We start from the raw sequence: 51,260 nt of genomic DNA on the forward strand, positions 1-51,260 counted from the left end.
CCTCCTCTAAACGGAACCCTCAATCTGTCTCAAAGGCGCTGACGGCGGACAGTGCCGCGAAACTCCTTGGCGTTATCGGCCATCACGATCAGGGGCAGGCCCCAGACCGGCCAAATCATGTCGACGCCGATTACCTTCAGCCAGGGCTCCTTGCGGGTGATTGAATGGAAGATCGCGGCACCGGCGACGCTGGCTGAAGGGTCGTCTAGCGTCAGGACGTAACCCGTGGGCATGCAGGTATGGGTGTCGATGACCATGGCAAGCCACGGCCGCCCGATTGGAATGCGGTAGACGTCGTCTACGATCTCTACGTCATAGGGCCAGTAGTCGATCTGCACGCAGGAAAGAGGCGCCGTGCCAAAGGGGAACTTCCCCATCATCTTGGCTTTCGCATCGCGAGCCGCCCGCTTGCCGACGCGGCGCTCAATCACCAGGATTGGGTCAAGAGCGTCGATGTGGCGGTAGACGGTCGGGATGCCCGGAAAAGGCAGCTTGGCATCCGCGAAGGCAGGCAGCACGAAATTGTCGTAGAACTCTTTGACGTTGCGCTGCTTGCGATTGAGGTACTCCTTGTCGATCAGATAGCTGAGCAAGGCGACCCGTTCATCACCAAGTCTGCTCCGGCCGCGACCGCCCGATCTCTTGCCCGGCAACAAGCTCACAGGGTCGCCGTTCCACTGTTCCAGGCGCCTGTAGATCGTCGCCCTGCTTACGGCCAAGGTCTTCGCGGCAGCGGCAATAATCGCGTCGCGTTCACCGCGCTCGACTGTCTGATCCAGGAGCGGGCCCAAAACCTCCCGCCATCTATAGGCCAGTTCGATTTCAGCGGGACTGCAATCGTCGAAGTGCCGCTTTGAGCGGGTTACGGCGTCCACCCGATCGACATCACCCGATGTCACCGCACGGGTGTCGCCGTTCTCAAATCGGACAAGGAACAGGTCAAAATCGAGGATTTTCACGAAACGGGCGGCGCGTCCGCTGATCGTGACCTCCTCACCGACGCTGAAGTTAGCCGGTTTCAATCGCCCCCTCCTCAGCAGCTACATCCGCCCACCACTTCATTCGCATGTCATCGCTAATTGGCGCATCAAGATCCGCCGCCAGATATCCGACGCCCAACATGTGCAGCAGCGCCTGCTGGGCGGTGTCACGCAGCAGCCCATCGGCGATGAGTAGCCTCTTCACCTCCCCGAACGAGCGGCTCTCCACTCCGGGGTAGGTCAGGATCGCGCGAGCCGTGGAAATGATGTCTTGTGAAAGAGGCCGGCGCATCGCTGGGCCGATCAGGGCGGCGTTGCTTTGCCTGGCGCAATAGATACTGCGGTCGGTGATCACGCGGAAACCGACTCCCTTCGCGGCGAAATAGCTCCTCGCCGCCCGGTACTTCGGGGCCAAGCCCGCGTAATCGCGCTTCAAGATGGCGTAGGGCTTAACTTCGAAAACAACCCTGGACCTGCCATGCGGGATGGCTACGTCATCCCACCAGACGGCAAGGACGTCGGGCGTGTATCGCCGTCGACGGCCATCCACGACCAAATCAATGGTGATCGGCTGCGTTACCACGGTCTCGATGCCTGGATCTATTTCCAGGAGAATCAGGAAATCCCGTTCAAGCTTGGATTCGTAATGAAGCTGCCGAGGAGGATATCGCGTCGGCAGTGAGCCGGTGATCGACCGATGGCTAGGCGGGATAGTTCGGGTCATCGGCGACCTCCAATCATGTCGCAATATCTACGGAAAAAGACGAACGAGTCTCGCCTTCTTTGAAAAATTCTTCTGGGCTCTGTGCCGCCTGCGAGGAGAACAAACCGGCATTTCATCTCATTATCTCCGAGAAATCACACCGGCGGCGGCCATCGCGCCAAGCCGGGCGAGGTGTCTCTCGCGCATAACGGCGTCCTGTTCCTGGACGAGTTGCCGGAGTTCGGCGTGCAGGCGCTCGACAGCCTTCGCGCGCCCTTGGAGACCGGCGAGGTGATGGTGGCTCGCGCCAACGCCCATATCCGCTATCCCGCCAGGGTTCAGCTGGTCGCGGCGATGAACCCCTGCCGTTGCGGTCACGGCGGCGCGGGACGGGGCGCCTGTGGCAAGGCCCCCCGGTGTCAGAAGGACTACCAGGGCCGTGTCTCGGGCCCGCTAATGGACCGGATCGACCTGGCGGTCGACATGCCGGCCGTGACGGCGGCCGATCTTTCCTTGCCGCCGCCCTCAGAAGGTACGGCCGAGGTCGCCGCCCGGGTCGCCCGCGCCCGTCGCCTGCAGGCGGAGCGGGCCGCTGACCTGGATGGCGGCGAAGCGTTGAATGGCCGCGCGGAGGGCGCCTTTCTTGAGCGGATCACCGCCCTGGACGAGCCTGGCAGGGCCCTGTTGGCGCGCGCGGCGGAGGCGGGGCGCATCAGCGCCAGAGGCTGGACCCGCGTCTTGCGCCTGGCCCGCACGATCGCAGATCTGGAAGGCTCGGACGGGGTTCGGCGCGTCCATATCGCCGAGGCGCTGGCCCATCGGCGCACGACGAGCGTCGGCGAGGAGGCCCTACAGGGTTGACCACCCGTTAATGGGCTCCAGCTAAGGTCGCGTCTCATGAGCGACCCCAAAGCGACGAGTGGGCGACCCGGCGTCACGCCCGAGCAGCTGGCCACCCTGAGCCATGAATTCCGCACGCCGTTGAATGGCGTGCTGGGCATGGCGCGCCTGCTCGAGAACACCAAGCTGACGGCCGAGCAGCGGTCCTATGTCACCGCCCTGCGCGAGAGCGGCGACCATCTGCTTTCGTTGGTCAATGACGTCCTGCATTTCGCGCGCCTGGGCGCGGCCTCCATCGAACTGAGCCTTGCGCCGGTCGATATCGAGAGCCTGCTGCGGCAAGTCGCCGAACTGATGAGCCCCCGTGCGCACGAAAAGGGCGTGGAAATCGCTTGGGCCCTGACGGCCCCTCTGCCGGTGATCCGGGCCGACGAAGGCCGTCTACGCCAGATCCTGCTCAATTTCGCGGGCAACGCCGTGAAGTTCACGGAAGCCGGCGGCGTGCTGCTCTCGGCCTCGGCCGGTGAGAACGGTCGGGTGCGCTTCTCGGTGGCCGACACCGGGCCGGGCGTCGCGCCCGAAGCCCGGACTCGCATCTTCGAGGCGTTCGTCCAGACCGACATCACCCATAGCACCCAGCTCGGCGGCGCGGGCCTGGGCCTCGCCATCGTCTCGCGCCTGGCCTCGGCCATGGGCGGCGAGGTCGGCGTCGGCGGCGAAGTGGGACACGGCGCCGAGTTCTGGTTCGAAGCCCCCTTCGAGACGGCCACGCCCGCCCCCCGCGAGGCGCCGCTGTCCGGTCGGAACGTGGCGATCGCCTCGCCCAACGCCATTGTCCGCATCGCCACCGCCCGCCAGATCGAAGCGGCAGGCGGCCGAGCCTTCACCGCCGTCGATGTCAACGCCGCCCTGACCGGCGCGCCCGCCGACGCCGTCCTGCTGATCGACGCCGCCCTTTTCGGATCTCGCGGCGCGTTCAAGGCGCCGGCGGGCCGCAAGGCCGTGGTCCTGCTCACACCCGAGCAGCGCGATCGCATCGATCCGCTGAAGGCCGCCGGCTTCAGCGGCTATCTGATCAAGCCGCTGCGAGCCGCCTCTCTGGTCGCCCAGGTGCTGCAGGCCGACACCGCCGAGGCCGCGCCCGGTCCCAACGCACATCACGACGACGACCGTATCGCCGGCGCCGTGGCTCATGGGGTGCGGGTGCTGCTGGCCGAAGACAACCCGATCAACGCGTTGCTGGCCCGCACCCTGCTGGAGCGCGAGGGCTGCAAGGTCGACCGCGTCGCCGACGGCGAGCAGGCGATCGCGGCCGCCGTGGCGGGCTCCTACGACCTGATCCTGATGGATCTGCGCATGCCTGGCATGTCGGGGGTCGACGCCGCCCGCGCCCTGCGCGCCAAAGGCGTCGCCGCCCCGATCGCCGCGCTGACGGCGGACGCCTTCGACGAGGACAAGCGCGCCTGCTTGGCCGCCGGCATGGACGACTTCCTGGTCAAGCCGCTGACCCAGGAGGCGCTGCGAGACGTGCTGACCCGCTGGACCACGTCTGGCGTCGCCGGCTGGACGAAAAGCGCGACGCGATCCAAGGTCGCCGGCTGAAGCGGGGGCGGTTCCCTCGCCGGGGATTCCGCCGCATGACCGAGCAGACCGAGGGCGCCAAGACCAAGCCCGAGAAGAAAAGCCTGCTGCAAACCCTCGCCTTCTTCGGCGAGCGTCGCAGCCTGGTGATGCTGGGTCTGGGGTTCGCGTCCGGCCTGCCCTACATGCTGATCTTCGACACGCTGTCGCTGTGGCTGCGCGACGCTGGCCTGTCGCTGGCGGTGATCGGCTTCTTCAGCCTCGCGACGCTGTCCTTTTCCTTCAAGTTTCTTTGGGCCCCGTTGATCGACCGGGCCAAGGTGCCCGTGCTGCATCGCCTTGTCGGACACCGGCGAGCCTGGATGCTCGCTTGCCAGGCCACGATCATCCTGGGCCTGCTGGCGATCTCCGGCATCAATCCCGCAGCCAATCTCGGACTGATGGCGCTGGCCGCGGTGGTGACGGGTTTCGCCACGGCGACGCAGGACATCGTCATCGACGCGTGGCGCATCGAAGTGGTCGACACCGAGCGCCAGGGCCAGATGGCGGTGGCGGTACAGTGGGGCTATCGCGGCGCCATGATCATGGCGGGCGCTGTTCCGCTGCTGCTGGCTGAACGCTTCAACTGGAACATCTCCTACCTGTTCATGGCGGTCGCCATGCTGATTGGCGTGCTCGCGACGCTTCTGGCGCCGCGTGAAGCCGCTCATGCGATCCGTCCCATCCACACCGACGGCGTGACCCAGTCCAAGCCGCTGGAGCTCGGCGAATGGCTCGTGCGCTTGGCTGTCCTGCTCGTCGGCGCTCTGCTGATCGGCTCGGGCCTGTCCGGCGACGCCAGCCTGCTGTCGAAGTTCGTCGGGGGCGAGATCCTGGCCGACGCCTGGACGGCCAAGCCGAACGGCATCTGGCTGCAGCTGGCCGGCATCCTCGCTGGCCTCGCGGTGGTGGCTGTCGCCGCTTCGCCGATCCCAAAGGTCCAGACCAAGCCCGGCGTCTACCTGTCGACCGCGCTCGGCTCGCCGCTGAAGGAATTCCTGACGCGCTTCGAAGGCGTCGCCGGCCTGATCCTGGCGGCGATCTGCGTCTATCGCGTCTCCGACTTCGTGCTGAACATCATGAACCCGTTCTATCGGGACATGGGCTTCTCGCTGACCGAGATCGCCGAGATCCGCAAAGTGTTCGGCATCATCGCCTCCATGATCGGCGTCTTCCTGGGCGGCGTGGTCGTGGCGCGCCTGGGCCTGATGAAGGCGCTGGTCATCGGCGCCTTCGCCCAGCCGATCAGCAACCTGATGTTCGCCCTGCTGGCCATGAGCGGTCACAGCGTGCCGATGCTGTTCACGGCGATCTGCCTCGACAACATCGCCGGCGGCGTCGCGGGCACGGCCCTGATCGCCTACATGTCGAGCCTGACCTCGGCGGGCTTCACCGCGACCCAATACGCGCTGTTCTCGTCGCTCTACGCCCTGCCCGGCAAGCTGGTCGCCTCGCAGTCCGGCCGCATCGTCGAGGCCTCCGCCCAGGCGGCCGAGCATGGCGGTCCGATCGCCGTGCTGAAAGGCCTGTTCACGCGCCTGCCGCCGGAGAGCTTCACCGCCGCCGGAGCCAAGCTCGGCGTCAGCGCCCAGGCCATGGCGGCGGGGTACACGGCCTTCTTCATCTATACGGCGTTGATCGGTCTGGTGGCGATCGTGCTGTCGTTCATGGTCGCGGCGCGCCAGAAGCCAAACGAAAGCCTCGCCGAAGCCTAGACCGCCAGGCACACCACCTGGGCCACGCGCAGGTCGCGGCGCAGGCCGTCGGCCACGCGGCCGTAGTTCTCGGTGGTGATCGGCTCGCTCGGCGCGAATTCCGAAGGCGACGGATGGCGACGGGGCCCCAACAGCGTCTTCAGGGTCTCGGGCGCGGTCGTGTAGATACGCCCGCGACGCGGGGCTTCGGCGACGGTGACCCCGATCACCCGGCCCGCCGCGTCCAGCGCGGGCGCGCCGGACAGACCCGACAGCGTGCCCTTCAGGGTGTCGGTGCGGCCAACCTCGGCCCAGACCAGAACCGGCTCGGTGCGCGCGCCGCGGCCATGGACCACCAGGTTCTCGCGCCCCAGCAATCGCGAAGCCGCCTCGCCCGGATGGCCCTGCGGGAAGCCAGGATGATAGGCCCGCGCGCCCCGACGTAGCGGCTGATCGATGCCGAGCGGTACGGCGGGCGCGCCGCCCTCGGTGGTCAAAAGCGCCGCGTCGGCGCGCGGGTCGACATGGACCCTGGCCGCGACCCCGCGCCCGTCGGCGACCACGATCGCGGCCTGCTTGCAGCCATCGACCACGTGGCGCGCGGTCAGCCAGGCGCCGTCGTCGCCGATCGAGAAGGCGGTGCCGGATCCCGGCTCTGGCCGCTCGGGCACCTGCACCACGATGGACGGATCGAACGGCGAGGACGGCCCCAACGGCAGCCCCTCCTCGCCAGGCACCGGCGGCGGCGGCGGCGGCGCATCGGATCGCTCCTGCCGGCCGACGGCGACGACCAGCAGGGCGCTGACCACCACCGCATAGACCAGCCAATCGGGGAGCTTGGGGAAATGCATGGGGACGCTCCGCGTCCGCTCAGCCGGCCACGGCGGCGGCTAGGATCAAGGCCGTGGCGAGTTTGGCGCCGACCAGCAGGGCCGCGGCCGAGATCTCGCCGTCCTGAATGCGTTCGGGCAACCCTTTCAGGACCATGTCGGTGCAACGGAAAACGAGCAGCTGCACAGCCGTGGTCGCCGCGCCCCAGATGACGATCTCGACCACCGACGTCGCCGCGCTCAGCGACACCGCCAGAGGAACGGCGAGACCCACCATCACCCCGCCCAGCGACAGGGCGGCCGCGGAGTTACCCTCGCGGATCAGCGTGATCTCCTTGTGCGGCGTCATCAGCGCATAGAGCGTCGTGCCCAGGATCAGCATGATCAAGGTCACGCCCGCATGCAGGAGGGTGATCGGAAACCCGGTGGCGAAGGCCTGGACCTCGGGCGATTGAAGCTGGGAAGGCATGGACGCGGACTACCCCCGGAAAGGTGCGGCTTCCTGACTAACACGGCAGGCCAAGGCTTGCGTAGGGGGCGCGTGTGCGACCGAATTACTTATAGAAGCCCTCTCTCAGATTGAGGCCGTGCTCGATGAAGACCTTCAGAGCGCAGAGCATGCCGGTCCAGCCTTCGCAATTGCCGAACGCGGCCTTCTCCCCCGCGCGGGTTTCGCTCCAGCCCGCCTCGTGAATCTTGACGAGGGTGCGCCCGTCTCCGGTGTCGGCGAAGGTCATGGTGACCGTCGTCTTGTAGGTCGCGCCGGGCTCCGAGGCGCCCCAGCGAAGGACGATTTTCTCGTTCTGGACGACCTCGATCACCTCGACCGGGAAGGCGCCGGGGAAGTCGTGGAAATCCCAGGTCACGGTCGCGCCGGCCTCAAGCCGCCCCTGGGCGCCGCCGGTCGTGAAATAGCCGGAGAGCGTCTTGGGATCGACGACGGCCTCAAAGACCTCCGCGACCGGCCTGGCGATCCGGCCGCTGACGGTGAATTCGTGGGACATGGAGCCCCTCCATCCTTGAAGGACGCGACAATGTGTTATAATATTATAACATGTCAAGCGAGGACGAAGCCGACCTGATCTTCAAGGCCTTGGGCCACCGGGCGCGGCGGCAAATCTTGGATCTGCTAAAGGCCGAGTCGCTGACGACCGGCATGCTGTGCGCGCGGTTTCCGGAACTCGATCGCTGCACGGTCATGCAGCACCTGGGCGTTCTCGAAGAGGCCGGCCTGGTCGTGGCCGAGCGGCGCGGGCGCGAACGATGGAACCACCTGGACGCCCTGCCGATCCACGCCATCCACGAGCGCTGGATCGGTCCCTACGCGGCCTATGCGGCGAGCATGCTCAGCCGACTGAAGAGAACGGTCGAGGAGAACGAGAAGGTCTAGGCCGCCTCGTCGTCATCCTCGCTCAGCACGCCGGCCATCGCCGCCAGCGACAGCTTGCGCAGGGCGCTGGCGCGGACCTTCTCGCTCTCGCTCTTCAGCTGGCCGCAGGCGGCCAGGATATCGCGGCCGCGCGGGGTGCGGATCGGCGAGGAATAGCCGGCCTTGTTCAGGATCGCGGCGAAGGCCTCGATCGTCGCCCAGTCCGAGCACTGATAGTCGCTGCCGGGCCAAGGGTTGAACGGGATCAGGTTGATCTTGGCCGGGATGCCCTTGATCAGCTTGACCAGGGCGCGGGCCTCCTCGGGGCTGTCGTTGACGCCCTTCAGCATCACGTACTCGAAGGTGACCCGGCGGGCGTTCGACAGGCCGGGATAGGCGCGGATGCCGGCCATCAGCTCGGCGATCGGATATTTCTTGTTCAGCGGCACCAGCACGTCGCGCAAGGCGTCGTTGGTGGCGTGCAGGCTGATCGCCAGCATGGCCTGGGTCGTCTCGCCCAGCTTCTCCAGCATCGGCACGACGCCCGAGGTCGAGACCGTGATCCGGCGGCGCGAGATGCCGATGCCCTCGTTGTCGCTGATGATCTCGATGGCGTCCGCGACCTGGCCCAGGTTGTAGAGCGGCTCGCCCATGCCCATGAACACGATGTTCGAGAGGACGCGGTCTTCCTTGTCCGACGGCCATTCGGCGAGATCGTCCTTGGCGACCTGGACCTGGGCGACGATCTCGGCCGCGGTGAGGTTGCGGACCAGGGGCTGAGTGCCGGTGTGGCAGAAGCTGCAATTGAGCGTGCAGCCGACCTGACTGGAGACACACAGAGCGCCCGCGCGACCGACGCCGGGGATGTAGACGCTTTCGACCTCGATGCCCGGCGCCATGCGGATCAGCCACTTGCGGGTGCCGTCCTGGCTGACCTGGCGTTCGACGATTTCGGGCCGGGCGATCGTGAAGGTCTCGGCCAGGCGCGCGCGGGTCTCCTTGGCGACGTCGCTCATGGCCGCGAAGTCGGTGACGCCGCGATGGTGCATCCAGCGGAAGATCTGGGTCGCTCGCATCTTGGCCTTGCCGTGCTCGACCACGCCGCTCTCGACCAGGGCGGCGACCAGCTGCGGGCGCGTGAGGCCCGACAGATTGACCAACGGCTTGGTGACGGCGGTGGCGGGCGCGGCGTCGGACGAGACGCGCGACAGGTCGAGGGTGACGCTCAAGGGGGTGTCCGGATCTTCGGGGTCGAGGCGGACATATAGCAGGTCCGGCCGGGTTTTCCAAAAGGCCCGGACGTCGCGGGACGTCAGACCTTGCGGAAACGGCCGCCCTGGTTGGCCATCAGCGCCAGGGCCCAGTCGTCGGGCAGAACCTTGGCCACGGCGGCGATGGCCTTGTTGGGCGAGCCTGGCACGCAGATCGGACGGTTGGCCTCGGCGGCTTCGTACCCCGCCGCCGCGACCTCGTCCGCGCCCAGCCACATCCAGTCCGGCACGCCCTGGCTGACCTGGGCTCGGGTGCCGTTGACGTCGTGGAATTCCGAATAGGTGAAGCCGGGGCACAGCGCGCTGACATGCACGCCATTCGACAGGTTCTCCAGATGCAGGCTCTGGGAGAACTTCACCAGGAAGCCCTTGGTCGCGGCGTAAAGCGTATGGCCCGCCGCGCCGGGAACCAGGCCGGCCAGCGAAGCGACATTGGTGATCCGGCCGAACCGGCGCTCGACCATGCCCGGCAGCACCTTGTGGGTCATCTCGCAGACCGAGGTCAGCATCACCTGCAGGAAGGTCGCCTGGTCGGCCCAGCTCGTCGTCGCGTAGGTGCCGGGCAAGCCGTAACCGGCGTTGTTGACCAGAGCATCGACCACTCGCCCTTGCTCGGCGATGGCGGCCAGCACCGTGTCGACGCCCGCCGGCTCGGCGAGGTCGGCGGCGACGGCGTAGGCCTCGACGCCCGAACGGAGCTTGATCTCGGCGGCCAGGGCCTCAAGTCGGTCGGCGCGGCGCGCGGTCAGCACCACGTCATAGCCGTGGCTGGCGTAGATGCGGGCCGAAGCGGCGCCGATGCCAGCGGAGGCGCCGGTGATCAGGGCGAGACGACGAGCCATGCGGTCATCCGATCAGAGCAAAAAACGTCGCCGGACAGCAGCACGGCCGATGATTTGGTTCAAGCCGCCCCGCCGCGCGCGACGAACCAGCCATTGCGGAAGGCTTGGTCGGCCTTGCCATAGGTGAACGGCGAGCCGTCCGGCTGAGTGAAGGTTCCGCCGGCGGCGACCAGCACCGCGTGAGCGGCGGCGGTGTCCCATTCGGAGGTCGGGCCGTGGCGCGGATAAATGTCGGCCGAGCCCTCGGCGATGCGACACATCTTGATCGACGAATCCATGGCCGTGCGGAGATCGAAGCCGTACTCAGCCGCCAGCTCGGCGGCCTTTTCCTCGCGCATGGTGTGACTGATCAGGCCCAGGGCGCTACCGGTCGGCCAAGGCCGTACGCGGGCCGGAGCTTCTGGCGCGTCAGGACCGTTGCGCTTCATCGCGCCCTCGGCCGTCGTGTACCATACCTCGCCGGTGGCCGGGGCGCAGACGGCGCCGGCGACCGGCAGGCCGTTCTCGATCAAGCCAATATTGACCGTGAAGTTCGGGTCGCCGCGCACGAAGGCCTTGGTGCCGTCGACAGGATCCACCAGGAAGAAGCGCGATCCGACGGCGTCGGGGGTCCCGAACTCGCTGGCGTGCTCCTCGGAGATCACCGTAACGCCCGGAAACGCTTCGGCCAGGCGTTGAAGGATCAGGCGCTCGCCCGCGCGGTCGGCCTCGGTGACTGGGCTCTCGTCCGCCTTCTGGGCCACGGCCAGCTCGGTTCGCCAGAACGGCAGGATGATCGTCGCCGCCTCCTCGGTGATCCGGGCCAGGGCGCGGCCCCAATCAGCCAGTGTTTGGGTCGTCTCGCTCATGCCTGTCCCCGAGGGTCGTCGCCGACGAATTCCAGCCGGACGCGCCGGCCGTCAATCGTTTGCTTGCCCGCCTCTTCGAAATTGACGGTGATCCGATGTCCGATCACGGACTGAACCTGACCCAGGCCCCAGTCGGGCTGGTCGGGATGGCGCACCAGGGCGCCTGGCTCAAGAAACGGATCCATAACGGCCCTCCTCTAGAGGCTTGGGGCAGTTTGCCAAAGCCTCAAATCACGGCAGACTTCGCCGCTATGACCGATATCGTCCCCGAGACCGTTCCCGCGAATCCGGCGCCTGCGCAAACGGACGTGCAGGGCCCCGACTTCGCCGCCATGCTGGCCGCGCGCCTGTGCCACGACTTCATCAGCCCGGCCAGCGCCATCGTCTCGGGCCTGGACCTGCTGGAAGACCCCGCCGCCCAGGACATGCGCGACGACGCCATGAACCTGATCGCCTCGTCGGCCCGCAAGCTGGCGGACCTGCTGCAATTCACCCGCGTGGCCTTCGGCGCCTCGGCCTCGGCCGAGAATTTCGACAGCCGCGAGCTGGAGAAGCTGGCGCAAGGCGTCTTCGCCCATGTGCGCCCGACCCTCAACTGGGCGATCGAGCCCCAGGCGATGAACAAGCCGTCCGCCCGAGCGGTGCTTAACATCGCCCAGATCGCCGCCAGCGCCTTGCCGGCCGGCGGCGTCGCCACCGTGAAGGGCGTGAGCGCCGATGGGCGTTTCTCGATCATTGCCGAGGCGGTCGGCCCGCGCGCGCGTTTGCGGCCCGAGATTCTGGCCGGGCTGAAAGGCGAGCCCCTGGCCGAGGGCCTGGGCGGTCCATGGGTCCAGGCGGCCTATCTGAACGCCCTGGTGCGCGCGGCTGGCGGACAGATCGCCTGCGAAGTGGGCGAGGATCGCGCCTCGATCGCGGCCTGGGTGCCCGCCTAGCGCCTTCATAGCGCTCGGAAATTCGGCAAACCGCTCCTTAACCAGAAGCCTTCATCCTGGTCGTCTGGATTGGAGCACGCCGTGAAGACCTGCCTGGTGGTCGACGACAGCCGGGTGATCCGCAAGGTCGCCCGCCGAGTCCTCGAGGACATCGGCTTCGACATCGCCGAGGCTTCCGACGGCATGGAAGCTCTGGCCTGGTGTCGCGCGGCCATGCCTGACGCCGTGCTTCTCGACTGGAACATGCCGGTGATGAACGGCCTCGAATTCCTACGCCTGCTGCGCAAGGAGCGAGGCGGCGACGCGCCCAAGGTCATCTTCTGCACTGTCGAGAACAGCATCGACCGCATCCGCGAGGCCCTGGACGCCGGCGCGGACGAGTACATCATGAAGCCGTTTGACGGCGACATCATCCTGGCGAAGTTCGCCGAGGCGGGTCTGCTGTGACCCCCGAGCACATCGAGCTTCTGGCCGCGCTGGGGCGCGCCCGCGCCGGCGTACGGGTCGAGGTTGAAAAGCCCTACCTGATCGAGAGCCGCCTCACCCCTCTGGCGCGACGCGAGGGCTTCGAGAGCATCGAAGCCCTGATCGACGAACTGCGGGCGAAGCGGGAGGAGCGGTTGATCTGGGCGGTCGTCGAGTCGCTTTGCCGGACCGAGACGACCTTCTTCCGCGGACGAGAAGCCTTCACGGCGCTTCGCGAAGGCGTGCTGCCGTCACTCTCTCACCGTCGGGATACGCCGCTGCGGATCTGGAGCGCGGCCTGCGCCACCGGCCAGGAGGTCTATTCGGTCGCCATGGCCGCCGCCGAGGCGACGGGCTTAGCGCCGGGCGCGCGGTTCGAATTCTTCGGCTCGGACCTTTCCGAACGGTGCCTGGAGAAGGCTCAGAGCGGCCTCTACACCCAGTTCGAAGTCCAGCGCGGCCTGCCGATCCGCATGCTGGTCAAGTATTTCGAGAACCAGGACGACACCTGGACGATCTCGCCGCGCATCAGACAGATGGTGCGCTGGCGGCGGATCAACCTGCTGTCCGATCTCTCGGCGCTCGGCGCGTTCGACGTGATCCTGCTGCGCAACGTCTTGCGCAACATGGTGCCGGCGCTGCGGCACAAGGTCGTCCGCAGCCTTGCCGGACGGCTCGCGGCGGATGGGGTGCTGGTGCTGGATCCCGAGGACGACGTCACGGGTCTCGACGACATCCTGGTCGCCGCGCCCGGCGGCGCGGGCCTCTATCTGCGCGATCCGACGATTGGGACGGCCGCCGCGGCGTAGACGTCTTCAAGCTCTTCGGGACTTAGGCTGCAGACGCGCGAGGGCGGCGCCGCCTGCGACGCCGGCCAGCATCTCGCCGATCCGGGCCAGCACGCTGGCTCGCGTAGGCGGCAGGGCCGCGAGCGCAGGGGCGAGCTTACGATACAGGATCGGGTGCGCGCCGGGCCCAACGATGGCCTCATGCAGGCCCATGGCGTCCACCACGGCGCGAGCGGCCTTGCGCCATGCGATGGGCGGAGCCTCCCCGTGCGGCGGCGGCGCGCGGCAGTCCGAGAAATCAGGTTTCAATCCGCCGCCGGCGGCGATCGCGGCTTCGATTTCTCGCGCATAGGCCCGATCCCGCGCCAATCGATCCACATCGATCACCAGATCGGCGTGCGGAAGCGCCTTCAGATGGGACGCCAGCCAGACCGCCAGGAAGGCCTGGAAAGACAGGCTGGACGGACGGCGCTTGAACGCCCGGCGCACCGTCGCCAGACGCCGGGACAGCGGTCCGGCGCCGCCGAACTCGCGGCCTAGAATCTGTCTGGCGGCGTCGCGCCAGGCGGCCATCTCCGAAAGCAGGACATAGTGGCAAAGCTCGAAATAGGTCGGCCTCGGACGGCGACGCAACGAATAGAACGAAAGCCACTGTTGCACAGGGTCACGCACCAGCACGATGTGGAAGCCGCCAAAGCGCTTCTTCAGCCACCCCGCGCGCCCGAGCGTCCGGCAGCAGGCGAGCACCGGCGTCTCGCCCCGCCTTCGCGCGGCGTCGATCAAGCTCTCGACATAGGCTTGCTGCGCCAAATCGCTGGCCTCGGGCTCGATCCAGTAGCGGTCCAGGGCAAAGCTGGCGTCAAAGCACCGAACGCCGCCGGCCGGGTCCAGGACGACCTCGAACTCCTTGAGATAGGGCTCGCCGCCGCCCGGATGCCTAAGGCCGCTATTGTCGGGGGTCTCGGCGCCGATCGTCTCGGCCGTCACACGGGCCAGTTGCTCGTGCCAAGGCTCGTAGTAGGCCCGAACATTCGGCGCGACGCGAAAGCGATGCCAGATGTACGTGCTGGAGCACCGCCAACCGCTATGAACGAAGACAGCGCCGCTCGACAATCACTTGGTCCCTCTCCCGGAGAGACCACAATTCACCGGCTGCTTTTCAGCTGTATCTCTCGCGAGCGCTTCTCGTTTGCGACGTCGCAACACTTGGCGCCGCGCTGAAAGAAAAAGGCCCGCCGTCGCCGGCGGGCCTCTGTCTTGAAGACCTCTAACGTCAGTTGCTCTTGACGTCCTTGGCCGTGTCGCTGACGGCGCGACCGGCCGACGAGACGTCCTTGCCGGCGCCTTCGACCGTATTACAGGCCGCGACCGACAGGCTGGCGGCGAGGGCTGCCAGGATCACCAGTTTACGCATGCTCTTCTCCGCTGTTGGCCTCCCAGGGCATCATGGGAAGGCTGTGACGTAATCGCCCGGAGAGAACGTCAGCGGCGAAGCTCGGTTCCGGTGGAGGCCCTTAGATTCAGGCCGCTGATCCCACGGCGAGCGGCGTCGGGAAGATCAGCCGAACCGTAAGACCGCGAGGCTCCTGCGTCTCGAAGGAGACCTTGCCGCGCAGCTGACGGGCGAAGGCGGTCATCAGGGTCCGACCCACGCCGCCGCCAAGGCTGTCCGCCGCCCCCGGACCGTCGTCGCTGATCGACAGCTCGGCCTCTTCGCCCCGCACATAGAAGCTGACCCGAAGCGTCCCTCCCGTCGCGCCGAAGGCGTGCTTCTGCGCGTTGGTGATCGCCTCGACGGCGAACAAGGCGATCGGCGCCAGACGGTCGGGGTCGATCACCAGGGGATCGGCGTGGACCTCGGTCCGCACCAGGCTGGACGTCCCCATGTCGTTCGCCAGAAGCTGGGCGGTCAGCTCTTCCAGGAAGGGGCGCAGGTCGACCCGCTTCAGGTCAGGCCCCTGATAGAGGGCGCGATAGATCTGGGCCAAGGCCGTGATCCGTTGGCGCGTGTCGTTCATCGCCGCCTTCGCCGCCGGATCGGCCAGGGCGCGTTGCTGCATGTTGAGCAGCGAGGTGATGATCTGCAGGTTGTTCTTCACGCGGTGATGGATCTCGCGCATCAGCGCGTCCTTGTCCGCCAGGCTGTCCATCAGCGAGGCGTCGCGGGCGACGATGGCGCCGGCCATGGCGTCGAGGGTGGCGGCCAGCTCCCGGATTTCCGGCGGCGCACGCTCGGCCTGCAAGGGCCTGACCGTAAAGCGTCCACGCGCGTAGATGGCCGCGACGCGTTGCAGATAGACAATCCAGCGGATCACGCCCCGCTCGGCGGTGAACCACACCGCCGCCAGGCCCAGGACGAACGCCAGCAACGGCAGAAGCAAACGGGAGATGGGATTGATCCAGGCCCAGGACAGCAGTCGGGGCGCTGGCGCCGAGAGGATGACGAAGACATTGTCATCGACCAGAGGCGCGGCCGAGAACGTCCGATCGCGGCGCTGAGCGTCACGTGCGTTCCAGAGCGCCGCGCCACGCTGCTTGGCGACGGCGCGCCAGCCGCTGGGCGGGGCGCTGAAGGCGGCGGGACTGGTGGCGGCGAACACCCGCCCGCGAGAGTCCGCCAGAGCCACCTCGGCGCCGCCGGGCAGAAAGCGGTTGGCCGTCTCCACCTTCAGATCGTCCAGCGTCAACACCGCGGCCATCGCGCCCTCGAAACGCTCCGGCGAGCCCGAGCGGACAGCGGCGAGGACAGCCGGTTCATTGGCGTAAGTCGCGCCAGGATCCGCGGCGACCACCAGGCTGGCGCCCCTCCGAAGGGATTGGAACCAGGCGCGCGCGCCGCGTTGCGGGTCGTAAGGCGTCGTGGCGGCGGCGCAGGCCACGCGGCCGCGCGCGTCGAAGCGGATCAAGTTCGCGTAGCCGGGCAGTCTCGCGCGCATGTCGGCCAGACGCTGGGCGCACTCCAGCCCGACCGTGCCCGGCCCCAGCGTCTGCAGCAGCACGCCCGCGGACATGATCCGCGCGCGCGCGACGGCCGCGCTGCGGCCCGCCGCCAGCTCCAGACTCTGGCGACGCGAGTCCGCCTCCGCGCGAAACGCGAAGACGGACTGCAGACCGCCTAAAATCAGCACGGGCAGCAGCGCGACGCACAGAGCTATGGCGAGACGGACGCGGATGGATGTGACGGCCTGCGTGGCGCGGCCGGCGAGCGCTTTCACCGCAGAGAGCTCAGCCGCTCCGCGTCGGCCAGGATGGCGTGCATCGCATCACCAGCGGCCGCGCCATCGCGGTCGTAGGCGCCCGCTTCAAGGATCGCCTGCAAGGCGCGGCGGGCCCGACTGACCCGGCTCTTCACCGTGCCGACCGCGCAGCCGCAGATCTCAGCGGCTTCCTCGTAGGCGAAGCCGCCCGCGCCGACCAGGATCAAGGCTTCACGCTGCTCGGCGGGCAGCATGGCCAGGCCCAGGCGAAGCTCGTCGAGCGCCACGGGCGCTTCGGGGTCATCCACCGCTACGAGGGTCCGCTCCGCGGCTTCCTGGTCGAGCTGGCTCTGGCGCCAGCTGCGGCGCTTTTCGGAATAGAACTGGTTGCGCAGGATCATGAAGGTCCACGCCTTCATGTTCGTGCCCAGCTGGAAGCTGGCGCGCGCGTCCCAGGCCTTCATCATGGCGTCCTGCGCCAGATCGTCGGCGGCGGTCGGATCCCCCGTCAGAGTCCGCGCGAAGGCGCGCAGATGCGGGATAAGGGTCACCAGCTCACGCTTGAACAGAGCGTCGCGCGCGGGATCGGGCGGCGAACGCCCCACCTTTTCTTCGGCCATGGTCATTGGCCTCCCGTCGGCGGCTCTGCCTTGCGCAGGATGTCGAGGAATTCGTCCGGCACGGGCTCGTTGACGACCTCGTCGAACATCTGGCGCAGCTTCACGCCGATGGCCTGTTGGCGCAGGCGCGCCTCGTCAAGCGCCGCGGCGCTCTTGCGTTTGTCTTCCATGGGTACGTGTTCGATCATGTCCTCGACACCGAAGTGCATCGGCGTCCGCCCCCTTTGGCCGAATGTCTTTCCGCCGGATAACAACGTGCTTTTCCGTACCGGGTTCCATAAGCTTGGGCATAAGATGTCAAAATTCCTCGACCGACGGAACCGGTCAGTTGAGGAGGCGTTATCGGCCTTCGACGGAACGGCGCAGCTTTGCCGTGCGTTCTACGGTTTTCGAGACACCGCATCGGGAGGGGTCATGAGTCTTCTTGCTCGGCTGGCGCCGCATCTGCCTTACATCCGCCGTTACGCTCGCGCCCTGACCGGCGATCAGACCACCGGGGATCATTATGTCCGCGTCGCGCTGGAGGCCCTCGCGGCCGGCGAGCGTTCGCTGGACGCCGACCTGTCGCCGCGCGTGGCGCTCTATCGTGTGTTCCACGCCATCTGGCTGAGCTCCGGCGCTCAGCTTGAGGCTCGTCGTGATGAGAGCATCTCGTCGGCCGACGACGCGTCTCAGCGGCTGATGCGCATCGCCCCGCGCTCGCGTCAGGCGTTCCTGCTGACCGCTCTGGAAGGCTTCACCCCGACCGAGGCCGCCCAGATCCTGGACTGTGATTTCGGCGAAATCGAACGGCTGATCGCCGACGCCCAGGCCGAGATCGACGCCGAACTGGCGACCGAGGTCCTCATCATCGAGGACGAGCCGGTCATCGCCGCCGACATCGAAGCCCTGGTCCGTGAGCTCGGCCACGACGTCACCGACATCGCCGCCACCCGTGGCGAGGCCGTGGACGCGGTCGCGCGACGCACGCCAGGCCTGGTGCTGGCCGATATCCAGCTGGCGGACGGTTCGTCGGGCATCGACGCGGTCAAGGACATCCTGGGTCGCCTCGACGTACCGGTGATCTTCATCACCGCCTTCCCGGAACGCCTGCTGACCGGCGAGCGTCCGGAACCGACCTTCCTGATCACCAAGCCCTTCCAGCCGGAAACGGTGAAGGCGGCGATCGGTCAGGCGCTGTTCTTCCATCCGCGCCGGACCCGCAAGGCGGCCTAAGGGCTTAAGGCTTCCAAATGAAAACGGCCTCCCGGATCGGGAGGCCGTTTTTCTTTGGTCGATAGACGGGAGACTATGGCTTTTGACGCGCGGGCTGTTGGGGGGTGGTTCCCGACCGCGCCTCGGCCGGAGTCGTGGCGCCGGTGTTGGCGTCCACGGAGGCTAGATCCTTGGCGCGGAAACTCCAGGCGCCGAACAGCGCCATGGCGGCGAGCACGGTCGACACGATGAGGATCCAGAAGATGTGGCGACCGAAACGCCCTTGCCGCGCCCGCGTGGCGTTGACGCGAGGACCGGACGACGTTTGTTCGGCCTGATGATGGGTGTCGGTGGGCATGGTGTCCTACCTCCTGAAAAGTCCTAGGGGGCCCAGGACGTGGTGATATCGGGGCGGGCGAGAGCGGCCGCGCGATGATTGAAGCCCATCACCGTGGCGGCGGAGATCGCGCTGGCTGCGATCACGGCCAGGGCCATGAGCCGAGTGCGCGTGCGGCGCTGACTCTCGGTCAGGGTCTGCACAAAAACCGTTCCGCCATGCTGGGCCTGATAGGTCCGGATCATGACGCAGCTCCCCAGATGCGACGGCCTCTTCGCCGCCTGGAAGGTCAACGCCTCCCCTACTCAGCTGTTCCCGCGGAGCCGCCGCGCGGGGAATGTAAAAAATAATCGCGCCTGACGGGAACTCATTCCGGCACGCGCCGTTTTCATCTTCGCGAAGGCGGCGACGCCCCCCCGACTTGAGGCTGGCGCAAGCCAGCCTGCCGCCTTCGCACCCCCCTTTGTTGATGCGAACTCAGGCGGACCGGCTATCCGGCCCGCCCTTCTTCGTCCTGTTCAGCGCGTGGGCGGCGCCAGATCGAAGATGATGTCAGCGCGTCGGCGCAATGGCGCGGCGACACCCGAAGAAGCGGCGCCGAGGTCGCCGACGGCGGCGAGGTCGAAATCAGCTCTGCCAAATCCATGCGCCGCCAAGGCGCGGGACACGGTGTCGGCCCGGCGCTTCGAAAGAGCCAGATTGGCCTCCGACGCGCCCACCGCATCGGCCAGTCCGACAACCCTCACGCCGCGGATCTGACAGCCCCGAGCCTGCGTGCGAGCGCTGGCCAGGACCATTCTGGCTTCAGGCGTCAGGACGGCGCTGTCCTGATCGAAATAGATCGATGATGCGAAGCCCGCGCAGGTCGGGCCCGCCGCCGCGACGGGTTTCTTCAGGCTCCGCCAAGGCCCCGAAGTCTCGGCGCAGGCCGCCAGCGACAGCGCGGCGGCGATCACAATGGCTGCGTTCGTCGTCTTCATGGTTCCCTCCTCCAGACACGCGAGCACGAAAAAGGCGACCGGCAGGACCGATCGCCTTTCGATGAACCAAGCCGCCCCGCCCTAGTAGCGGGGGCTGCCGTCTTCCCAATAGTAACGGCTGCTGCGGGAGTCGTAGTAGTAATAGCGCCCCGCGCGCTCGTCATAATACTGGCGGCGATTGACCGAGTTGGCGCCGCAGCCGCCGTCTTCCCGACAGCCCTTCACCGCGCCGACCGTGCCGCCCAGGGCCGCGCCCACGGCGGCGCCGGTGCTGGCGCTGCCGCCGCCGACATTGTTGCCGATCACCGCGCCCGCAAGCGCGCCGAGCGCCGCGCCGCCGGCGGCGTTGCGTTCCACATTGCCGGTCGAGGTGCACGCCGCGGCGAGCACACCCACGCCCATCAGGGCGATCATGGTCGTCTTCATCTTGGCTCTCCGTTCCGAGCTTGTCCCCTGCCCGACAAACGGCCACCGTCCGGGAGGGTTCCGTGCGAAGCGGAACCATGGCCGCTTCCGGGCCGTTGGGTCGGCGAGTTTCGCGAGACAGGGGGCGCCCGTGCGGCGGATCGATATCGTCGTCAACACCGCCTCGGGGTCGGTTGGCCCGGACGCGCCAGCCATCGCCGAGCGCATGCTGGCCGAGCACGGTGTGAATGGGCGCGTCCACGCCCCTCAAACCCATGAGCTGGCGATCTGCCTGCGGGACGTCATCGACGGAGCGCCGGACGCGGTCTTGGTCCTGGCGGGGGATGGCACGGCGCGCGCCGCGGCCGAGCTGGCGGGGCCGGAGGGACCGATGATCGCACCCCTGCCTGGCGGGACCATGAACATGCTGCCCCACGCCCTCTATGGCGAGCGGCCGTGGCAGGCGGTCATGGCCGACTGCCTGGCGGCGGGCGAGGCGCGGATGATCTCGGGCGGCGAGGTTGGCGGCCGCCTGTTCTTCGTCGCCGCCATCCTGGGCAGCCCCGCCTTGTGGGCGACGGCGCGGGAGGCCGCGCGCGAAGGCCGCTTTGACCTGGCCGTCGCCCGGGCCCGACGAGCGGTCCAGCGCGCGTTTTCGGGCAGGCTGCGCTTTGTGCTCGATGGACGCCCCAAGCAGCGCGCCGAAGCCCTGACCCTGATGTGTCCGCTGGTCTCGACCGCCCTGGACGCGGAAGAACGAGCCCTGGAAGCCGCCGCCCTGGACCCTTCGAGCGCGCTGGACGTCTTTCGCCTGGGCTTCAACGCCGCCCGCGGCCAGTGGCGCGAAGACCCTTCGGTCTCCGTCGGCCGTTGCCGGACCGGCCGGGTCTGGGCCGGCGGACGCATTCCGGCGATCCTGGACGGCGAGCCGGCGCGCTTTGATCCCAAGGTCTCGATCCGCTTTCGCCCGAAGGCGTTCCGCGCTCTGGTTCCGCCCGCATGAAGCTGGTCCAGGTCTCGGACATTCACTTCGGCGGCGAGAACCGCGAGGCCGTGGAGGCCGCGACGCAGCGGATCCGCGAAGAGGCGCCTGATCTGATCGTCGTCGCCGGCGACCTTACGCTGGACGGAAAGACCTCGGAATTCGATGCGGCCGCGGCGTGGATCAACAGCCTTCCACGCCCCACCCTCATCGTCCCGGGCAATCACGACACGCCCTTCGTGGGACCAGGCGAGCTCTGGGTCCGGTTCACGCGTCCCTGGCGACGGTTCAAGGATCGTTTCGGTTTAGATGATGGGGCGGACTGGAGAGGGCCGGGCGTCACCATCGCCTCCCTCAACACGGCGCGGGCCGCCCAGCTGCGCTGGAACTGGTCCAAGGGCGCGGTTTCGCGAAGCCAGATACGCCGCGTCGTTGAAGCGCTGAAGGCGGCTCCCTCGGACGATCTGAAGGTGGTGGTCTGCCATCATCCGCTGATGGAGGTCCTGGGCGGACCGATGACAGCGAGGGTCCGCGGGGGCGTCGACGCCGCAAACCGCTTCGTCGCGGCCGGCGCCGACATCGTGCTGTCGGGTCACATTCACCTGCCGTTTGTGACCGCGCTCCCCTTCGGCGACGGCAAGGCCCAGCTAGTGGGCTCCGGCACCCTCTCCCTGCGCGAGCGCGGCGCCGCGCCGGGCTTCAATGTGATCGAAGCGGACCCCGGTTGCGTCCGGGTGACCGCCCTCGCCTATGAGCGCGGCCGCTTCGAGGTCTGGCGCACCTGGGCGTTCGATCGGCGCTGAAAAGCAAACGGCGCGCCCCGAAGGCCGCGCCGTTCAAAAGCTCGATGAACGTCTCCGCTAGGGAGCGCGTCGCCCCCTGAACAGGTGGCTGACCAGCGACACCAGGAACAGGACCAGGAAGACGTAGAACAGAATCTTGGCGATCCCCATCGCCGCGCCCGCGATGCTGGTGAAGCCCAGCAGGGCGGCGATCAGGGCGATCACCAGGAAGGTCAGGGCCCAATTCAGCATTGGCCTCTCCGGATTGGCCCGGCGGATCGCCGGGGCGGGTTGTCAGGTCTCCGAGACCTTATGGCCTCGCTTCCTGACAACGCGCCCGAAGCGCCGGACGTTCCGGCGGGGTCGACCTATTCCGGAGCCGGATAGGCCCAGCCTTGCGCGCCAGCCTTGGCGGCGGCGTATTGGCTGTCGGCCAGGGTCCAGTTGGCCAGGTTGTCGAAGAAGGCTTCCAGGAAAGCCTTCCGCAGGTTCTGATAGTCCAGGTAGTAGGCGTGCTCCCAGACGTCCGCGACCAGCAGCGCCGTCAGGCCTTGGGTCACCGGGCTTTCAGCGTCGTGGGTCGAGATGATCTTCAGCGCGCCCGTGGCGTCCGAAACCAGCCACACCCAGCCCGAGCCGAAGTGGCCGACGCCTTCGGCGACGAACTTTTCCTTCAGCTCGGCCAGGCCGCCGAACGTGCTGTCGATCGCCGCGGCGAGCTCGGCGCCCGGAGCGGTCTTGGTCGGGCTCATACCGTCCCAGAAGAAGGCGTGGTTCCAGGCCTGCGCGGCGTTGTTGAACACCTTGCCCGGACCAGCCGACTTGATCACCGCTTCCAGCGAGCCCTTGTCGTCGCCGTTCAGCAGGCCGTTCAGGGCCGTGACATAGGCGGCGTGGTGCTTGTCATGGTGGAAGTGGAGCGTGTTGGCGGAGATGGTCGGCTCCAGCGCGTCGTAGGCGTAGGGCAGGTCCGGCAGCTTGTACATGTTCACTCCATGGGAAGGCGTTCCCATGAAGGGAGGAGCGGGAACGCGACGAGGCATCTAGAGGCGCCGGCGCGAAAGTGTAAGTCGCCAGACGCATGATCTTGGTCAATTTTTAGAGATAAATTCCCTTTGAAACTTGGGGTTTCCGCTCGTCGGACAAGACGTCGCCGCCGCTGGATGGCTCCGGCGGCGGCGATGCTGTTCTCGCGTCAGTGCTTCAGCGCTGCGGCGGCTTGGGATCCAGGAAGGCCTTCGCCAGCGACGCTGTAAGCGTCGGGTTCTTCAGCGCGATGATGCCGGCGGCCAGACCGATGCCTAGCGACAGCAGCGGACGCTCGCGCACGATATCGACCACCTTGCCGGTCAGATCGAAACCGCCCTGCGGCATCTCCTGTTGGCTGGCGCGACGGTTCTCGGCCTTGCGGGCGGCGATCATGCCGGCGATGGCGACGATCAAGGCGGCTACGGCGGCGACGATCGCCGAGGCTCCGGCCGCGCCGACCAGCGGCAGCAGGACCGCATACAGCGCGAAGGCGGCGGAAACGACGCTGACGGCGGCGGCGGCGGCGATCGCCGCAGCGGCCGCCAGGGTCATGAGGGTTTTCTCGAACATTACCGGTTATTGCTACGGCCGCCGGCGATCAGCAGGCCGATCAGGACACCGACGCCCACGCCGGCGAGGGTGGCGGCGATGGGGCGCTCACGAACGCGCTCGGACACGTAGCGCTGGGCTTCCTCGATCTGCTGGCCGGCGGTGTCGGTATAGGCGCGGCTCTGCGCGCGGAGGGTTTCGAAGCCTTCCGCGACCGACTTTTCGACGCGCTTGGCGGCTTCGGTGAGCGAGACACGGGCGGCGTTGGCGGCTTCTGTAAAGCTACGCTCGGCGTGTTCCACGGCTTCCAGCGTGGCGCCCTTGGCCTTGTTGGCTTCCTTGGCGGCGGGATTCAGAGAATTGGCGGGCATGGTCATCTCCTGTTCGCGACGCGACCGACCGGGACGCGGGAAGCGGCGTCCCGACAACGTCGCATTCGTCGCTGCGGTTCCACGATACTCAAGGACCCCAAGCTTCACCACTCGAATCCGCCTGCTTAAGGGCCCTGATTCAAAGGCGCTCGCGCCGAACGCGAACCAAGTTTAAGGTCGAATCATGGACGACGCCCCAATCGTCAGCGACGACCGCCAGGAAACCGCCCGCCTCAAGGCTTTGCGCGCGCTTGGAATTCTGGACGGCGAGGTGAATGAACCGCGCCTCCTGCGGATCGCGCGCCTGGCCTCCCGGCTGTTCGACGCCCCGAAGGCGGCCGTCGCGCTGGTTGACCAGGACCGCGTCTGGCGCAAGGCGTTCGTCGGCTATGCGGGCCCGGAAGCTCCCAGGTCCAACGACCTCGCCGGCAAGGTGGTCTCGGCCGGAAGAGCCGTCGACCTGGCCGCGCCGATCCGCGACGGCCAAGGCCACATTCTGGGCGCGCTGGTCGTCGAGGGGCCCAGCGCGCACGGCCTGCCCTCCGCTGAGGACCTACAGGCGTTGGAGGATCTGGCGGACCTAGCGGCCGAAGTGCTGACGGCGAAACCCGAGGGCGACAGAACGCTGGAGGGCGAACGTCTAAACCTCGCCATCACCGCGGCGGCGCTTGGCGAGTTCGAGTGGGACATCAAGCGCGACGTCTTCAAGATCAGCCCTCGCCTGGCGAAGGTCGCGGGGATCGCCCCGGGCGTGATCCCGTCCGAGAACGGCGCGGCGCTGTTTCCCTACATCCATCCAGAAGATCGCGAGATCGCCCGCGAGACGATCAACAAGCAGCTCGCCGAGACCGGCCGTTACAGCCTGGAATATCGCCGCCTTCCCGACGCGGACGGTCGGGCGGTCTGGTACCATGGGTCCGGCGTCATGCTGTTCGGGCCGGACCACGAACCGACCTATCTGATCGGCGTCGTCCAGGACATCAGCGAGCGCAAGGCCGAGGAACAGCAGCGCGAGGCGCTCGTCGCCGAGCTGGATCACCGGATCAAGAACCTGCTGGCGGTCGTGCAGTCGGTCGCCGCCCAGTCGGCGCGCAAGTCGGCCTCGCTCGACGTCTTCCTCAAGACCTTCGCCGCGCGCCTGAAGTCGATGAGCTCGGCGCATGACTTGCTGAGCGCCGCCCGTTGGCGTGGAGCGACGCTGGCGCGGATCGCCGCCGCCGAGCTCGGCGGTCTCGCGCCGACCCAGACCCGCTGGGACGGCCCGGAGCTGTTCCTGACGCCGCGCGCCGCCGCGGCGCTGTCGCTGGCGATGCATGAACTAGCGGTCAACGCCGTGCGCTACGGCTCACTGTCGACCGAGAATGGCAAGGTGGAGGTCGTCTGGCGGCGCACGCCGGAAGGCGGTTTCGCCCTCGAGTGGCTGGAGACGGGCGGACCGCCCGCGACGGCGCCGGTGACCAAGGGCTTCGGCGCCACGCTGATCGAGGACGTCGCCGGCCGCGAACTGGGCGGTTCGGCCAAGATCAATTATCGCTCCAGCGGCGTCACCGCCATGATCGTCGGCGCGGCCGAGGCCCTGGCCGACGCGCCTCCGGTCGAACCCGTCAGCGCCCTGCCCGAACGGATCGTCGAGACCGTCGTCGCCGCTGACGAGACCGTGCGCCCGGGCGCGATCGCCGGACTCAAGGTTCTGATCGTCGAGGATTCGCTGCTGCTGGCCCTGGAGCTCGAAGCGGGCCTGGAGGACGCCGGCGTCGAGGTCGTGGGCTGCGCCGCCGAGCTGGGCGAGGCCCTGTCGATGGTCGAGAAGGACTTCGATGTCGCGGTCTTGGACGCCGACCTGAACGGCCAGTCGGTCGCCCCCGTGGCCGAAATCCTACGCAGCATGGGTCGCCCCTTCGTGTTCGCCACCGGCTATGCCGACAAGGCTGCGCCTATGGGATTCGACGCCCCGATCGTGCGCAAGCCGTACAACGTCCACCAGATCGCCCGCGCCGTGGCGGGGGTCACGGGTCGGGCATAGGCCATGCTGATCCGCGCCGCCGCGCCGCGAGACCTTGACGATTGGACCGCGCTCCGCGCCGAGCTCTGGCCGGAGGATGATGTCGCCGACCACCGCGCGGAGGTCGCCGACGCGCTCGCCTCGGAAAAGGACATTGTCGCCTTCGTGGCGGAAGCCCCTGACGGTCGCCTCGCAGGCTTCGTCGAAGCGGCCCTGCGTCACGACTACGTCAACGGCTGTGACACCTCGCCCGTCGTGTTCGTCGAGGGTCTGTACGTGCGCCCCGAGTTCCGCAACGCCCAGGTCGGGCGAGCCCTGTGTGACGCGGTCGCCGATTGGGGGCGGCGCCGCGGCTGCAGCGAACTGGCGTCAGACGCCTTGGCGGACAACCTCGAAAGCCACGCCTTCCACCAGGCCGTCGGTTTCGAGGAGACCGAGCGAGTGGTCTATTTCCGCAAGCCGCTCTGAAGCGTCCTAGATTACGCTCCGCGCCCGCAGATCCGCCAGCCCCTGGGCGTCCAGACCCGCCAGCTCGGCCAGGACGGCGTCGGTGTGCTCGCCGAGCGTGGGGCCCGGCCAGCGCACGGCCCCGGGGGTTTCCGTCAACCGTGGAAAGGCGTTCTGCATCTTCACCTGGCCGAACACCGGATGGGGCACGGTGACGATCGACTGGCGAGCCTGGAACTGCGGATCGTCGAGCATATCCGGCGCCCTGTAGATCCGCCCCGTCGCAAGACCCGCCGCCTCCAGCTTCGGCAGAAGGTCTTCGATATCCTGATCGGCGGTCCAGGCCGCGATGCGGGCGTCGAGTTCGGCCTGATGCGCGCCCCGGGCGGCGTGATCGCGATAGCGCGGGTCCTCAACGAGGTCCGGACGGCCCATCAGGTCGCAAAGCCGCTTGAAGAGCGTGTCCTGATTGGCGCCGATCAACACCAACTCTCCGGATCGGGTCGGATAGACGTTCGACGGCGCTATACCCGGCAAGACCGCGCCAGAGCGCTCGCGGATATAGCCGGTGAGATCGTACTCGGTGATCAGGTTCTCCATCACCGTCAGCACGCTTTCGTAGATCGCCGCGTCGACCACCTGTCCCTTGCCGGTCCGCTGGCGGGCATGCAGGGCCATCATCACGCCGAGCGCGGCGTTGAGGCCAGAGAGGCTGTCGCCGATCGAGATGCCCGCTCGGGCCGGCGGCCGATCGGGCTCGCCGGTGATGTGGCGCAGGCCGCCCATCGCTTCGCCGACCAGCGCATAGCCGGCGCGCTTGGAATAGGGGCCGGTCTGACCAAAGCCGGAGACGCGCGCCATGACGAGGCCGGGATTGGTCTTGGCCAAGGCCTCGTAGCCCATGCCCCACTTCTCGAGCGTGCCCGGCCGGAAGTTCTCGACCACCACGTCCGCCTTGGCGATCAAGGTCCGGGCGATGTCGCGCCCCTCCTCGGTCCGCAGGTCGATCGTGACGGACTTCTTGTTGCGGCCGATCACCGGCCACCAGGGCGACAGCCCCTTGGGCTTGGAGCGTCCCCACTGGCGCATCGGATCGCCGACCTTGGGATCCTCGAGCTTGATCACCTCGGCGCCGAAGTCGCCCAACACCTGTCCGCAGAAGGGCCCGGCGATCAGCGAGCCCATCTCGATCACGCGCAATCCGGAAAGCGGGCCTTCGATCATCGACATGTTCCCCAGCTCCACGGGAACCGATCACGGCCCCGTGATGTTCTTTTGGCACGACGGCGAACCGCGGCGCCGGAGTTTGATCCCTCTCTACAAAAAAGAACCCAGGGAAAGACAGAGCCATGACCCGTCACCTGATGATTGTCGGCGCCGCCGTGGCGGCGCTGAGCCTCGCTGCTTGCGGCCAGAAGACCGACGAGACCAAGGGCGCCGCCACCCCGGCCGAGCAAGCCGCGACGCCGGACGCCAACCCCGCCGCCACCATCCCGACCCCTTCGGACGAAACCAAGGCCGACGTCTTCGTCGCCAAGGCCGGCGCCAGCGATATGTTCGAGATCGAGGCCGCCAAGATCGCGGCCAAGCGCTCAACCAACCCGTCGATCAAGACGTTCGCGGCCAATATGCAAAAGGCGCACATGAAGACGACCGAGGAGCTCAAGGCCGCGATCGCCGCCTCGGGCGCGTCGCTCACCCCGCCGACCATGCTGCCGCAAGACCTGCAGGACAAGCTGGACGACCTGAACAAGGCCGACGCCAAGGACTTCGACAAGAAGTACGCCGACAGCCAGGTCGACGCCCACCAGGCGGCCCTGAACCTGCTGCAGCGCTACGCTCAGGACGGCGACACCCCCGCCCTGAAGTCATTCGCCGCGGCGACCGCCCCGAAGGTCCAGGAGCACCTGAACATGGCCGAGGGCCTGAAGAACGGCTTCGACACCGGTGAAGACGTCGCCAAGGACAACGCCAACCGCTAAGCTGGCGCCGTCGTGAAGACATGGCCCGCCGCCCCAGTGGGACGGCGGGCTTTTTCGCCTCAGTTGCCGACCGCGACCGTGTTGTCGTCGCCGTTGCGGTCGATCACCGTGTTGTACGGGTCGATCCCCGCGAACTTCGGCTTCCTGGCCACCGTAAAGGTGAAGGTCTGCACGCCCGAACGGATCGGACGACGCTCGTAGACCAGCACATCCTTGGCGTCGAAGCCCTTGTCGCCGGGCTTGGCGGTGAAGACACCGATGTCCATCGTCTCGTTCAGCGACGCGGCGGTCTCCTTACCCTTACCGTCGGCATACTTCTTCTGAGCGTCCACGGTGATCGTGACGTCGAACTTGCCGTCAGGTCTCGCTTTCACCGAGGCGGTCTTGGCCTTCAGATCGTAGAGCGTGATCTTCTCGAACAGGTCGGTGATCAGCGCCTGCTTGTCCGCTGGCGCCTCGGCCCGAAGATAGGTCAGGAAGTCGGTGGTGATCGGATACGGCGCGCCCTTGAAGGCGTATTGGGCGATCAGCTTGCGCAGGGCGCGATTGACGACCTCTTCGCCGAGCTCGTTCTGCAGGCGATACATGACCAGCGAGCCCTTGCGATAGTAGACGTAAGGCTGGGTCTCCACCTTGGCCAAGGGCTGCTCGTCGATCACGTCGCCGCCTCGCGCGCGCAAGTAGCTGTCGAGTTCGAACTTCAGGAACTTGCGGATCTGGTCCTCGCCATAGGCGTGCTTCATGACCATCAGGGCCGAGTACTGGGCGAAGGTCTCGCTCAGCATGGCGCCGCCCTGCTGATCCGCGCCGATCACCTGGTGAGCCCACCATTGGTGGCCGATCTCGTGCGCCCCGACATAGGTGACCATGTCGATCTTGGACGGATCGCGGTAGTCGGAGATGAAGAACAGCCCTTCGGACCACGGGATGGTGTTGGCGAAGGACTGGGCGAACTGGGCGTAGTCCGGGAACTCCTGGAAGCGCAGCTGGCGGAACTGGTAGGGGCTGAAATTGGCCTGGAAGTAGTCCAGCGACCGCTTCATCGCGGTCTTCATCCGGTCGATGTTCCAGGGATGCTGGGCGTCGTAATAGACCGCCAGTTCGACGCCCTTGTAGGTCTCGCGCGACACCTGATAGCGCGCCGACTGGATCGAAACGAACGGCATGATCGGCGCCTCGGTGACGAAGCGGGCGATGCGGCGGCCGTTCTTGACCGTATCCGAGACCTTGTAGCCCGGCGCGATCGGCGTCTGGTCAGCTTCGGTCGAAACGGTGATATCGGAGCTGATGAAGTCGGCGTCCTTGCGCAGGCCGTTGAACTGGCGGGATGCGACGTCACCCAGCTTGGCCATGCGAAGTTCGGGCGGCAGGCCGTACTTGCGGCGCTTGGCGCGATCTTGCAGCAGGCCTTCGCGCGACATGCCCAGCAGCGGCGTGATCTCCATGTTGTTCACGAACGAGCCGTTATCGACGACCCGGCGCTCTTGGTCGCTGTTTGGGAAGCCTCGCTGGGCGCGCAACGTGATGAAGCTCATCTTGCGGCGCTCGCCCGGGCGCATGGGCGTGTCGAAGGCGAAAATCCGGTAGTTGAAGGCCTCGAAGGTCTTCTTGGGCCGCGCGCCCTCGATCGACAGGCCCTTCACCTGGAGGTCGCGATCGAAGCGGACGTGGATCTCCTTCAGCGGCGCGCCGGTCTTGTTCTCCAGGACATACGAGCCCTTGGTCTCGACGCTGGGCGCGTGCGGATGCAGGTCGACGTCAAGCGTCATCGCCACGATCTTGGGCTGCGGCGTGTTCTCGAAGGGTAGCAGAGTTTTTTCGTAATCCGCCTGCCACTTCTCGTTGTCGATCTTGGTGCGGTAGGGGTTCCAGACGTTGGTGTTCAGGTAGATGTAGCCGCCGGCGGCCGCGAAGACGGCCAGCGACAGGGTCATCAGAATCCCCGCTCCGCCGTTCAGGCGCGCGGGCAGGCGACGCAGGCGCGGCAGAAGCCGGCTTTCGGTCCCCCGGCGCCACAGGGCGTGCGCCAGCACCAGCAAGACCAGCGCGAAAGCGCTCCAATAGGCCCGCAGCCACCAGGCCCCGATCCAGAACTTGCCCTGGCCGTTCATGTCTGAGAAAGGCGTCGATGTGACCGAGCCGTAGTTGTAGAGCTTGTGCTCGAAGCCCAGGTTCACGAAGGTGATGGTGGTGACCAGATAGATCACCATCAGCCCCCAGCCGATGAACTTATGCGGGCTGAGCGCCTGCAGGAAGACGGCCAGCGCCGCCAGCAGAATCCAGTCGACCGACTGCGGCAGCAGGTACCAGAGCAGGTACTTTTCGAACTCGAAGTTGAAGTAGCCATGCAGGGCCTGGCTCAGCACCGCCGCCAGGACGCTGATCAGCAGCGTCGAGATCAGGACCAGGCTGATCGCCAGAGTCTTGGGAACGACGAACGCCCAATCGGGCACGGGCGTCGCGTCGATGATCTCGTGCGTCTTGCGCTCGCGTTCGCGCCAGACCAGTTCGCCCGAGTAGTAGATGGCGATGATGACCGGGATCAGGCTGAACGAGCCCAGCAGAGGCTCGATGAGCACGTGCGTAACGGGATAGATGACGCCGCCATAGGTCCCCGCCTCGGTGGCGAACCACAGCGAACCCATGGCGTTGGCCAGGCCCAGGAACAGCAGCACGAAATAGGCCGGGCTTTTGAACACCTGGCCCATGTCCAGCCGCGTGCGAACAACCAATTGCGCCCAGGCGGTCTGACGATCGAAACGGGGCGCGGGCAGAGGTCCGGCGAGGGCCGACGGCGGCGCCTCATTGGCCGTCCCTTTGGTCGCCTTGACCTTGCGCTGGCCTGACAGGTCCGCCGACTGGAACCGGAAGAGGCCATGGGCCAGCCCCAGAAACCCGACCGCCAGGGCGCTCACGAAGACGCGATTGAACAGCAGCGCGCCCGTGAAGGGCGGCACAAGACTGTTGCGCTCGCTGGCGGTCCAGTACCGCGTCGCCTGGCCGAACGCCGAAGCCCCCAGCGGCTCCCAATAGGCCGCGATCTTGGCGTATTCCGGCCGCCGCAGGGCGATGCCGGCGACGATCCAGAGCACGAGGAAGGCGATGACGCCGACATAGGTCCACATCATCGACCGGGTGACCGTGGCCAGGGCGAAGAACAGCGCCGAGGTCAGCAGGATCGTCGGCAAGGCCAGGACGAAGTACGAGAAGAGGTAGGCGTGGAGATCGTTCGGCCCGAGTCGCTCCGGATCGATCCAGGGCATGAACGAGCCCAGCCAGATGGCGAGGGGCACGACCAGGAACGAGATCGCGGCCGCCAGGAAGGCCCCGGCGAAACGGCCGTACAGATAGTCGAATTTGCGCACGCGGGTGGACCGCAGGATCGGCCCAAAGCCTGTCTCGTCGTCACGAACCACCACATTGGCCACGAAGGCCGTGGTGACGAACATGTAGAAGATCGACAGGATGATATGCGTCTGGGCGATCGCGAACGGGGCGTTCTTATGGATGTTGCCGCCGCCGCCGATGCGGATTTGGTCGATCGTCGCCGCCCCGAAGGTCAGCAGGAAGAAGATGGTCGCCACCACCCAGAAGACGGGCGACTTCAGCTGGTAGCGGAGCTCGAAACCCGCGATCTTGCGAAACATCGGCCGCCCTCCGTCAGGCCGCCCGCCGCGTGGTCGAGAGGGTGGAGAAGTAGACATCCTCCAGGCCCCCTTCGACCGGCGCGAAGCCATCGCCCGGATTGTCGTCGGACAGGATGTGGATGACGGTGCGGCCCGCCAGCAGACGGGTGGAAATCACTTTGTAGCGGGCCTTGGCCGCCTCGAGGTCGCTCTTGTCGATGATCTTCTTCCAGATGCGGCCCTTCAGCTTGGCCACCAGGTCCGCCGGCGCGCCTTCGCTGACGATGCGGCCATCGCAGATGATGGCCATGGCCGGGCAAAGATCGGAAACGTCCTCGACGATGTGGGTGGAAAGGATCACCACGACGTTCTCGCCGATCTCGGCCAGCAGGTTCAGGAAGCGGTTGCGTTCTTCGGGGTCGAGGCCCGCCGTGGGCTCGTCGACGATGATCAGGCGCGGATCGCCGATCAGGGCCTGGGCGATGCCGAACCGCTGGCGCATGCCGCCGGAAAAGCCAGCGATCGCCTTCTTGCGCACAGTCCAGAGGTTCACCTGGTTCAGCAGGTGCTCGACCGTCTCCTTGCGGTCCTTGGCGTTGGCGATCCCCTTCAGCACCGCCATGTGGTCCAGCATGTCGTAGGCCGAGACGCGCGGATAGACGCCAAAGTCCTGCGGCAGGTAGCCGAGCGTGCGACGCAGCAGCTCTGGCGTCTTCAGCACGTCGATGTCACCGAAACGGATGTGGCCGGAGGTCGGCGCCTGCAAGGTGGCGATCGTGCGCATCAAGGTCGACTTGCCCGCGCCGTTCGGCCCCAGAAGGCCATACATCCCGCGCGGGATCGTCAGATTGACCTCGTCCAAGGCTTTGACGCCGTTGCCGTAGACGTGGGTCAAGTTCTCGATGATCAGCATGAACGTTCCGTCGCCCCCGAATGCCGCCCAAATATCCCCACACCGTCATGACTCGGCGGCGCGGATAGGGGCAAGTGAAAGAACGTTTAGGCAAGGCGTTCAACCCAGGGATTTTGGAAAGCCCTCGCTTTCGGCCTGGCGCCTCCGAACGTGCGACGAGGGTTTTTGCGAGGGCGGTTTGGGTCTACAGGAAGCGCCATGACGACTTACGCCTTTCCCCCGCATGCCCTTCCGACGGTCCCGGTGGAGGGATCGGACGCCGTCTTTCCGGTTCGCCGGATCCTTTGTGTCGGCCGCAACTACGCCGCGCACCGGCGCGAGATGGGCGGCGACGAGCGCGATCCGCCCTTCTTCTTCGCCAAGCCCGCAGACGCGGTCGCGCCGCTGCGCGGTGAAATCCCCTATCCGCCCGCCACCAGCGACCTGCACCACGAGATCGAGCTCGTCGTGGCGCTGAAGGCCGGCGGCGCGGACCTCACGCCCGAACAGGCGCTGACCTGCGTCTTCGGCTATGCGGTCGGCGTGGACCTGACGCGCCGCGACCTGCAGGGCGCGGCCAAGGCCAAGGGCCAGCCCTGGGAAGCGGGCAAGGCCTTCGACGCCAGCGCCCCGATCAGCGCTCTCCGAGTCATGGGCGAGCCCGCGCCGGAAGCGGCCATCACGCTCTCGGTCAATGGCGCCGAGCGCCAACGGGGTCAGATCGGAGACATGATCTGGAATGTCGGCGAGGTCATCGCCAAAGCCAGCGCGCTCTGGACCCTGGCGGCGGGCGACCTGATCTTCACCGGCACGCCAGAAGGCGTCGCCGCCATCGTCCGCGGCGACAGGGTGGTCGGCGAGATCGACGGCGTCGGCCGGCTGGAATTCACCCTGGTCTGAGGCCGCCATGAAGCTCGTCCTGCACAGCGCCAAGCGCGCCAGCGCGCCCTATCGGGTGCGTATCGGCCTCAATCTCAAAGGCCTGGCTTTCGAACTGCGCCCTGTCGACCTAGTGGCGAACGCCCACCAAACCGAGGACTATCGCAGCCTCAACGCCCAGGCGCTGGTGCCCACGCTGGAAGTCGATGGACGCCCTCTGACCCAGAGCCTGGCGATCCTGGAATGGCTGGACGAAGCTTTTCCGGAGCCGCGCCTGCTGCCGACCGATCCGTTCGACCGCGCCACGGTGCGAGCCATGGCCGAGATCATCGCCTGCGATATTCATCCGTTGAACAACCTGCGGATCCTGCGGGCGCTGACCGCCCTGGAGATCGACGAAGATCAGCGCAACGCTTGGGTGACCCGGTGGATCTCGGACGGCTTTTCCGCGTTGGAGCCGCTCGTCGCCCGTCACGGCGGCGCTTTCGCCTTCGGCGACACGCCGGGTCTCGTGGATTGTCTCCTGACGCCGCAAGTGTTCAACGCCGGGCGTTTCAACGTCGACCTCTCGCCGTTCCCAGCGATCCAAGCCGCAGCCGCCCGCGCGGCGCTGCACCCGGCCATCGCGGCCGCACACCCCGACCACCATCCGGAGCGCTAGATGCTTGAGGATCTGAAAGCCAAGAACGCCGCCTGGTCAAAGAGCAAGACTCAGGTCGATCCCGACTTCTTCAAGCGCCTCGAAGGTCAGCAGAGCCCGGAATATCTCTGGATCGGCTGCAGCGACAGCCGCGTGCCCGCCAACGAAATCGTCGGCCTGGACCCGGGCGAGCTGTTCGTCCACCGCAACGTCGCCAATCTGGCCCCGCCGCAGGACGCCAATTATCTCAGCGTGCTGCAGTTCGCGGTCGACGTCTTGAAGGTCAAGCACATCATGGTCGTGGGTCACTACGGCTGCGGCGGCGTGGCGGCGGCGATCGACGGACAGCGCCGCGGCCTCGTCGACCACTGGCTGCATCCGATCCGTGAGGTCTGCGCGGAGCACAAGCACGAGCTGGCTCAGATTCCGGAAAAGCGCGCCATGCTCGACCGCCTGACCGAGCTGAACGTCGCCCGCCAGGTGCGCAACGTCGCCGCCGACGTCTTCGTGCAAGACGCCTGGGCTCGCGGCCAACAGCTCGCTGTGCACGGCTGGGTCTATTCGCTGCACGACGGGCTGGTCACCGACCTCGACATCGGCATCGCCAGCCTGGCCGACTATGAGCGCGTCGTGGCGGAGTCGATCGACGGCTAGGTCCGCCGCCTTCAACGTCAGGCGTCGAAGGCGACCGCGCCCGTGCTGAGATCGTAGCAGGCCGAGACGATCTTCAGGCGCCCCTCCTCCAGCCGCTCGGCAAGCGTGCCGTCAGACACCTTCAGGCGGCGCGCGATGTCGCGAACGTTCTGGCGGATCGCGGCGTCCTGCAGGTCGGCCGGATGCTGCTCCTCGGCCTCGATCACCGCCGGCAGGATCGGCAGCACCATTTCATGCAAGGCGCCATGCAGCTCGGCGTGCTTGGTGGCGACGTCCACCGCCGCGCCCACGGCGCCGCACTTGGTGTGCCCCAGCACGACGATCAGCGGCGCGCCCAGGTGCTCGACGGCATAGACGATCGAGCCGAGGCCTTCGCGGCTGACAGTCGAGCCGGCGACGCGGACGACGAAGAGTTCGCCCAGATTGCAGTCAAAGATCAGTTCCGGCGCGGCGCGGCTATCCGAGCATCCGATGATCACCGCGAACGGCTTCTGGCCCTTGGACAGTTCGGCCACGCGGGCCATGGACGGCAGGGAGATGTTGGCGCCGCCCCTGGCGAAGATGGCGTTGCCCTGCTTCAGGCGGCCCAAGGCCTCGTCAGGGCTGATGGCCATGTCGGCGGGAGCCGGCGGCGCGGGCGGCGGCTCCATCGGCTTGACGGTCGAGAGCGCCTTGTCCAACGCGGCCTTGTCGGTCGTCTGATGCTTGAGCGCCCGCGACGTGCGACGGCCCTTCTTGGTCAGGAGGCTGGGCGAGCCGCCTTCGCCCTCGGCGAAGGCCAGGGCCGGCGCCGCCGCGCCGATGAGCGCGCCCAGCAGCAATCGTCTCGAAACCATCTCGTCCCCCGACGTCGATCAATGTCGGAGAACAGCTAGACCACAACGACTCTAAGGAACGTTAACCGCGCTCTACAGCGGCAATTCAACGCGCTTGACCACCGTGCGCATCGCGATGCTCGAGCTCACGCGGACAACCCCAGGAATACGGGTAAGCTCCTGCGCGTGGACCCGTTCAAGGTCGTCCACGTCCCGAACCACCAGCCGCAGCAGATAGTCCGATCCGCCGGTCATCAGATAGCACTCGGCGACCTCGCGCACGCTCGCGATGGCCTTTTCGAACGCGCTCAGCGCCGACTCCGCCTGTGACGACAGCGTCACGGTCACGAAGACGCTGAGCGGCAGGCCGACCGCGCGCTCGTCGATCACGGCGGCGTATCGGCTGATCACCCCGGATTCTTCCAGGGCCCGGACCCGGCGCAGGCAGGCGGACTCGGAAAGATTCACCGCCTCGCCCATTTCCACATAGCTGGCTCTCCCTCGCCTCTGCAGGAGGTTGAGGAGCTTCCGGTCGAAACCATCGAGATTGGCGGCGGGTTTCGTCATGTTTGGCCCGTTTGACGCAGGAATCCTGCACAAATTTAGCACCGAAGCACGAAATCACCAAGGAAACTGCGCCGTCCGAAGAGCAGAATTCCAGGAAAGCGCTTTTGGAGGAAGCATCATGCGGGTTGGCGTCCCAACAGAGATCAAACCGGGCGAGCACCGGGTCGGCCTGACGCCGACGGCCGTCCGGGAATATGTCGGCCACGGCCATACCGTGCTGGTCCAGTCGGGCGCCGGCCTCGGCGCCGGCTATGCCGACGAGGCCTATGTCAAGGCGGGCGCGACCATCGCCCCCGACGCCGCGGCGGTGTTCGCGGGCGCGGACATGATCGTGAAGGTCAAGGAACCGCAGAAGGTCGAGTGGGAGAAGCTCGAACCGCGCCACATCCTCTTCACCTACCTGCACCTGGCGCCCGATCCGGCCCAGACGGAAGGCCTGCTGAACAGCGGGTGCGCGGCCATCGCCTATGAGACCGTCACCGACGCGCGCGGCGGCCTGCCGCTGCTGGCGCCGATGTCGGAAGTCGCCGGCCGGATCGCGGTCTTCTCGGCGGCCGAGACTCTGCTCAAGCACAACGGCGGCATGGGTCTTCTGCTCAGCGGCGTGCCCGGCGTGCCGCCAGCGCGCGTGGCCGTTCTGGGCGGCGGCGTGGTCGGCAGCAACGCCGCCCGCATGGCCGCGGGTCTCGGCGCCGAGGTGGTGGTGCTGGAGCGCTCGATCCCGCGCATGCGCGAGCTGGACGACCTCTACCAGGGCCGCATCCTGACCCGCTATTCGACCTTCGCCGCCGTCGAGGAAGAGATCCTCAAGGCCGACGTGGTGATCGGCGCGGTGCTGACGGCCGGCGCGGCCGCGCCCAAGCTGGTGCGCCGCGAACACCTGAAGCAGATGAAGCCCGGCTCGGTGCTGGTCGACGTCTCGATCGACCAAGGCGGCTGCTTCGAAACCAGCAAACCCACGACCCACGCCGAGCCGACCTACGTGGTCGACGGCGTCGTGCACTACTGCGTGGCCAACATGCCCGGCGCCGCGCCGCGCACCTCGTCCGAGGCCCTGGGCAACGCGACCCTGCCGTTCGGTCTGGCGCTGGCCGACAAGGGCCTCGACGCGCTGAAGTCGAACGTTCACCTGGCGCGCGGCCTCAACGTGCTGAAGGGCCAGCTGACTCACCCGGCCGTCGCCGAGGCGTTGGGCAAGACGTCGATCGACCCCTACGGCGCCTGGAACTAGGCCTGGCTTTTCGGTTCCCCGGTCTTGGCCGGGGAACCGGTCACGCCGCGAAGCGGGCGATGTCCTGGCGGCTGCCGATCAGGTCCAGCACGTCGTTCATCCGGAAGCCCGGATCGACGGGATGCAAGGCGTCGTAGACCGAGCGCGCAAAGGCGAGGTCCGCGGCCGTCTTGACCCGCCAGTCGAGGCGCGACCAGTCGCGCGGCGCGGTCAGGTGCGCCTGGCTCCAGCGGCCGGGCTGATTGCGGATCGCGGCGGTGGGCGAGATGCGCGCCATCGGATCGCGCTCCTCGGCGGCCGCGGCTTGAAGCGCGCCAGCCTTGATCACCTCGACCTCAAGACCGGCCGGATAGGTGCGCTGGACGCGGTTGGACGTGTAGTCGGCGCCGCTGGCCAGGGCCAGGCGGATGGCCTCGTCAATGACCCCGGGATCCACGAACGGCGCGTCGCCCTTCAGGCGAACCACGTGGCTGACCGAACTGATCGTGTCGGCGCAGCGGGCGATACGCGCCAGGATGTCCGCGCCCGCCCCGCGGTGGACCGTGTAGCCGCGCGACACCAGGAAGCCGGCTAGAGCGTCATCGACGGTGTCGGCGCTGGTGGCGACGATGATTTTCGAGAGGCAACGCGCGCCGCGCAGGCGCTCCAGCTGACGGATGATCATCGGCTCGCCGCGAAGCGTAGCCATCGACTTGCCCGGCAGTCGAGTGGAGCCCATCCGGGCCTGCAGCACGGCGAGGATCATGTCGCATCTCTCCCTCAGTTGGGATCAAGCTAGGCTGGAAGTCTTAAAATCCGAGTGAACCTTAGGGTTAATAGGCGTTGACGCTCTTCAGCCGGAGATCGCGCCTGCGATCTTCGGCCAGATCATTGTCCAAGTTGATTCTAGGGACGCGCCAGAGGAACCGGCCCGTCGGCGAGACATCTGTCAGGCGACCCAACGTCGCGGGTCGAGCGCGACCGGATCGTCGATCGCCATCTCGTCCCAATCCAAATCCGGCGGCGGGCTGGAGGCCGCGGCCACCACCGCCGACAGTTCGGCGGCCGAGTTCACGCCGACCAGGACCGCTGAGCCCTCCGGACGCGAAAGCGCGAAACCCAGCGCCGCCTGGAGCGGGTCCGAGCGGCCTTCGGCGATCATGCGGCGGACGCGCGAAAGACGCCCCGAGGCGCCCTTCAACTGGGCCGGCACGCGATCCGGCGGCAGGAACAGCAGGCCGTTCAGGAAGATCGAGCGCAGATGGACCTCGATCCCCATGCCAGCGATGCGCTGCAGCGAGCCGTCGGCCAGCAGGCGCTGGTCGAGCAGGCTGGCGGGGGCTTGCAGGATGTCGGGCTTGAAGCGCTTGGCGACGCCGACGGGATCGTCCGAGGCATGGGCCGCGACGCCGATCTTGGCGAAAACGCCTTGATCCTTCAGGCGCTGGAGACGCTCCCAGAGCGCCGGACCATGCGCGCCGAACAATTCCGACGGCGAATGAACGATGATGGCGTCCGCGCGCTCGACGCCCAGGCGACGGAGCGTGGCCCGGGCCTCGGCCTCGACATAGTCCGGGCCGCGATCGGCGCGACCAGCGGCCAGGGTGACGCGGAACGGCGTCGGACGCGGCAGGAGCTCGCCCAGGATGGTTTCAGCGCGGCCGAACAGGCCCGAGGCGTCCAACACGGACAGACGCGCGCGGGCGGCGATGTTCAGAATCTCGCGGGTCTCGACTTCGGGCGAGCGGCCGCGAGGCGCGGAACCGCTGCCGTCGAGGCCGAACTGCGCGGCCGCGAGACCCAATTTTGAGACCGAAATGGACATGCCATCCGTGCGGGAAATCACTAATCGAAGACCAACGCTACGCGCCAAGGTTTGAACATCAGGTTTCTGGAACCTTGCCGAGGGGTTAAAGTTGGTCCCAATGATGAACCATCGCTCCGACGCGGATTGGCCGATGCACGGCATGGTCGAGGACGCCCGTCCGGCCCTGTCCGAAGCGCTTTCGCGAGGCCCCGCGGCTCTGGCGACGATCGTTTCGCTGGGCGGCGGCGGCCCTCGTCCGGTTGGAACGCAGATGGTGTTCGGCGCGCAAATCGTTTCCGGCTTTCTGTCCGGCGGCTGCATCGAGGCTGACGTCGAAGACCATGCTCGAGCATGCCTCGTGGACGGCCGGGTTCGGCGCCTGGTCTACGGCGAGGGCAGCCCCTGGCCGGATATCCGCCTGCTGTGCGGCGCGCGGATCGAAATCCTGGTCGAACGGATCCCGCCCGACGACGCGGCCGTACGGGCGCTTCTCGACCTTTCCCAGCGACGCATTCCCGCCTTCTGGGTCAGCGACGGCGCGCGCCGTCTCTGCGCGGAGGAGCCGCAAGCCCCTTGGCCGGGCTCCTTCGAGCGCGCTTACGATCCTCAGCCGCGCCTGATTGTCGTTGGCTCCGATCCCACGGCCCTGGCGGTCGCGAGCCTGGGGGCGCAATCGGGCTTCGAGACCACCCTGATCAGGCCGAAAGGGCCTTCGTCGCCGCCGCCGCTGGCCGGCGTTGCCTATCGTCGCGACAGCGTCGAGACTGCCTTGGCTGAGATCGGCCTGGACGCCTGGACGGCGGTTGCGGTCTGCGGTCACGAGCCTGAGCAGGATCATGCCGCGCTGAAGGCGGCCCTGCCCTCGGAAGCGCCCTATGTGGGCCTGCTCGGCGCCCGGCGTCGGCTTCCGGAGCGCCTCGCGCGCCTCAGGTCCGAGGGCCTTTCTGACCGCGACCTCGCCAAGCTGCGCGCGCCGATAGGCCTCGACCTCGGCGGCAAGGCGCCGTTCGAGGTGGCGGTGGCGGTGATCGGCGAGGTGATGGCCGCGCGCCATGGCCAGCCGGTCCTGGCGCGACGGCCCGCGAACGCCTAGAGCGCGTTAGGTTTAAGTGTAAGCCGCTGAACCGCCCGAACGCGCTCTAAGCGTGTGAATTAGAGCCTGTTTGTCTGGCTAGTTGGCTCCATCTAAACCAGACAGGCTCTAGGCGGGCGTGACCTCGGCCGAGAAGGCTTCGAGGTCCTCGATCAGCGACCTGGCGGCCAGGTCGACCAGCGCCCCGCCCTTCTCGGGCGTGGCCTGGGCCGGATCCGAGCCCATGCGGCCGTCGGCGTAGCGCGCGCGGAAGTCGAGCGCCTCGCGGATCGGTCCCGTCGGCGCGATCCTAGGCTCATAGGCGGCGGTCTTGATCGTCTCGGGATAGGCCCACTGGGTCACGGCGATCTCGGACGGGGTGGCGTGGCTGCCGTGGCCGGTCGGAAACTGGCTGTTGGCCAGGGCGTTGACGCCAGCCAGATCCCACCAGTTCTTCAGCTTCAGCGCGAACGGCGCGCGCTCCCTGCGGAAGCTGTACTCCGCGTAGATCTCGGAGAAGGCCGCCTCGATCGAGGCGACATTGCCGCCGTGGCCGTTCAGGAAATAGATCCGCTTGAAGCCGTGGGCGCCCAGCGAGCGCACCCAGTCGCCGATCGCGGCAATGAAGGTCGAGGGCCGCAGGAAGATGGTGCCCGGAAAGGCCAGATGATGCTGGGCCATGCCGATGTTAAAGGTCGGCGCGACCAGCACTTTGTCGGCGCGCTTGTGGGCCTCGTGCGCGATGATCTCGGGACACAGCCAGTCGGTGCCCAAAAGCCCCGTCGGGCCATGCTGCTCATTCGAACCGATCGGCACCACCACCGTCTGGTTCGTCTTCAGATAGGCCTCGATCTCGGCCCAGGTGGACAGTGCGAGCAGCATGGGAAACTCCTGAGAAACCTCGCGTCGTTTAAGCTCAAAGCGAGGTGACCACACGTAAAATCCCGTATTGCGTCATCGACTGACGTTGCGTCATGCTGAAGGTCTGGATGGGGGGACACTCGTCCGCGGAGGAAACGCTATGGCCAACGGCCATGCCGAAAGGGTTCTTTCGGTGCTGCGCGACGGCGCCGCGCCGGCCCTGTCGCCGATCGCCGCCTCGTGGCGACGCTGCCTGACCCAGCATCACCTGGATCCGGAGAACCGAAAGCCGCCCGAGACCCTCACGGGCGCTGAGCTGCGTCTGGCGCAGGAACGCATGGGTCCGCTGCTCGCCGCGGCCCAGGACAATCTCGACGCCCTCTTCCAGGCGGTGGGCGACGCCGGCTGCTGTGTTCTGCTGACCGACGCCGATGGCGTCCCGGTCGATCGCCGGGGCGCGGAGGGCGACGACACGGTCTTTCGCCGCTGGGGCCTCTGGCAGGGCGCGGTCTGGAGCGAGGCGCGCGAGGGGACCAACGGAATTGGCACCTGCCTGACCGAACAGCGCGTGCTGACGGTCCATCGGGACCAACACTTCCACACCCGCAATATCGGCCTCTCCTGCACCGTCGCCCCCTTGTTCGATCCGGCTGGCCGCGTCGCGGGGGCGCTCGATGTCTCCTCTTGTCGTCCGGGACTCGAAGCCTTGACCGGCATGGTCGAGCGCATCGTCACCGACGCGGCCCGAAGGATCGAGGCCAAGGCCTTCCGGGAAGCCTTCCCGAACGCCCGGATCGTCTTGCTGCCGGAAACGGGCGCGGAGCGGGCCTCCGTTCCGATGCTGGCGGTCGATGGCGACGACCTCGTGATCGGGGCCACCCGCGCGGCGCGACAGGCGCTGCGATTGACCGACGAGATGTTGCGGCGCGGGCTCGCTTCGCCCGACCGTTCGGCCGGCTTGGATGACGCCGAGCGCGCCGCCGTCCGCCGCGCCCTGACCCAGGCCGGCGGCAATGTCTCGGCGGCCGCCAACCTCCTGGGCCTGTCGCGCGCGACGCTGAACCGCAAACTCAGGCGGCTTGGCCTGGAACGCGGTCGCGAATTCCACTGAACCTGTCTCAGATCTGAGACACATCCTCCTCGCCGCGCCGCGCGCCCGCTTCGCTGAACGAGGAACAGGGCCGCACACTCCCTCCAGAAGCCCGCCGAGAAGGCGGCATGGAGGAAACCATGACCAAACCCGAATTCATCGAGTCCCTGGCGCGCCCGCCGTTCAAGGCTCGCTATGACAATTTCATCGGCGGCCAGTGGATGGAGCCGGCCGACGGACGCTACTTCGACAACAGCTCGCCGATCCACGGCAAGAAGATCTGCGAGATCGCCCGCTCACAAGACGTGGATATCGAGCGCGCCCTGGACGCGGCCCACGCCGCCAAGGCCGCGTGGGCCAAGACGAGCCCGGCCGATCGTTCTCGCATCCTGCTGCGCATCGCCGACCGTATGGAAGAGAACCTTGAGCTCCTCGCTACGGCCGAGACCTGGGACAACGGCAAGCCTATCCGCGAAACCATGGCCGCCGATATTCCGCTGGCCATCGACCACTTCCGCTATTTCGCCGGCTGCCTGCGCAGCCAGGAAGGTTCGATCTCCGAGATCGATCACGACACCATCGCCTATCACTTCCACGAGCCCCTGGGCGTGGTGGGCCAGATCATTCCGTGGAACTTCCCGCTGCTGATGGCCTGCTGGAAGCTCGCCCCAGCCCTGGCGGCCGGCAACTGCGTAGTGCTGAAGCCGGCTGAACAGACCCCCGCCTCGATCATGGTCTGGGCCGAGCTGATCGGCGATCTGCTGCCCGCCGGCGTGCTCAACATCGTCAACGGCTTCGGGATCGAGGCGGGCAAGCCGCTGGCTTCCAGTCCGCGCATCGCCAAGATCGCCTTCACCGGGGAAACCTCGACCGGCCGGCTGATCATGCAGTACGCCAGCCAGAACCTGATCCCGGTCACCCTGGAGCTGGGCGGCAAGTCGCCGAACATCTTCTTCGACGACGTCATGCGCGAGGACGACGACTACTTCGACAAGGCGCTGGAAGGCTTCACCATGTTCGCCCTGAACCAGGGCGAGGTCTGCACCTGCCCAAGCCGGGCGCTGGTGCAGGAGTCGATCTATGAGCGGTTCATGGAGCGCGCCCTCAAGCGCGTGAACGCCGTGGTCCAGGGGAGCCCGCTCGACCCCGCGACCATGATCGGCGCCCAGGCGTCCGAGGAACAGCTGAACAAGATCCTGGGCTACATGGACATCGGCCGGCAGGAAGGCGCCAAGCTTCTGGCCGGCGGCCACCGCAAGGTCCTGCCGGGCCAGCTGGCCGACGGCTACTATGTCGAGCCGACGGTCTTTGAGGGCCACAACAAGATGCGGATCTTCCAAGAAGAGATCTTCGGCCCGGTCCTCGCCGTGACGACCTTCAAGACCGAGGAAGAAGCGCTCGCGATCGCCAACGACACCGCTTTCGGCCTGGGCGCTGGGGTGTGGAGCCGCGACGCCAACCGCTGCTACCGCTTTGGCCGAGGCATCGAGGCGGGCCGGGTGTGGACCAACTGCTACCACGCCTATCCCGCGCACGCGGCCTTTGGCGGCTACAAGCAGTCGGGCGTGGGCCGCGAGACCCACAAGATGATGCTGGACCACTATCAGCAGACCAAGAACCTGCTGGTCAGCTACAGCGCAAAAGCCCTCGGCTTCTTCTGATCCGACTTCGATTTCGAGCCGGCCTGCCCGGGCGTGAGAAACCATAATGGTCTTCTTGCGCCCGACGCTTGGCTTCGCCTATTCCGGCGGCAATAATATTAGGGAGTGCGGTGGGTGAGCGACAGCATGCTGTTTCCGGTTCCGAAGGCCTGGGGCGAGCGCGCCCATCTTAACGCAGACGCCCTGGCGGCCGCGCGGCGACGCGCCGACGAGGATCCGCACGGCTACTGGAAGGACATGGCCAGTCGCCTCGACTGGATCACGGCGCCCACCAAGATCAAGGACGTCTCCTTCAACGAGGAGGACTTCCGCATCCGCTGGTACGAGGACGGCGTCCTCAACGTGTCGGCCAACTGCATCGACCGCCACCTGCGTCATCGCGCCAATGATGTGGCGCTGATCTGGGAAGGCGACGACCCAGCCGCCTCGCGCAAGATCACCTATGCCGAACTGCACGAACAGGTTTGCCGCATGGCCAACGTGTTCAAGGCCCAGGGCGTCACCAAGGGCGACCGGGTGACCATCTATCTGCCGATGATCCCCGAGGCCGCTTTCGCCATGCTGGCCTGCGCGCGGATCGGCGCGGTCCATTCGGTGGTGTTCGCCGGCTTCTCGCCCGACAGCCTCGCCGGCCGCATCAATGACTGCGACTCCAAGCTGGTGATCACGGCCGACGAGGGCGTGCGCGGCGGCAAGCGCATTCCTCTCAAGACCAATGTCGACACCGCCCTGGCGCACTGCCCGGGCGTGGAGAAGGTTCTGGTCGTCACTCGCACGGGCGCCAGCGTGCCGCTGACGCCGGGCCGCGACGTCATCTACGAGCACGCGGCCGCGAAGGCCTCTATCCACTGCACGCCGGAGCCTATGAACGCGGAAGACCCGCTGTTCATCCTCTACACCTCGGGCTCGACTGGGAAGCCCAAGGGCGTGCTGCATACGACCGGCGGCTATCTGGTCTGGGCCAGCTGGACCCACGAGGTGGTGTTCGACTACCGCCCCGGCGAGATCTACTGGTGCACGGCCGATGTGGGCTGGGTCACCGGCCACACCTACATCGTCTATGGTCCGCTCGCGAACGGCGCGACCAGCGTGATGTTCGAGGGCGTGCCGAACTATCCCTGCAACAGCCGCTTCTGGCAGGTGATCGACAAGCACAAGGTCGAGATCTTCTACACCGCCCCGACGGCCTTGCGCGCCCTGATGCGCGAGGGCGAGGCGCCGGTGGAGCGTACGTCCCGGGCGTCGCTGCGCCTGCTGGGCAGCGTGGGCGAGCCGATCAATCCGGAAGCCTGGCTCTGGTACCACCGCGTGGTCGGCGAGAGCCGCTGTCCGATCGTCGACACCTGGTGGCAGACCGAGACCGGCGGAACGCTGATGACGCCGCTACCGGGCGCCGACGCCCTTAAGCCCGGCTCGGCCTGCGGCCCCATGCCGGGCGTGAAGCCGGAACTGGTCGACGCCGAGGGCGGCGTCCTGGAGGGCGCGACCGAGGGCAACCTCGTGATCACCGACAGCTGGCCGGGTCAGATGCGCACCGTCTATGGCGACCACCGCCGCTTCTTCGAGACCTATTTCTCGACCTACCCGGGCAAGTACTTCACCGGCGACGGCTGCCGCCGCGACGCGGACGGGTACTACTGGATCACGGGCCGCGTGGATGACGTGCTGAACGTCTCGGGCCACCGCCTGGGCACGGCCGAGGTCGAAAGCGCCCTCGTCGCTCACCCGCGCGTCGCCGAGGCGGCGGTCGTCGGCTATCCGCATAACATCAAGGGTCAGGGCATCTATTGCTACGTCACCCTGAACGCCGGCGTGGCGCCCAGCGAGGCGCTGCGCAAGGAACTGACCGACTGGGTTCGCCGCGAGATCGGTCCGATCGCGACCCCGGACGTCATCCAATGGGCGCCGGGCCTGCCAAAGACCCGCTCGGGCAAGATCATGCGCCGCATCCTGCGCAAGATCGCCGAGAACGAACTGGAGAGCCTGGGCGACACCTCGACCCTGGCCGATCCGTCGGTCGTGGACGATCTCGTCCAGAACCGCGCCGGCGCGTGAGACCTGACGAAAGTCGCGCCGAGGCGTTAGCTTCGGCGTGATGCGCCCGATCGTCCTCGCCCTGAGCCTCTCTGTCGCCTTGGCCTCGTCGGCCGCGCGCGCGGAGGATGGCGAACGCGGCGACGGCGTCGGCGTCTCGATGCGGCTCGACGATCAAGGGCATGGCGTCGTCCGCGCCCACACCGAGATCGCCGCGCCGCCCGAGCTTGTCTACCGCACCCTGCTCGATTGCGACCGCGCCGCCCGGATCATGCCGGGCGTCCGCCGTTGCAAGGTGGTTTCCAAGGACGCGACGGGCGAGATCCGCGAACATGTGGTGCTGTTCAGCTTCTTTCTGCCGGCGGTTCGCTCGACCTCGCGGGTGACGCTGGAGCCGAACCGGCTGATCCGCTTCACTTGCATCCGGGGCGATATCCGAGCCTGCGACGGAACCTGGCGGCTGACGCCGATCGATGGCGGCCGCCGGACGCAGGTGGACTATGATTTCTGGGCCAGCGCGCCGTTTGGCCTGCCCATTGATCTGGTCGGGCGCATGATGCGGCGAGATGCGCCAGCGGCGCTGCGGGCTCTACGTCGCGAGTGCGAGCAGCCATGACACCGCGCCCGCCCGAAGAGCCCGATGGCCTGATGCTGTTCGATGGGGTGTGCAACCTGTGCAACGGCGCGGTTCAGGCGGTTTTGGCGGTCGACCGCGAAGGCGCCATCCGCTTCACGCCCCTGCAGTCGCCTTATGGGCAGGCGCTGGCCGCAAGGCATGGTCTGAACCCAGAATCGCCCGACAGCTTCATCTTCCTTGACCAGGGCCAGGCGCTCACCAAGACGGCGGCGCTCGCGGCGATCCTGCGTCGCGCGTCCCGTCCCTGGCGGTGGCTCGCGATCATCGATCGCCTGCCGCGCGGCCTGACGGACCGGATCTACGACGCGATCGCCCGCAATCGCTATCGGCTGTTTGGACGGCGCGAGCATTGCGTGGTCCCGACCGAGGACCAGCGCGCCCGGTTCATCACCGAAGCGCCCTAGAACAACGCCGCGACGCTCTCGGCGCTGTAGGGCTTTTGCAGAACCGGCGCTTCCTTGAAGCGATCCGGGAAGGCCGCGCTGTCGCCAAAGCCGGTGCCGAACGCGAACGGCACACCCGCCTCCTGCAGCGCCCGAGCCACCGGGAAGCTGGTTTCCGATCCGAGATTCACGTCCAGGATCGCGAAGGGCGGCAGGTCTTCCGCCAAGGCCTCCAAGGCCTGACCGACGCTGGAGACGACCGTCACCTGCTTGACCCCCAGGCGCATCAGCATGTCCTCCAGATCGAGCGCGATGATCATGTTGTCTTCCAGCACCAGCATCCGCTCCGGCGCGCGCACGGGCGTCTCCGCGCGCTTGGCCTTGGCGATCGTCGCCTCGACCCCCTCGGTCGTGACATAGCGGGCGGGAACACGGATCCGGGCCTGGAATCCCTCGGGGCGGTAATCGAGCGTCACCTCGCCATCCAGATCGTGCGGAATGGAGTATTCGATGATGGTGGAGCCGAATCCCCGGCGCGTGGGCGGCTTGACCAGCGGACCGTCGCGTTCGCGCCACTCGATGATCAGGTCGCCGCGCGCGTCGCGTTCCCAATCGACCGCGACATAGCCACGCTGATCGCACAGGGCCCCATACTTGGCCGAGTTCGTCATCAGCTCATGGATGACCAGGGACAGGAGAGAGAAGGCGTCCGGCGCGAGGGCCGTGGGCGCGCCGGTCAGGCGCACACGGTCGGCCTTGGCGCTCAGATAGGCCTCCGCCTCGGCGGTGATCAGGTCGCTCAGCGCGCCCGGACCCCATTGGTAGCGGGTGATCTGGTCATGCGCCCGGGCCAGGGCCTGGACGCGTCCGCCCACCACTTCGGCGAATTGCTCGACCGTCGAGACCCCCGCGCGGCTCTGGCTGATCAGCCCTCGGATCAAGCCGAGGATGTTGCGGACCCGGTGGTTCAGCTCGGCGATCAGCAGCTCCTGCCGCTGGTTGGCGCGTTGGCGCTCCTCGTCGGCGAGGTCGGTCAGGCGGAAGACGATCTCCAGCAGGCTGACGCGCATGCTCTCGGCCAGGAAACGCTCGACCTGCGTCCAGGGCCGGCTGTGGCCGCGTACGGTCTCCTCCCAGGCCTCGAAACTCTTGCGCGGCGTCAGCCGCTCGCCCAGCGGCCCGACCTGAACCAGCTTGGCGGGCTGACCCGCCCAGACGACGGTCTGGGCCTCCTCCTTGCGGAAGAAGATCAGATAGTCGCGGGGCGAGCGCGACAGCGGCGCCGCCATCATGCCGGCCGCCTTGCCGGCCCACGACGCGGCCGACGGCAGCAGCGCGGCGATCTCGTTGGTCGCAAAGACCGAATGGGTGTCCTTTTCGCGCAGCAGCCGGATCAGGGCGTGGACATTGCTGGCGTCGGGTGTCGAGTCCCGGAGGGTCAGTCGACCTTCCAGCCACAGCGCCAGGCCGTCGCAATGGACCAGTCGGCACAGGTCGTCGAGATAGGGACTGAGCGTATCCGCGCCCTGCGGCGCGCCCACGACCGTCGCCATCATCCGATCGTGCAAGGCGCGCGCCTCGGCGTGGCGGCGCGTCTCGATCTCCCGTTCCCGGCTCTCAAGCGTCAGCGAGAACAGCTGACCAAACAGTTCGGCCGCCGTGCGGCGCTCATAGCTGATGTGCTTGGGCGCATAATGGTGGCAGGCGAAAAGCCCCCACAACTTGCCGTCGCGCAGGATCGAGATCGACAGCGAGGCTCCAACGCCCATGTTGCGCAGGTACTCGATATGGATCGGCGAGACGGCCCGCAGCATGCTCATGGAGAGGTCCACGGGCTCGCCGGTGACGCTGATTTGCGGCGTGATCGGCGAGACCTCCGCATCCACGTCGGCGATGATCCGCAGCCAGTTGCGTTCGTACAGGGCGCGCGCCTGAACCGGTATATCGGAAGCGGGGTAACGCTGCCCCAGGAATGAGCCGACGCCGGGCCGCACCGACTCGGCGATCACCTCGCCCGCGCCGTCATGGTTGAAGCGGTAGACCATGACCCGGTCGAACTCCGTCAGCGCGCGGACCTGGCGAGCGGCCTCGTGGCAGAAGTCCTCAAAACCCGGGCGCGCGGCGATCCGCATCGTCATGGACCGCACCGCCGAGGCCGCCTCGATAAGGGCTTCGGCCTGACTGGGCTCGCCCTCGATGATCAGCATGCGGCCGGAATAATGCAGCGCCAGGTCAAAGTCCTCGCCGCCGTCGACCAACGGCTGGCCAAACATCCGCTCGACCGCGTCAGCTCCCCGCATGATCTGCAGCCGACCGCGAATGGCGTGGATCGCATGACCGCTCATGACCTGGGTCAGGGGGCGACCGATGAGATCCGTCGCCGGCAGGCCCAGAAAACGCAGCGTGGTGGTCGAGGCATGGACGACCAGCCAGTCGGTGTCGACCGCGAGCAGGAAGCCGAACGGCTGAATCGCGCCGAGCATATGGATCGGCTCGCGATCGCAGTTGGTCAGATCGACCTCAAATCCGGACACGGACGCCGGCTCGTACATTCAGGACTCCAGGCGAGGCGGCGGTCTCGAACGCGGCCGAGAAGCACTGAAACCCATATCGCGCACCCGCAACGGCCTCGTCTGTCCGCAAGCCGACTTTCGGTTGCGCTTCCAACCACCCCAGGAAGGAGCGCCAGAGATCGGCCTCATCGCCATGGCCGAGGTAGCCGGTCGGCAAGCCGGGCGCCGACCTCCGCACGCGGCGGGCCAGAAAACGCGCGCCCAGCCTCGAGCCCTCAAGAACATAGAGGAGGCCCACGCCGAACCCTCGCGACGGCGTGGGTTCGGCCGCAGTGACTGGAGGCGCCAGACCTAGGGCGACGAGATCGCTCGACAGCGCCGCGCGCCGGCTGCGATCGGGCCAATCACCCAGCCAAGCCCCGACGCCGGCCCGCTCCAACGCCAGCTCCAAGGGCGTCAGAGCGACGGCGGAGGCCGAGAGAAACCGCCCGTACCCAGAGGGACTCTCGATATCGAAGGTCAGCGCGACAGCGTCCAGAGCCGCGTGGTCTTTGGCGGTCGCCGCGCGGAGACGGTCACGAAGCAAGGGTTCAGTCAATCTGGGGCCCCACACGCGCGACCCGCGAGCGGGGAGTCGAGACGAACGCTCTAAACGGTCATTCGGCGTTCCGGTTCCCGGCAAATGACAGGTCGGTAAGGTTTATCTCGAAATCGACGGTGCTAGGGTCCAGAACAGTTGTTCAGGAGACCCTCGCGCATGATCCGCACCGCCAAGCTCGCCTTCGTCGCGGCCGCTCTTTCCTCCACGGCCTTGTCGCCCATGGCCTGGGCCGCGACCCCATCCGCGAAGCCAAAGGCTGCGGCGTCGACGCCCAAGGTCGCCAGTGTCGCCGCGATCAAGGCGCCGCCGATTGTCTATCAGCAGCGCGTCCTGCCCAACGGCATGAAGGTCTTCACCTCGCGCGACGCCACCACGCCCAATGTCTCGGTGCAGGTCTGGTACGGCGTGGGCTCCAAGGACGATCCGCGCGGCCGCTCGGGCTTTGCCCACCTCTTCGAACACCTGATGTTCAAGGCCACGCGGAACATGCCCAGCGAGACGCTGGACCGCCTGACCGAGGATGTCGGCGGCTTCAACAACGCCTCCACCTGGGACGACTTCACCAACTATTACGAGGTCGCGCCGGCCAATCACCTGGAGCGCCTGCTCTGGGCGGAGTCCGACCGCTTGAAGTCGCTGGTGATCGACGAGAGCGTGTTCGCCTCCGAGCGCGACGTCGTGAAGGAAGAACTGCGCCAACGCGTCCTGGCCGATCCCTATGGCCGCTTCTTCGCGCTCTCGATCCCGCAGCAGTCGTTCACGACCCACCCGTACCAGCGCCCGGGCATCGGCTCGATCGAAGAGCTGGACGCGGCCACGGTCGATGACGTGCGCGCCTTCCACCAGACCTTTTACAGGCCCGACAACGCGGCCCTGATCGTCGTCGGCAACTTCGACCAGGCCAAGCTGGACGCGATGATCGACCAGTACTTCGGCGGCATCGCCAAGCCGGCCGGCGACATTCCGAAGGTGACCATCGTCGAGCCCGCCCGCACCGCGCCCAAGACCGTGAACACCTACGGTCCGAACGTGCCGCTGCCCGCCCTGGCGATCACTTGGCTGGCGCCCGCCGCCGCCGACAAGGACGCTCCGGCTCTGACCGTGCTGGACGCCATCCTGTCGGCCGGCAAGTCCTCGCGGCTCTATGACAGCCTGGTCTACGAGCAGAAGATCGCCCAGTCGGTGTTCTCCAGCGCGCCGAACAACGCCCAACCGGGCCTGTTCTACGTCGGCGCGATCATGGCGGGCGGCAAGAC

Annotated in this window: 55 protein-coding genes and 1 pseudogene; 24 read left to right on the plus strand and 32 right to left on the minus strand. The window is 67.2% G+C overall.

The features are described 5' to 3' along the window. Window positions 1–29: 29 nt before the first annotated feature. Window positions 30–1,022, minus strand: coding sequence for a helix-turn-helix domain-containing protein (locus AX690_RS15950; protein WP_066687754.1), 993 nt, complete (start codon window positions 1,020–1,022; stop codon window positions 30–32). Next, window positions 1,009–1,704, minus strand: a complete 696-nt coding sequence (locus AX690_RS15955) for a TnsA endonuclease N-terminal domain-containing protein (RefSeq protein WP_066687756.1) — start codon at window positions 1,702–1,704, stop codon at window positions 1,009–1,011. The genes AX690_RS15950 and AX690_RS15955 overlap by 14 nt, the downstream gene beginning before the upstream one ends. A 66-nt stretch (window positions 1,705–1,770) precedes the next feature. Here AX690_RS15955 and AX690_RS15960 point away from each other — a divergent pair, with 66 nt between their 5' ends. Genes AX690_RS15960 through AX690_RS15970 form a run of 3 tightly spaced genes read left to right on the plus strand, consistent with a single transcriptional unit; the run spans window position 1,771 to window position 5,858 of the window. Continuing rightward, window positions 1,771–2,544, plus strand: coding sequence for an ATP-binding protein (locus AX690_RS15960; RefSeq protein WP_369798222.1), 774 nt, complete (start codon window positions 1,771–1,773; stop codon window positions 2,542–2,544). Between the two features lie 36 nt (window positions 2,545–2,580). Continuing rightward, window positions 2,581–4,125, plus strand: a complete 1,545-nt coding sequence (locus AX690_RS15965) for a response regulator (RefSeq protein ID WP_066730490.1) — start codon at window positions 2,581–2,583, stop codon at window positions 4,123–4,125. Between the two features lie 35 nt (window positions 4,126–4,160). Next, a complete protein-coding gene (locus tag AX690_RS15970; protein ID WP_066687762.1) occupies window positions 4,161–5,858 on the plus strand; it encodes an MFS transporter in 1,698 nt (565 codons plus the stop codon). On the opposite strand, the gene AX690_RS15975 is transcribed toward AX690_RS15970, so the two are convergent. From AX690_RS15975 to AX690_RS15985, 3 genes are all read right to left on the minus strand, one after another. Continuing rightward, entirely contained in the window at window positions 5,855–6,688 is an 834-nt protein-coding gene (locus AX690_RS15975) for a serine protease (protein ID WP_066687765.1), read from the minus strand. The genes AX690_RS15970 and AX690_RS15975 overlap by 4 nt on opposite strands. Before the next feature lie 19 nt (window positions 6,689–6,707). Next, entirely contained in the window at window positions 6,708–7,136 is a 429-nt protein-coding gene (locus tag AX690_RS15980) for a DUF350 domain-containing protein (RefSeq protein ID WP_066687768.1), read from the minus strand. An 85-nt stretch (window positions 7,137–7,221) separates the two neighbouring features. Then, window positions 7,222–7,671 carry an SRPBCC family protein gene (locus AX690_RS15985; protein WP_066687770.1) on the minus strand — a complete coding sequence of 150 codons (450 nt, stop codon included), beginning with the start codon at window positions 7,669–7,671 and terminating at the stop codon, window positions 7,222–7,224. 50 nt (window positions 7,672–7,721) lie between these two features. Between AX690_RS15985 and AX690_RS15990 the strand changes: the two genes are divergently transcribed. After that, entirely contained in the window at window positions 7,722–8,057 is a 336-nt protein-coding gene (locus AX690_RS15990) for a helix-turn-helix transcriptional regulator (protein WP_066687772.1), read from the plus strand. On the opposite strand, the gene rlmN is transcribed toward AX690_RS15990, so the two are convergent. The 4 genes from rlmN to AX690_RS16010 all read right to left on the minus strand — a co-directional run bounded on the left by rlmN (window position 8,054) and on the right by AX690_RS16010 (window position 11,182). Then, window positions 8,054–9,265 (minus strand): 23S rRNA (adenine(2503)-C(2))-methyltransferase RlmN, encoded by a 1,212-nt coding sequence (gene rlmN, locus AX690_RS15995; RefSeq protein ID WP_066687775.1) that lies wholly within the window; start codon window positions 9,263–9,265, stop codon window positions 8,054–8,056. The two genes, AX690_RS15990 and rlmN, sit on opposite strands and share 4 nt — an antisense overlap. An 83-nt stretch (window positions 9,266–9,348) precedes the next feature. Continuing rightward, the gene (locus tag AX690_RS16000; protein ID WP_066687778.1) at window positions 9,349–10,149 is read right to left on the minus strand and encodes an SDR family oxidoreductase; all 801 of its coding nucleotides are present in this window, start codon (window positions 10,147–10,149) and stop codon (window positions 9,349–9,351) included. A gap of 59 nt (window positions 10,150–10,208) precedes the next feature. Then, entirely contained in the window at window positions 10,209–10,997 is a 789-nt protein-coding gene (gene cysQ, locus AX690_RS16005) for a 3'(2'),5'-bisphosphate nucleotidase CysQ (protein ID WP_066687784.1), read from the minus strand. Next, a complete protein-coding gene (locus tag AX690_RS16010) occupies window positions 10,994–11,182 on the minus strand; it encodes a DUF3553 domain-containing protein (RefSeq protein ID WP_066687786.1) in 189 nt (62 codons plus the stop codon). Before AX690_RS16010 ends, cysQ begins: the two co-directional genes overlap by 4 nt. 66 nt (window positions 11,183–11,248) lie before the next feature. On the opposite strand from AX690_RS16010, the gene chpT reads away from it, so the two are divergent. The 3 genes from chpT to AX690_RS16025 all read left to right on the plus strand — a co-directional run bounded on the left by chpT (window position 11,249) and on the right by AX690_RS16025 (window position 13,206). Further along, entirely contained in the window at window positions 11,249–11,932 is a 684-nt protein-coding gene (gene chpT, locus AX690_RS16015) for a histidine phosphotransferase ChpT (RefSeq protein ID WP_066687788.1), read from the plus strand. 69 nt (window positions 11,933–12,001) lie between these two features. Beyond that, window positions 12,002–12,379: a PleD family two-component system response regulator gene (locus AX690_RS16020; protein WP_197426884.1), complete on the plus strand. Its 378-nt coding sequence runs from the start codon at window positions 12,002–12,004 to the stop codon at window positions 12,377–12,379. After that, window positions 12,376–13,206: a protein-glutamate O-methyltransferase CheR gene (locus AX690_RS16025; RefSeq protein ID WP_066687796.1), complete on the plus strand. Its 831-nt coding sequence runs from the start codon at window positions 12,376–12,378 to the stop codon at window positions 13,204–13,206. The genes AX690_RS16020 and AX690_RS16025 overlap by 4 nt, the downstream gene beginning before the upstream one ends. 6 nt (window positions 13,207–13,212) lie before the next feature. Here AX690_RS16025 and AX690_RS16030 read toward each other — a convergent pair whose 3' ends face one another. From AX690_RS16030 to AX690_RS16050, 5 genes are all read right to left on the minus strand, one after another. Next, on the minus strand, window positions 13,213–14,298 hold the full coding sequence (locus tag AX690_RS16030; RefSeq protein ID WP_066687797.1) for a hypothetical protein: 1,086 nt from the start codon (window positions 14,296–14,298) through the stop codon (window positions 13,213–13,215). Window positions 14,299–14,458: 160 nt separating this feature from the next. Continuing rightward, entirely contained in the window at window positions 14,459–14,599 is a 141-nt protein-coding gene (locus tag AX690_RS16035) for an entericidin A/B family lipoprotein (RefSeq protein ID WP_066687798.1), read from the minus strand. 106 nt (window positions 14,600–14,705) lie between these two features. After that, window positions 14,706–16,400 (minus strand): sensor histidine kinase, encoded by a 1,695-nt coding sequence (locus tag AX690_RS16040; protein WP_066687799.1) that lies wholly within the window; start codon window positions 16,398–16,400, stop codon window positions 14,706–14,708. Then, window positions 16,397–17,002, minus strand: a complete 606-nt coding sequence (locus AX690_RS16045; RefSeq protein WP_066687801.1) for a sigma-70 family RNA polymerase sigma factor — start codon at window positions 17,000–17,002, stop codon at window positions 16,397–16,399. Before AX690_RS16045 ends, AX690_RS16040 begins: the two co-directional genes overlap by 4 nt. A 2-nt stretch (window positions 17,003–17,004) precedes the next feature. Next, window positions 17,005–17,190, minus strand: coding sequence for a NepR family anti-sigma factor (locus AX690_RS16050; protein WP_167535166.1), 186 nt, complete (start codon window positions 17,188–17,190; stop codon window positions 17,005–17,007). 226 nt (window positions 17,191–17,416) lie between these two features. On the opposite strand from AX690_RS16050, the gene AX690_RS16055 reads away from it, so the two are divergent. Beyond that, the gene (locus tag AX690_RS16055; protein WP_066687803.1) at window positions 17,417–18,217 is read left to right on the plus strand and encodes a response regulator; all 801 of its coding nucleotides are present in this window, start codon (window positions 17,417–17,419) and stop codon (window positions 18,215–18,217) included. A 73-nt stretch (window positions 18,218–18,290) separates the two neighbouring features. Here AX690_RS16055 and AX690_RS16060 read toward each other — a convergent pair whose 3' ends face one another. From AX690_RS16060 to AX690_RS16075, 4 genes are all read right to left on the minus strand, one after another. Next, complete coding sequence (locus AX690_RS16060) at window positions 18,291–18,554, minus strand: hypothetical protein (protein WP_066687805.1); 264 nt, start codon at window positions 18,552–18,554, stop codon at window positions 18,291–18,293. Window positions 18,555–18,577: 23 nt separating this feature from the next. After that, window positions 18,578–18,778: a hypothetical protein gene (locus tag AX690_RS16065; protein WP_066687811.1), complete on the minus strand. Its 201-nt coding sequence runs from the start codon at window positions 18,776–18,778 to the stop codon at window positions 18,578–18,580. A gap of 273 nt (window positions 18,779–19,051) precedes the next feature. After that, on the minus strand, window positions 19,052–19,513 hold the full coding sequence (locus AX690_RS16070) for an OmpA family protein (protein WP_066687813.1): 462 nt from the start codon (window positions 19,511–19,513) through the stop codon (window positions 19,052–19,054). An 81-nt stretch (window positions 19,514–19,594) separates the two neighbouring features. Continuing rightward, the gene (locus tag AX690_RS16075; protein ID WP_066687827.1) at window positions 19,595–19,939 is read right to left on the minus strand and encodes a YMGG-like glycine zipper-containing protein; all 345 of its coding nucleotides are present in this window, start codon (window positions 19,937–19,939) and stop codon (window positions 19,595–19,597) included. A gap of 130 nt (window positions 19,940–20,069) precedes the next feature. Here AX690_RS16075 and AX690_RS16080 point away from each other — a divergent pair, with 130 nt between their 5' ends. Further along, on the plus strand, window positions 20,070–20,921 hold the full coding sequence (locus AX690_RS16080; RefSeq protein ID WP_066687838.1) for a diacylglycerol kinase family protein: 852 nt from the start codon (window positions 20,070–20,072) through the stop codon (window positions 20,919–20,921). Next, window positions 20,918–21,703, plus strand: coding sequence for a metallophosphoesterase (locus AX690_RS16085; RefSeq protein WP_066687842.1), 786 nt, complete (start codon window positions 20,918–20,920; stop codon window positions 21,701–21,703). The genes AX690_RS16080 and AX690_RS16085 overlap by 4 nt, the downstream gene beginning before the upstream one ends. Window positions 21,704–21,760: 57 nt before the next feature. Here AX690_RS16085 and AX690_RS22425 read toward each other — a convergent pair whose 3' ends face one another. From AX690_RS22425 to AX690_RS16100, 4 genes are all read right to left on the minus strand, one after another. Next, window positions 21,761–21,934, minus strand: coding sequence for a DUF1328 domain-containing protein (locus tag AX690_RS22425; RefSeq protein WP_082769699.1), 174 nt, complete (start codon window positions 21,932–21,934; stop codon window positions 21,761–21,763). A gap of 116 nt (window positions 21,935–22,050) precedes the next feature. Then, complete coding sequence (locus tag AX690_RS16090; RefSeq protein WP_066687844.1) at window positions 22,051–22,668, minus strand: superoxide dismutase; 618 nt, start codon at window positions 22,666–22,668, stop codon at window positions 22,051–22,053. Window positions 22,669–22,885: 217 nt separating this feature from the next. Then, window positions 22,886–23,281: a hypothetical protein gene (locus AX690_RS16095; protein ID WP_066687846.1), complete on the minus strand. Its 396-nt coding sequence runs from the start codon at window positions 23,279–23,281 to the stop codon at window positions 22,886–22,888. Further along, complete coding sequence (locus tag AX690_RS16100; protein WP_066687848.1) at window positions 23,281–23,631, minus strand: hypothetical protein; 351 nt, start codon at window positions 23,629–23,631, stop codon at window positions 23,281–23,283. Before AX690_RS16100 ends, AX690_RS16095 begins: the two co-directional genes overlap by 1 nt. A 184-nt stretch (window positions 23,632–23,815) precedes the next feature. Here AX690_RS16100 and AX690_RS16105 point away from each other — a divergent pair, with 184 nt between their 5' ends. Continuing rightward, the gene (locus AX690_RS16105; RefSeq protein WP_066687850.1) at window positions 23,816–25,654 is read left to right on the plus strand and encodes an HWE histidine kinase domain-containing protein; all 1,839 of its coding nucleotides are present in this window, start codon (window positions 23,816–23,818) and stop codon (window positions 25,652–25,654) included. A 3-nt stretch (window positions 25,655–25,657) separates the two neighbouring features. Then, complete coding sequence (aac(6'), locus tag AX690_RS16110) at window positions 25,658–26,101, plus strand: aminoglycoside 6'-N-acetyltransferase (RefSeq protein ID WP_066687853.1); 444 nt, start codon at window positions 25,658–25,660, stop codon at window positions 26,099–26,101. Between the two features lie 6 nt (window positions 26,102–26,107). Here the strand turns inward: aac(6') and AX690_RS16115 are convergent, their stop codons facing one another. After that, the gene (locus tag AX690_RS16115; protein ID WP_156449701.1) at window positions 26,108–27,310 is read right to left on the minus strand and encodes a CaiB/BaiF CoA-transferase family protein; all 1,203 of its coding nucleotides are present in this window, start codon (window positions 27,308–27,310) and stop codon (window positions 26,108–26,110) included. A gap of 119 nt (window positions 27,311–27,429) precedes the next feature. Here AX690_RS16115 and AX690_RS16120 point away from each other — a divergent pair, with 119 nt between their 5' ends. Further along, complete coding sequence (locus AX690_RS16120) at window positions 27,430–28,062, plus strand: DUF4142 domain-containing protein (RefSeq protein ID WP_066687856.1); 633 nt, start codon at window positions 27,430–27,432, stop codon at window positions 28,060–28,062. Window positions 28,063–28,121: 59 nt separating this feature from the next. Here the strand turns inward: AX690_RS16120 and AX690_RS16125 are convergent, their stop codons facing one another. Then, window positions 28,122–31,709 carry a M1 family metallopeptidase gene (locus AX690_RS16125; protein WP_066687859.1) on the minus strand — a complete coding sequence of 1,196 codons (3,588 nt, stop codon included), beginning with the start codon at window positions 31,707–31,709 and terminating at the stop codon, window positions 28,122–28,124. A 13-nt stretch (window positions 31,710–31,722) separates the two neighbouring features. Continuing rightward, window positions 31,723–32,601, minus strand: a complete 879-nt coding sequence (locus AX690_RS16130; RefSeq protein WP_066687861.1) for an ABC transporter ATP-binding protein — start codon at window positions 32,599–32,601, stop codon at window positions 31,723–31,725. Between the two features lie 198 nt (window positions 32,602–32,799). On the opposite strand from AX690_RS16130, the gene AX690_RS16135 reads away from it, so the two are divergent. From AX690_RS16135 to AX690_RS16145, 3 genes are read left to right on the plus strand one after another with little or no spacing between them, the layout of a single operon-like run. After that, a complete protein-coding gene (locus AX690_RS16135; protein WP_066687863.1) occupies window positions 32,800–33,480 on the plus strand; it encodes a fumarylacetoacetate hydrolase family protein in 681 nt (226 codons plus the stop codon). A gap of 7 nt (window positions 33,481–33,487) precedes the next feature. Continuing rightward, on the plus strand, window positions 33,488–34,120 hold the full coding sequence (gene maiA / locus AX690_RS16140) for a maleylacetoacetate isomerase (protein ID WP_066687865.1): 633 nt from the start codon (window positions 33,488–33,490) through the stop codon (window positions 34,118–34,120). Beyond that, window positions 34,121–34,753: a carbonic anhydrase gene (locus AX690_RS16145; protein WP_066687868.1), complete on the plus strand. Its 633-nt coding sequence runs from the start codon at window positions 34,121–34,123 to the stop codon at window positions 34,751–34,753. It abuts the gene before it with no gap. Window positions 34,754–34,770: 17 nt separating this feature from the next. Here AX690_RS16145 and AX690_RS16150 read toward each other — a convergent pair whose 3' ends face one another. After that, complete coding sequence (locus AX690_RS16150; RefSeq protein WP_066687870.1) at window positions 34,771–35,589, minus strand: carbonic anhydrase; 819 nt, start codon at window positions 35,587–35,589, stop codon at window positions 34,771–34,773. Between the two features lie 72 nt (window positions 35,590–35,661). Further along, window positions 35,662–36,135 carry an Lrp/AsnC family transcriptional regulator gene (locus AX690_RS16155; protein WP_066687871.1) on the minus strand — a complete coding sequence of 158 codons (474 nt, stop codon included), beginning with the start codon at window positions 36,133–36,135 and terminating at the stop codon, window positions 35,662–35,664. 118 nt (window positions 36,136–36,253) lie between these two features. On the opposite strand from AX690_RS16155, the gene ald reads away from it, so the two are divergent. Then, window positions 36,254–37,366 (plus strand): alanine dehydrogenase, encoded by a 1,113-nt coding sequence (gene ald, locus AX690_RS16160; RefSeq protein WP_066687873.1) that lies wholly within the window; start codon window positions 36,254–36,256, stop codon window positions 37,364–37,366. Between the two features lie 40 nt (window positions 37,367–37,406). Here the strand turns inward: ald and AX690_RS16165 are convergent, their stop codons facing one another. Next, a complete protein-coding gene (locus AX690_RS16165) occupies window positions 37,407–38,111 on the minus strand; it encodes a glycosyltransferase family protein (protein WP_066687876.1) in 705 nt (234 codons plus the stop codon). 183 nt (window positions 38,112–38,294) lie between these two features. Continuing rightward, window positions 38,295–39,170 (minus strand): bifunctional regulator KidO, encoded by an 876-nt coding sequence (locus AX690_RS16170; protein ID WP_066687879.1) that lies wholly within the window; start codon window positions 39,168–39,170, stop codon window positions 38,295–38,297. Between the two features lie 51 nt (window positions 39,171–39,221). Between AX690_RS16170 and AX690_RS16175 the strand changes: the two are divergent. Beyond that, a pseudogene (locus AX690_RS16175) lies at window positions 39,222–40,245 on the plus strand (XdhC family protein). Window positions 40,246–40,353: 108 nt separating this feature from the next. Here the strand turns inward: AX690_RS16175 and AX690_RS16180 are convergent. Continuing rightward, window positions 40,354–41,106 carry a creatininase family protein gene (locus AX690_RS16180; protein WP_066687884.1) on the minus strand — a complete coding sequence of 251 codons (753 nt, stop codon included), beginning with the start codon at window positions 41,104–41,106 and terminating at the stop codon, window positions 40,354–40,356. A 139-nt stretch (window positions 41,107–41,245) separates the two neighbouring features. Here AX690_RS16180 and AX690_RS16185 point away from each other — a divergent pair, with 139 nt between their 5' ends. The 5 genes from AX690_RS16185 to AX690_RS16205 all read left to right on the plus strand — a co-directional run bounded on the left by AX690_RS16185 (window position 41,246) and on the right by AX690_RS16205 (window position 46,911). Continuing rightward, on the plus strand, window positions 41,246–42,196 hold the full coding sequence (locus AX690_RS16185; protein WP_066687887.1) for a GAF domain-containing protein: 951 nt from the start codon (window positions 41,246–41,248) through the stop codon (window positions 42,194–42,196). A gap of 119 nt (window positions 42,197–42,315) precedes the next feature. Next, window positions 42,316–43,836 (plus strand): aldehyde dehydrogenase, encoded by a 1,521-nt coding sequence (gene adh / locus AX690_RS16190; RefSeq protein WP_066687998.1) that lies wholly within the window; start codon window positions 42,316–42,318, stop codon window positions 43,834–43,836. A 126-nt stretch (window positions 43,837–43,962) separates the two neighbouring features. Then, window positions 43,963–45,891, plus strand: coding sequence for an acetate--CoA ligase (gene acs / locus AX690_RS16195; RefSeq protein ID WP_066687889.1), 1,929 nt, complete (start codon window positions 43,963–43,965; stop codon window positions 45,889–45,891). Window positions 45,892–45,931: 40 nt separating this feature from the next. Next, a complete protein-coding gene (locus AX690_RS16200) occupies window positions 45,932–46,486 on the plus strand; it encodes an SRPBCC family protein (protein WP_066687892.1) in 555 nt (184 codons plus the stop codon). Beyond that, entirely contained in the window at window positions 46,483–46,911 is a 429-nt protein-coding gene (locus AX690_RS16205) for a thiol-disulfide oxidoreductase DCC family protein (RefSeq protein ID WP_156449702.1), read from the plus strand. Before AX690_RS16200 ends, AX690_RS16205 begins: the two co-directional genes overlap by 4 nt. Here AX690_RS16205 and AX690_RS16210 read toward each other — a convergent pair. Both AX690_RS16210 and AX690_RS16215 read right to left on the minus strand, forming a co-directional pair. Continuing rightward, complete coding sequence (locus tag AX690_RS16210) at window positions 46,908–49,424, minus strand: HWE histidine kinase domain-containing protein (protein WP_231732221.1); 2,517 nt, start codon at window positions 49,422–49,424, stop codon at window positions 46,908–46,910. The genes AX690_RS16205 and AX690_RS16210 overlap by 4 nt on opposite strands. Beyond that, window positions 49,411–50,001, minus strand: a complete 591-nt coding sequence (locus AX690_RS16215) for a biliverdin-producing heme oxygenase (RefSeq protein ID WP_156449703.1) — start codon at window positions 49,999–50,001, stop codon at window positions 49,411–49,413. Before AX690_RS16215 ends, AX690_RS16210 begins: the two co-directional genes overlap by 14 nt. Window positions 50,002–50,160: 159 nt before the next feature. Between AX690_RS16215 and AX690_RS16220 the strand changes: the two genes are divergently transcribed. Further along, window positions 50,161–51,260: pitrilysin family protein (locus tag AX690_RS16220; RefSeq protein ID WP_197426885.1), on the plus strand; the 1,100-nt coding region annotated here is incomplete at its 3' end.

Source organism: Caulobacter sp. CCH9-E1 (assembly GCF_001556515.1).
Lineage (GTDB): Bacteria > Pseudomonadota > Alphaproteobacteria > Caulobacterales > Caulobacteraceae > Caulobacter.

Coding starts and splice junctions, on each gene's coding strand:
- AX690_RS15955 (WP_066687756.1), bottom strand. CDS start 1,704: ATGACCCGAACTATCCCGCCTAGCCATCGGTCGATCACCGGCTCACTG.
- AX690_RS15965 (WP_066730490.1), top strand. CDS start 2,581: ATGAGCGACCCCAAAGCGACGAGTGGGCGACCCGGCGTCACGCCCGAG.
- AX690_RS15970 (WP_066687762.1), top strand. CDS start 4,161: ATGACCGAGCAGACCGAGGGCGCCAAGACCAAGCCCGAGAAGAAAAGC.
- AX690_RS15975 (WP_066687765.1), bottom strand. CDS start 6,688: ATGCATTTCCCCAAGCTCCCCGATTGGCTGGTCTATGCGGTGGTGGTC.
- AX690_RS15980 (WP_066687768.1), bottom strand. CDS start 7,136: ATGCCTTCCCAGCTTCAATCGCCCGAGGTCCAGGCCTTCGCCACCGGG.
- AX690_RS15985 (WP_066687770.1), bottom strand. CDS start 7,671: ATGTCCCACGAATTCACCGTCAGCGGCCGGATCGCCAGGCCGGTCGCG.
- AX690_RS15990 (WP_066687772.1), top strand. CDS start 7,722: ATGTCAAGCGAGGACGAAGCCGACCTGATCTTCAAGGCCTTGGGCCAC.
- AX690_RS16000 (WP_066687778.1), bottom strand. CDS start 10,149: ATGGCTCGTCGTCTCGCCCTGATCACCGGCGCCTCCGCTGGCATCGGC.
- cysQ (WP_066687784.1), bottom strand. CDS start 10,997: ATGAGCGAGACGACCCAAACACTGGCTGATTGGGGCCGCGCCCTGGCC.
- AX690_RS16010 (WP_066687786.1), bottom strand. CDS start 11,182: ATGGATCCGTTTCTTGAGCCAGGCGCCCTGGTGCGCCATCCCGACCAG.
- chpT (WP_066687788.1), top strand. CDS start 11,249: ATGACCGATATCGTCCCCGAGACCGTTCCCGCGAATCCGGCGCCTGCG.
- AX690_RS16035 (WP_066687798.1), bottom strand. CDS start 14,599: ATGCGTAAACTGGTGATCCTGGCAGCCCTCGCCGCCAGCCTGTCGGTC.
- AX690_RS16045 (WP_066687801.1), bottom strand. CDS start 17,002: ATGGCCGAAGAAAAGGTGGGGCGTTCGCCGCCCGATCCCGCGCGCGAC.
- AX690_RS16050 (WP_167535166.1), bottom strand. CDS start 17,190: ATGATCGAACACGTACCCATGGAAGACAAACGCAAGAGCGCCGCGGCG.
- AX690_RS16055 (WP_066687803.1), top strand. CDS start 17,417: ATGAGTCTTCTTGCTCGGCTGGCGCCGCATCTGCCTTACATCCGCCGT.
- AX690_RS16060 (WP_066687805.1), bottom strand. CDS start 18,554: ATGCCCACCGACACCCATCATCAGGCCGAACAAACGTCGTCCGGTCCT.
- AX690_RS16065 (WP_066687811.1), bottom strand. CDS start 18,778: ATGATCCGGACCTATCAGGCCCAGCATGGCGGAACGGTTTTTGTGCAG.
- AX690_RS16070 (WP_066687813.1), bottom strand. CDS start 19,513: ATGAAGACGACGAACGCAGCCATTGTGATCGCCGCCGCGCTGTCGCTG.
- AX690_RS16075 (WP_066687827.1), bottom strand. CDS start 19,939: ATGAAGACGACCATGATCGCCCTGATGGGCGTGGGTGTGCTCGCCGCG.
- AX690_RS16085 (WP_066687842.1), top strand. CDS start 20,918: ATGAAGCTGGTCCAGGTCTCGGACATTCACTTCGGCGGCGAGAACCGC.
- AX690_RS22425 (WP_082769699.1), bottom strand. CDS start 21,934: ATGCTGAATTGGGCCCTGACCTTCCTGGTGATCGCCCTGATCGCCGCC.
- AX690_RS16090 (WP_066687844.1), bottom strand. CDS start 22,668: ATGTACAAGCTGCCGGACCTGCCCTACGCCTACGACGCGCTGGAGCCG.
- AX690_RS16095 (WP_066687846.1), bottom strand. CDS start 23,281: ATGTTCGAGAAAACCCTCATGACCCTGGCGGCCGCTGCGGCGATCGCC.
- AX690_RS16100 (WP_066687848.1), bottom strand. CDS start 23,631: ATGCCCGCCAATTCTCTGAATCCCGCCGCCAAGGAAGCCAACAAGGCC.
- AX690_RS16105 (WP_066687850.1), top strand. CDS start 23,816: ATGGACGACGCCCCAATCGTCAGCGACGACCGCCAGGAAACCGCCCGC.
- AX690_RS16115 (WP_156449701.1), bottom strand. CDS start 27,310: ATGTCGATGATCGAAGGCCCGCTTTCCGGATTGCGCGTGATCGAGATG.
- AX690_RS16120 (WP_066687856.1), top strand. CDS start 27,430: ATGACCCGTCACCTGATGATTGTCGGCGCCGCCGTGGCGGCGCTGAGC.
- AX690_RS16125 (WP_066687859.1), bottom strand. CDS start 31,709: ATGTTTCGCAAGATCGCGGGTTTCGAGCTCCGCTACCAGCTGAAGTCG.
- AX690_RS16130 (WP_066687861.1), bottom strand. CDS start 32,601: ATGCTGATCATCGAGAACTTGACCCACGTCTACGGCAACGGCGTCAAA.
- AX690_RS16135 (WP_066687863.1), top strand. CDS start 32,800: ATGACGACTTACGCCTTTCCCCCGCATGCCCTTCCGACGGTCCCGGTG.
- maiA (WP_066687865.1), top strand. CDS start 33,488: ATGAAGCTCGTCCTGCACAGCGCCAAGCGCGCCAGCGCGCCCTATCGG.
- AX690_RS16145 (WP_066687868.1), top strand. CDS start 34,121: ATGCTTGAGGATCTGAAAGCCAAGAACGCCGCCTGGTCAAAGAGCAAG.
- AX690_RS16150 (WP_066687870.1), bottom strand. CDS start 35,589: ATGGTTTCGAGACGATTGCTGCTGGGCGCGCTCATCGGCGCGGCGGCG.
- AX690_RS16155 (WP_066687871.1), bottom strand. CDS start 36,135: ATGACGAAACCCGCCGCCAATCTCGATGGTTTCGACCGGAAGCTCCTC.
- ald (WP_066687873.1), top strand. CDS start 36,254: ATGCGGGTTGGCGTCCCAACAGAGATCAAACCGGGCGAGCACCGGGTC.
- AX690_RS16165 (WP_066687876.1), bottom strand. CDS start 38,111: ATGATCCTCGCCGTGCTGCAGGCCCGGATGGGCTCCACTCGACTGCCG.
- AX690_RS16170 (WP_066687879.1), bottom strand. CDS start 39,170: ATGTCCATTTCGGTCTCAAAATTGGGTCTCGCGGCCGCGCAGTTCGGC.
- AX690_RS16180 (WP_066687884.1), bottom strand. CDS start 41,106: ATGCTGCTCGCACTGTCCACCTGGGCCGAGATCGAGGCCTATCTGAAG.
- AX690_RS16185 (WP_066687887.1), top strand. CDS start 41,246: ATGGCCAACGGCCATGCCGAAAGGGTTCTTTCGGTGCTGCGCGACGGC.
- adh (WP_066687998.1), top strand. CDS start 42,316: ATGACCAAACCCGAATTCATCGAGTCCCTGGCGCGCCCGCCGTTCAAG.
- acs (WP_066687889.1), top strand. CDS start 43,963: ATGCTGTTTCCGGTTCCGAAGGCCTGGGGCGAGCGCGCCCATCTTAAC.
- AX690_RS16200 (WP_066687892.1), top strand. CDS start 45,932: ATGCGCCCGATCGTCCTCGCCCTGAGCCTCTCTGTCGCCTTGGCCTCG.
- AX690_RS16205 (WP_156449702.1), top strand. CDS start 46,483: ATGACACCGCGCCCGCCCGAAGAGCCCGATGGCCTGATGCTGTTCGAT.